Here is a 57,671-nt window from a genome sequence, read left to right as displayed (position 1 = left end):
GATCGCCTGCGTCGCTGGGCTCACGGCGGCACTCGCCCTGGGCGCCGGCATACCCGCGCTCACGGGCACGCCTGAGCCCGCACTGGCCGCAACGGCGGCGACGCGCGGCGAGCTCGCCTCCCTGCAAAAAGAGGTCTCCCGCGCCGCCGGCACCTACGCCGACGCCACGTCACGCGCCGCCGAGCTCAACGAGCAGGTGCGAACGGCCGCCGACGATATCCTTCGCATTGAGCAGGAGCTCATGCCGCAGGCGCAGAACCGCGCCGCCCTGGCAGCGCGCGAGCTGTACAAACGCCATGCGTCCAACGGCGGCGCCCTCTCCATGCTCCTCAACGCCGGTTCCTTCGCCGATTTCCTCAGCATGACCAAGTACCTGGGCACCGTGCAGAGCGCCAACATCGCCGCTCTCGACGAGCTGCATGCACTCGAAGACGAGCTCAACGGCAAGCTCGCGGAGCTGAGCTCCGCAAAAGACGAGGCCGACCTGCAACTCTCCCGTGCGCAGGACGCGCTCGACACCGCGCAATCCGCAGCCGCCAAGATCCAGGCGAAGGCGAATGCCGAAGACGCCGAGGAGGCCGAGATCGCGCGTCAGGCCGCCGAGCAGGCCGCCCAGCTGCAGGCGCAGCAAAACGCGAGCCAGAACAGGCCCAGCGCTCCGACCCCCGACACGGGCTCAAACAACGCCGGCACCACAACCCCGCAGGCACCCGACACACCGGCGGCGCCCAAGCCCGAAGACACCACCACGCCTCCCGCGCCCCCGGCGCCCCCTGTAACGCCAACGCCTCCGGCGCCGCCGGCCATCACATGGAAGACGGGCGTGGCGTCCTATTACGGCATCGGCGACGGATTCATGGGCGGCACGACCGCTAACGGCGAGACGGTCACCGAGACCTCGATGGGCATCGCGATGCTCAACGTCCCGTTCGGCACCCGCGTCGAGATTCGCTATGGCGGCCGTTCGGTGATCGCCTATGTGAACGACCGCGGCCCTTATGTGCACGGTCGCGTGATCGACATGCAGCCCGCCGTGGCCCGCGCCCTGAACTTCCTGAGCGTGGGCGTGGCGACCGTCCAGTACCGCTTCCTGTAGCGAGAATCGCCCTTACCTGAGCAGACCCGCGACCTCGCCCGCAAGCGTGATGGTGCCGGCCGCGATGACAGGCTCCCCCGCCTCCGTGAGGGCGTCGAGCGCCTCGCGAACCGAGGGGTAGATGGCGATGACATCCGTATGCGGACGATTAAGCGCGTCGAGCTCACCGTAGACGAGCTGGGCGAGCTCCCCCGCAGGCAGGGCGCGATCGCTCGCCGTGGCGCTCACCACGATACGGGGAAACTCCGGCACGAGCACATCGAGGATGCCCCGTACGTCCTTGTCCGAGAGCGCGGCGACTAGAAGTACGGGCCGCGCTTCGCGCTCAGGCTCGGCCTCGCGAACCGCATTGATGAAATTCTCGCAGCTCTGCGGATTGTGGCATGCATCGACCAATACGAACGGCTCAGGGCGTACCACGTCGAAACGACCCGGTATGGGACAGGACTCGAGAGAGACGGCGAGCGAGGACGCATCGAGCGGGCGGCCCAGATACCCTTCCGCCAGCGCTATGGCACAGGCGGCGTTCTGCGGCTGGTAAGCGGGTTTGTGCATTGAGACCTCGTACGTGGAACGAGCGGTCTCGGTCGAAAACGAAACTGCGCTGTCGATGCCCACGGGCAATTCGATGACCATATGCTCTACAACCCAGGGCACGACACCGCAGGCGTCGCAACGTGCGCGCATCACGCGCTCGACGCTCGGCTCGTGCGTGCCCTCGCCGAGCACGACCGTGCGACCGGGCTTGATGACGGCGGCCTTCTCGCTCGCGATCTCCTCGAGCGTATCGCCCAGGATATGCGTGTGATCGAGCCCGATGCCCGTGATGGCCACGGCCACGGGGTCGGTGGCGCTGGTGGCGTCCCAACGACCGCCCAGGCCCACTTCGAGCACCGCCACATCGACTCTCGCCTCGGCGAACACGACCATGGCAGCCGCAGTCAGGAGGTCGAACGGCGTGATGGTGTAGGTCGGCTCGCCCGAGGCTGCGCGGCGTTCGTTCACACGACGGCCCGCCTCTGCGGCAGCGGAGACGCCGTGCGCGAATGCAGAGGGGCTCACCACGCCGCCATCGACCTCCATGCGCTCCTCGTAGCGCACGAGCTGGGGAGAGGTGTACAGCGCCGTTCGCAGCCCCTCTCCGCGCAGAATCGCCGCGGTGAACCGAGTGGTCGACGTCTTGCCGTTGGTTCCCGCAACCTGGATGCAATCGAAGTATTCGTCGGGCCGACCGAGCTCATCGAGCATATCGATGACAGTCTCAAGCAGCGGGCCCGCCTCGCCGACGATCTTTCCGGTGTCGGCGGCGATTGTCACCGCCCGCTCGTAGGAAAGCTCCTCGAACCCGAACGGCACGACATAGGCACCTTCGCGCTTCATATCAATCCCCTATTCGCGCACATCGCGGCCGTAGACGAACCAATAGGCGGCCGCCACAGCCGCACCTCCCACAATGTTGCCGAGCGTGACGAACATGAGGTTGGATACCATGCCCGCAAGCGGGATCGCACCGACGCCCAGCATGGACTGTGCGGCAACGCCCAAAGGAAGGAAGAACATGTTCGCAACGGAGTGTTCGAATCCCAGCACCACGAAGGACACGACCGGTAGAATCGTCGCGGCGAGCTTGTCGCACACCGTCTTGCCGGCACTGCCCATCCAAACGCCCAGGCACACAAGGACGTTGCACAGGACGCCGCGCGCAAAGGCGGTCACAGGGTCGAGCGAGGCCTTGGAGAGTGCGACGGCATAGGCGAGCTCGCCCACCGAACCCTCCTGCATGGAGAGGAATCCCGAGGCGAGAAGCAATGCGACGGCGAGCAGCGCGCCCACGGCGTTGCCCGCGTACACGACGGCCCACTTGCGGACCATCTTCATCATCGGGTACCGACCGTCGAGCGCGCCGATGAGCATGAGGCAATTGCCCGTGAACAGCTCGGCACCGGCGACGAGCACGAGAAACAGACCCAGGCAAAACGCCAGACCGCCCAGGATGAGCGACACCGACGGCGAGAGCGTGGAATCCGCCCGGACCATCAGCATGAAGGACGCACCGAGCGCTACGAAGGCGCCCGCGAGGATCGCGAGCACAAACGCCCTCCCACGCGTAAGCTTGGCCTTGGCGAACCCGATGTGGACGAACGGCTCCTGAGTCTTAGCCGGCGGCAGCATAACCGTGCCCGTCTCGTTTTCAGCCATCATTTCCCCCTGTTCCGTATGCAACACAAACCCCGCCGCAACCGATGCGGCGGGGCTCGAATCAACGTATGGACCGATTACTCGAAGTCGGCGAGCTGGGCCTTGACCGCAGCGATGGTCTCGGTGAGCTCGGCGGCGCGCTCGCGCTTCTTGGCGACGACCTCGGGCGCGGCCTTGGCGATGAAGCCCTCGTTGCCCAGGGTGCGCTCGGCGGCGGCGAGCTCCTTCTCCGCCGTGGCAAGCTCCTTGTTCAGGCGGGCCTTCTCGGCGTCGAAGTCGACCAAATCGCCCACGACGACATAGGCGTCGAAATCGGCGCCGGCAAGTGCGATGGCGGCAGCGGGCTTCTCAAAGCCCTCGGAGGCGCACACGGAAAGCTCGCTGATGTTGGCCAGTCCGCAGATGAAGTCGGCCATGCCCTCGATCGCCTCGGCGACCTCGGCGCTCGCAGCCTTGACGACCACGGGCAAAGCCTCCTTGGGGCTCAGGCGGTAGCGAGCGCGGGTGGAGCGGGCATCAGACACGACGGCGCGGGCGAGCTCGAAGGAGCGCTCGGCCTCCTCATCGATGAAGCGCTCGAAGGCCTCGGGCTCGGGCCAGGCGGCGACCATGAGGGCCTCGGCGCGCTCGATGACGCCGCCCTCGTTCATATCCAGCCAGCTGGCGGGCATCTGGTCCCAAATGGCCTCGGTGACGAACGGCATGAGCGGGTGCATGAGGCGCATCGACGCATCGAGCACGAAGATCAGGTTGCGCTGGGCCTGCAGGCACGCCGCATCGTCCTTGAGGCGGGTCTTGGTGACCTCGACGTACCAGTCGCAGACCTCGTTCCAGAAGAAGTTCTGGACGCCGCGCGCCATCTCGCCGAAGGTGTACTTCTCAATACCCTCGGTCACCATGCGCGTGGCCTTGGCCAGTCGGCTGAACATCCAGGCATCGGCCGCGGTCTCGGCGACGGGCTCGCCCGGGGTGTAGCCATCCATGTTCATGAGCAGGAAACGGCTGGCGTTCCAGATCTTGGTGACAAAGGAGCGGGCCTGCTCGGTACGGGCCGAACCCTTGAGGGCCTTCGTCTTCTTGTCGATATCGGCGTCGAACTTGACGTCCTGGTTGGTGGTGCACAGCGTGAGCAGGTTATAGCGCATGGCATCGGCGCCGTACATGTCGATGAGATCCATGGGGTTCACACCGTTGCCCTTGGACTTGGACATGCGGCTGCCGTCCTTGGCAAGGATCGTGGGGTAGATCACGACGTCATGGAACGGGACCTCGTCGAGGAAGTACAGCGAGCTCATGACCATGCGGGCGACCCACAGTGCGATGATGTCGCGCGCGGTGACGAGCGCCGTGGTGGGATGATGGCCCTCGAGTTGCTCGGGATGCTGCGGCCAGCCCTGCGTGGCAAAGGTCCACAGCTGGGAGCTGAACCAGGTGTCCAGCACGTTCTCGTCCTGGTGGACATGGGTGCAGCCGCACTTGGGGCAGACCGTCACGTCGTCCATGCAGGCGTCCTCCCAGCCACACTCCTCGCAGTAGAACACGGGAATGCGGTGGCCCCACCACAGCTGACGGGAGATGCACCAGTCTTTCAGGTTCTCCATCCAGGTGGTGTAGGTCTCGGTCCAGCGGGCCGGGTGGAAGGTCACGCGACCATCCTGGACGGCCTTGAGCGCGGGCTCCTTGAGCTTGTCCACGGCGACGAACCACTGCTCGGAGAGCCAAGGCTCGAGCGTTTGGTCGCAGCGGTAGCAATGCATGACGGAATGATCGTGCTCATCCACGTGATCGAGCAGGTCGTGCTCCTCGAACCACGCCAGGACGGCCTCACGGCACTCGTCGCGCGTCATGCCGGTGAACTCGCCATAGCCCTCGACGACGACGGCATGCTCGTCGAAGATGTTGATCTTCTCCAAGCCGTGAGCCTCGCCCATCGCATAGTCGTTGGGGTCGTGCGCCGGGGTGACCTTGACAAAGCCGGAGCCGAAATCCGGGTCAACGTGCCAATCGTCGAAAATCGGGATCTCGCGGTCGACGATGGGCAGCTTGACCGACTTGCCCACGAACGCCGCCTTCTCGGGGTCCTTGCTCGAAACAGCGATACCGGTATCGCCGAGCATGGTCTCGGGGCGCGTGGTGGCGACGACGATGTACTCCTGGCCGTTGACCGGCTCGGTCAAGGGATAGCGCAGGTGCCAAAGGTGGCCCTTCTCGTCCTTGTACTCCGCCTCGTCATCGGAGATGGCGGTGGTGCAGTCGGGGCACCAGTTGACGATGCGCTTACCGCGATAAATCAGGCCGTCGTGGTACCAGTCGCAAAAGACCTTGCGGACCGCCTCGGCGTACTCGTCATCCATGGTGAAGCGCTCACCATCGAAGTCGACGGAGCAACCCATGCGCTTGATCTGCTCGACAATGGTGCCGCCGTACTCGTGCGTCCAATCCCAGCAGGCATCGAGGAACTTCTCGCGCCCGATCTCCAGGCGGGAAACGCCCTCGCTCTTCAGCTTCTTATCCACCTTGGTCTGCGTGGCGATACCGGCGTGGTCGGTGCCGAGAATCCAGCGGGTGGAGCGACCGCGCATGCGGGCCATGCGAACGATGGCGTCCTGGATGGAGTCGTCCGTGGCGTGACCCATGTGCAGGATGCCGGTGACGTTGGGCGGCGGGATGGTAACGGTGCAATCGCCCACGCCCTCGCGACGCTTGTAGTAGCCGCCGTCGAGCCACTTCTGCAGGATAGCCGGCTCGTTGACCGCCGGATCGTAGTTCTTGGGCATCTCTTCTGCCATAGCCATGCTCCCGAAGAGTCGAAGTTTGCGTAATTGCTCAACAGGATAGCACGTGGGAGATGCGCTTTGGAGGCTGGCGCGCCATTGCTCACGGGCAAATCCCGTCAAGGCATCAAAAGAAAAACGGCTGGCACATGGCCAGCCGTTTCAAAGATAGACAACGCATGCATGCGCGTCGAAGATGCTAGTCGAGGTCGATATCGGACCCGGCATAGACGCGACGCGGCTGCTCCTCGCCGCGAACCGCCGCGGCGGTAACGACGACACGGAGAACGCCCTCCTCGCTCGGGAGGTCGAACATGGTCTGCTGGAGCAGCTCCTCGCAAATCGAACGCAGACCGCGGGCACCGGTTTTGCGCGCGAGTGCCTTCCTGGCGATCTCGTGCAGCGCGTCGGGCTCGAATACGAGCTCCACGCCCTCGAGGGAGAACATGCGGCGATACTGCTTGACCACGGCGTTCTTGGGTTCGGTGAGGATACCCACAAGATCGTCCTCGGAAAGGGCCTGGGTCTGCGTGATGACCGGCGTACGGCCGATGAACTCGGGAATCATGCCGAAGTTGTTGAGGTCCTCGGGCAGCACCTGCCTGAGCAGGACGTTCTCGTCCTTGGACGTGGGGCCGGCGATCTCGGAGTTGAAGCCGATGCCCTGGTTGCCAACGCGATCGGAGATGATCTTGTCGAGACCCACGAAGGCTCCGCCGCAGATGAACAGGATGTTCGTGGTGTCGATCTGCAGGAGCTCCTGCTGCGGGTGCTTGCGCCCGCCGGTGGGCGGGACGCTCGCGACAGTGCCCTCGAGGATCTTGAGCAGCGCCTGCTGCACACCTTCGCCGGAGACATCGCGCGTGATGGAGAGGTTCTCGGCCTTGCGGGCGATCTTGTCGATCTCATCCACGTAGATGATACCGATCTGCGCGCGGTCGATATCGCCGTCTGCCGCGGTGATGAGCTTGAGCAGGATGTTCTCAACGTCCTCGCCCACATAACCGGCCTCGGTGAGGGCCGTGGCGTCGGCGATGGCGAAGGGAACCTCGAGCACGCGGGCCAGCGTCTGCGCGAGCAGCGTCTTGCCGGTGCCCGTGGGGCCGAGGAGCAAGATGTTGCTCTTGGCAAGCTCGACATCCTCGTCGACGGCATGGGCGCCCAGGGAATCCTCGACGGTATCGCCCATCAAAACGCGACGATAATGGTTGTACACAGCCACGGACATGGCGCGCTTGGCGTCCTCCTGGCCCATGACATACTGGGACAGCGCGTCGTAGATCTCGTGCGGGGTGGGCACGCGGGTGATGATGCGCTCGGCGGTCTCGCGCATGGTGGGGGCCGGCGCCTCATCCTCGTCCATATCGAAATCGCCCATGGGCTCGGCGTGATTCACGTAAGAGCCAAAGGCACGCATCATCTCGTCCTGCGCGAACGACTGCTCGAGGATCTCGTTGCAGGCCTCGACGCATTCATCGCAGATGAACATGCCATCCTGGCCCTTGACGAGCTTGCGAACCTGCTCCTGGGTCTTACCGCAGAACGAGCAGCGAACCTGGCCGTCGCCCTCCATGCCGGCGGTGCGGCCGAACTCGTCGCCCGCCATTAGCGCTCGCTCCCGGAGTCGTTGCGGGACGTGACGATGCGGTCGATGAGGCCGTACTCGAGGGCCTGCTCGGCACGGAGGTAGTTGTCGCGCTCAGTGTCGCGCTCGACCTGCTCGAACGGCTTGCCGGTGCAATCGGCGAGAATCTGGTTCAGGGTATTGCGGGTCTCGCGGATCTCACGAGCGGCGATCTCGATTTCGGTCTGCTGGCCCTGGGCGCCGCCGCTGGGCTGGTGGATCATGATCTTGGAGTGCGGCAGGCTGAAACGCTTGCCGGGGGCGCCGGCGGCCAGGAGGACGGCGGCCATGGAGGCGGCCATACCGACACAGATGGTGGAAACGTCGGGCTTGATGTAGTTCATCGTGTCCAAGATGGCCAGACCGGAATAGACCTCGCCACCGGGCGAGTTTATGTAGAGGGAGATGTCCTTCTCGGCATCCTGGCTCTCGAGGTGCAGAAGCTGCGCGATGACCAGGTTGGCAGTCACCGAGTTGACCTCCTCGCCCAAAAAGACGATGCGGTCGTTCAGGAGACGGGAGTAGATGTCATAGCTGCGCTCACCGCGAGGGGTCTGCTCGATGACGTAGGGCACGAGCGCGGAGTCGATGCGATTGATCATATGGCTCCTTTCGGGTTGTGCGGCGCATATGCGACGCGAGGCAAGTTCGGCATGTGCGGACGACGTGCGCCCGCGAGATAGAAACATACGGTGCCCTACCTCGACTTCGCGCGGTTGGGCACCGTAAGAACTTCAGCCGTTCAGCTGTGTATGATACACGTTTTCGCGGACACAAACTTGCATGCGCCGCATCACGTGATGGAGAGCCCTAAGGGTTACTCGGCCTTGGCCTCGGCGGCGCGAGCAGCCTCGTCAACCTCGGTCACCTTCGCGTTCTCGACCAGCCAGTCAACGGCCTTGGAGCGACGGATGGAGTCGCGGACGGCGGGCATGCGGCCATCGGCGACGAACTGGGCCTTGGAGGCCTCGACGTCCTCAATGCCGGCGCGCTCGAACTCGCCGTCGACGTCCTCAGCGGAGACCTCGACCTTGAGCTCACGGGCGAGGGCATCCAGCGCGAGGGACTCACGGGCGACGTCGTTGGCCTGACGGTGCAGGTCGGCGATGAAGTCCTCGGAGCTGATGCGGTTGGCCTGCAGCCAGCCGTCGAGGCTCATGCCGCGGGCGGAAAGGCTCTGCAGGAAGTTCTGGCCGAGCTCCTGGAAGACGGACTGCTCGTAATCCTCGTCCATCTCGTCGAGCTGGAGACGCTCGGCGAGCTTGGCGACGCAGCGGTTCTCCTTGAGTTGGGGAAGCTGGGAGGACTTGTCGGACTCGATCTCGAGCTTCACGGCGTCGCGCATGGCGTCCACGCCGTCGAAGCCGAAGTTGGTCTTCGCGAACTCATCGTTGAGCTCGGGGAGCTTGCGCTCCTTGACGCCCTTGACGGTGACCTCGACGGAAGCCCCCTCGGCACCCTCGACCTCGGGGGTCCAGGAGATGGTCTTGGTCTCGTCGACGTTCATGCCCAGCAGGCCCTCGTCGAACTCCTTGGGCAGGTGACCGGCGCCCATGGCGATGACGCGGCCCTCGCCGGCGAGCGCCTCGGCGTTCGCGACGTTCTTGATGTCGACGGTCACGTAGTCGGAACCCTCGACGGCGCGCTCGACGTCCTCGAAGGTGGCGTGGTAACCCATGAGCATGTCGACCTGCTGGTCGATCTCGGCCTCGGTGACCTCCGCGGGGGGCATCTCGATCTCGACGGCGTCGTAGGAGGAGAGCTCAGCGGACGGGCGCAGGGTGAACTCGACGGTGTAGGTGTAGTCGGTGCCATCGGCGCACAGGTCGATCTCCTGGTAATCGCCCTCCTTGACGGGGACGATGTCCAGCTCGTTGAGGACGTTGCCCTCGTTGGAGCCGATCAGCTCGTTGGTGGCCTGCGCGAGCACGGCGTCCTTGCCCAGGGCGGAATCGATCACGGGACGGGGGGCCTTGCCGGCGCGGAAGCCGGGGAAGCGATACTGCTTGGCGGCAGCCTTGTAGGCCTTCTTGATGATGGCGTCGACGTCGGCGGCCGGGATGGTGACCGTAGCGGTGAGCTTGGCGTCCTTCACGTCAGAAGTGATGTTCAACGTTCCTCCTCTAATACACTCGGCAAGGATTTGGGTGCCGATCCCTTGATACCTTGTGTGCGCGACTGGTGCGGGCGAAAGGACTCGAACCTTCACGGGAAAGCCCACTGGAACCTAAATCCAGCGCGTCTACCAATTCCGCCACGCCCGCAGCTGGTCACACAGGCGAACATAATAGCAAAAAGGCCGTTTTCGTGTACGTGAGCATAAAAGTGGACACATTGCCGCACCGACCCTGCACATCCATCGCATACAGTGGCTCCCGCATGGGTACAGTATGAAAACAACAAACTTGTTGTCGCCTTGCTCCTTCTGCCCTCCGTCGCAAGGCACACGGAAGGCCCGTCGTGCGGGGAGGGACTGTTATGGAGCAAACAAAGCACACCGTCGTGTTGTCGGGGGTTACAGCCCTGCGCGCCCTGAGGCGCGAAAGGCGTATTTCAAGTCAGATCACGTGGGGCCCGGTCGAGCTGAACGAGCAAATCGATGCCATGAGGCGCGCAACATGCCTGTCCAGCCTCATCGATCTCGAAGATCTTGAGCGACTCGGCATCCTTGTTGAAAACGAGCGGATCGACCTTGCCGTCGGACGCATCGCAAAGCGCACGGCAACCCCTCCCGTAATCGCCCATTGCATCGGAAACCTTGGAGAGGGCGGGCTGATGCGCATAGCCAAAGAGCTGTATGCCCTATCTCCCGCCGCACTTACGCTCGACCTCGCCCGCGACTCATCGTTCGAAGGACTTCTCGCCCTGATGGAAGAGCTCTCCGGCAATTGGTCGTTACCTGAACGGCCCCTCGGAACCAACGAGCTGGATGACAGTCTTGATTTCATTGATAAGCCGTGCGGCTACTACGAGAGCGCTCCCGCCCTCGACCTCGAAGAGCTCCGGTCTTTTCATGCAGCAGCCACGCGCATGCGCGGCCGAAAGGCGGCAGAAACGGCAGTGAAATACGCGGTCGGGGGAAGCCGCTCGCCAATGGAAGCAATTATGAACTGCGTCTTCGCGCTCCCACATGAATACGGCGGACTCAACTGCAGGCCCGTCGAAACCAATCGTAAGATCGCAATGGACGAAACGGCGCACGCACTCTCGGGCCTGCCCTACGTTATCGCGGATGCGTATCTGCCCCGGTTCAATACGATCTTGGAATACAACGGCTCATACCACGACGACGCAACGATCAGGCGCCGTGACGAAGCCCGGACACTCGGACTTATGTCGATGGGCATCGACGTATACCGGCTCAACAGCGACCAGCTGAGAGACCCGAACGCGCTCGAGGCTATTGCGCGTATGATCTACCGAAGATCGGGAAGATTTTTCAGGCCCAGGGCAAAGTGCTATCAACAAAAACACCTGCAATTACTCAACGGGCTTAGAAAAGCCTTTGGCCTGAATTAAATCAGTGCCAAAAGACTGTGGTTAGAGGCCCCGATTGCCAAATTCGACCAAAGTGTAACCATCGGATGTCGAGTTTAGAGCCGCCAAGCCAAAAAAATTGAACGTTCGAAGCTCTGACGTCCAACTTTGGCGCACCAATACCCAGAATATCTTCTAAATTGCCGGCAATAAGATGGCAAGCAGCGCCCTTCGCTAGGCATCGGTCACACATCTGTCGAATTTGACAGTACGAACCAGGTCCGCAGACGCGCGCTCAAGCGACCAAGGGGGGCAAAGGCGTGCGAGCCCCGGCCACCCACAGAAACCGACATTCGACGCAAAACTCCCGCCGATGAGACAAACGCTCCATCGGCGGGAGAACCAAAAGGTTAAATCAACTAAAAATGACTACACGATGCCCTGGGCCATCATGGCGTCGGCGACCTTTTTGAAGCCGGCGATGTTGGCGCCGACCATGTAGTTGCCCTCATAGCCGTACTCGGTGGCCGCATTGTCGCAGGCATGATAGATGCCGCGCATGATGCCCTCGAGCTTGGCGTCAACCTCTTCGAAGCTCCAGGACAGGTGCTCGGCGTTCTGGCTCATCTCCAGACCGGAGGTCGCCACGCCGCCGGCGTTGGCCGCCTTGCCGGGCATGAACGCGACGCCGTTCTCGATGAGGTAGTTGGTGGCTTCGGTGGTCGTGGGCATGTTGGCGCCCTCTCCCACCACCTTGCAGCCGTTCGCCACGAGCGCCTGGGCGTCCTCGAGCAGAAGGGTGTTCTCACGCGCGCAGGGCAGTGCGATATCGCAGGGAAGCTGCCAGACACCGCGGCCGTCCTCGGCATGCCACACGGCATTGGGACGGGCGTCGACATACAGGGCGAGGCTCACACCGCGGTCGTTGCCGGAGCGCTTCTTGTTGTAGATGTCCTCAAGAACCTTGTAATCGATGCCCTCGGGATCCTCGATCCAGCCCTTGGTGTCGGAAGCGGCGATGACCTTGCCGCCGAGCTGGGTCGCCTTCTGGACGGCATAGATCGCCACGTTACCGGAGCCGTGCACCACGACGGTCTTGCCCTCGAAGGAGTCGTTGTGGCACTTGAGATACTCATCCACGAAATAGACGAGGCCGTAGCCGGTCGCCTCGGTGCGGGCGAGCGAACCGCCGAAGGAGAGGCCCTTGCCGGTGAGCACGCCGGTCCACTCGTTCTTGAGACGCTTGTACTGACCGAACATGTACGCAACCTCACGGCCGCCCACGCCCAGGTCGCCAGCCGGGACATCGGTGTTGGGGCCGATGTGGCGGTAGAGCTCGGTCATGAAGGACTGGCAGAAGCGCATGATCTCGTTGTTGGACTTGCCCTTGGGGTCGAAGTCCGAGCCGCCCTTGCCGCCGCCCATAGGCAGCGTGGTGAGTGCGTTCTTGAAGATCTGCTCGAAACCGAGAAATTTGAGCATGCCGAGGGTGACAGTGGGATTGAAGCGCAGGCCGCCCTTGTACGGGCCGATGGCGGAGCTGTACTCCACGCGGAAACCGCGGTTGACCTGGCACTTGCCCTCGTCGTCGATCCAGGGGACGCGGAACATGATCACGCGCTCGGGCTCCACGAGGCGCTCGAGCAGACCGGCGGCCTCATAGGCGGGATTGTCGTTGACGGCCGGGGCGATCGAGGTCAGGACCTCGTCGGCGGCCTGGATGAACTCGGGCTGATCGGCGTAGCGCTCGTGCAGCTGGGCGATGACCCTATCGGTATAGGTCATGATAGTGCTCCTCAGAAGTGGGAATTCTCTTGCGCTGCATATGGTACTACGGCGGCATAAAGCGATTAGGGAGAAGGGCTCTAGGTTTCGTAGTGGTTTCGAAACGTCATGTGCTCAATTGTCGGCAACCGTTGCCGAAGTCGCGCGGGTACTCTATAATCGCTAACGCCTTGGGATAAGCAGGGTCTTGGTACCCCAGCTGCTCAGCACCTTCGGGACGTGGCGCAGTTTGGTAGCGCGCCTGCTTTGGGAGCAGGATGTCGCAGGTTCAAATCCTGTCGTCCCGACCATACATGCGGGCGTAGTTCATCGGTAGAACCTCAGCCTTCCAAGCTGATGAGGCGGGTTCGACTCCCGTCGCCCGCTCCAGGAAACGTTATGGGCCCGGTACCGTTGTGGTGCCGGGCCCTTTTCCATCAAATGGCACCGTTTTCGAACCCGGCCCTGTCACTAGCGCTTGCGGGACCTGAGGCCAAGACCGCCGATCAGCGCACCAAGGGCGGACACGCCGGCGGCCATAACCGCGGGGTCGCCGGTCTGGGGAAGCTCGGAGCCGGGCTTTGCGGAGGCGCTGTGGGACCCGCCATGCTGCCCGCCGTCATGACCCTGACCGCCAACCTGGCCCTGACCGGAGTCCTGCTCCTGGCCCTCCGGGCCCAATTGCCCATTACCCTGCTCATTTCCCTGACCCGTGCCCTCAGGGAATTCAGGGGTGGGGTCACCAGGAACCGTGATGCGATGGACAGTGCCACCCACCAGGACATCCGTCGTTCCGGGACCCACGGCCGTGACCTTGAGTCGGTACTGGACGCGATCGGGGTCGACCTTGGCGACATGGGCGTACTCTCCCGCCCCCTCGCGTGCGGGATTCAAAACGTAGCGAGCGTCCCCCACCTTTGCGACGATCAGGTAGCTCTCTCCGTCCTCAAGCTCCGAAGCGGAGGCGACGCGCTCGTACCCGGGGATTTCGGACGCACCCCGCGCTTCCCCGGCGAGCTTCCACAGCTCAAATGCATCACCGGCTCCACAGGAGTTACGACAGCGGTCGAACTTCGCCTTTCCATCGCGCCAAAAATGCAGATGAGCTCCACTCACTTTGTCGTCGAGCTGACCGCGGTCGTATAGCTTGAACGTACCGTCATCATTCGATTTGAGCTCGATGGGATGAGATTGAGCCTTGTTGGGGCTCAGCATCTTGCCACCGGACAGGTTCAGGTACACCCGCTCACCGGCAGCCGTCTTCCCGGAGATGGCCCATGCATCATCTGTCTTCTCGAACGTGTAAAGCGCCGAGCTCAGGCGCGCCACGCCCTCGGCAAAGGAGGGATCCGAGCCCAGAGCCGCCGCCGGCTCGCCCCAAACCTCGACAAAGGGAGCCTGAGTCATCTCGACTCGCGCCACCGAGACATCGGGTTTGCGCTCGATCGTGCCGGCGGATACAGGGATGAACACTTCCTTTCCCTGCTCTACCTTCACTTCCTCCAGCGCAGAGGGGGCGACTGTGACCACGTACTCGATGCCCGAAGCCGCATCGGTGAAGGTAGCTTCCCCCTCCTTGAGGCCTTCGATTGTCAACGTCGCCGTACCGTCATCGTTTTTGTCGAGCTTGATCTTGGCGATGGAACCGTCAACGCCCCCAAAGCCGGAGAACGAAGCGGCGACCTTCATCTTGACCGACCCGTACAGCGGGACTGAGACCGCACGCTTGTTGGAAACCTCCGCACCCGGAGCGATTTGGGCCATCTCGAAGTGCGTGAAGTTCGAGGCGTCGCCCTCGCCTTCCCAGAGCAGATCGACGGAACCGTCCGTCCGCTCGGTCAGACAGGAGTAGGCGAACCGCCCCTTGGCATCGGGCACCTCATGACTGTATTTCCACTCGATGCTGCCGTCTTCACCGACGAGGCCGACGTATACCTTTCCGTTTGCGCGACTGCTCCCCGTGGGACACGAGAGCAGAATCGCCGGCTTGCCGTCGATGAGCTTGGAATACTTGAGCGCGCTGATCTGGCAGCCGGTGTAGACGTCTATGCCGGAATCGCGCAGGCTCCTCTCCTCTTCCCACGTGGCACCGCCGTCGTGCGAAACCGCATACCAGCCGTGGCGCGCGAACAGATAAAGGACGCCGTCGACTTCGACAACCGTCGACTCCGATGTCTGGCACTGCAGGGAGGTGCTGCGCTTCCAGGTAACGCCGTCGTCGGAATAGATGACGCTGGCATTGCCATCACCCTTGCCGCGGATGAAGGTATAGCACGGGAGCACGATGCGGCCGCCCGACGTCACCAGGCCGCGACCCGGCCCCACGCCGTAAAACGCCGCGTTGCCGCCGGGCAGATTGGTGCGAACCTGCTCGTTCAGCATGAGCGGATCGGTCCACGTCGCCCCTGCGTCATTCGAGCTGATGAGCCACAGGTACGACGTCGCCATCACGTGGAGTTCCGCCTTGTAGAAAAACACGTTTTGCTGCACGAAGGCGGAGCTGCCAAGCTGCTGGCAATAGAGCGGGTCTTTATTCTGATCATAGAGGTAGTAGTGCCGGTCGACATACCGCTCGACCGCGCCCCCATCCTTCCGGTAGACGGGCGCGAGACCGTCGGCGGCGAAATCGCCCACATAGTGCGTATATCCCTCGCCCTGCTCGGCACCCACCTTGCGCTGCTCGCTCGGCACCGGCGAAGCAAAGAGCACGAGGCGCTGGCGCCCGTCGATCTGAACGTATCCGCTGCCGTTGACGGGGTCTTGGTGCTTTGCCGTGTTGAGCGCGACGCCGCCGGGCCATAGGTCGACCATCATGTAGGTCGTATCGCCCTTCTGGGCCATCACCGGGTCGATGAACGCGGTCGCCTCGTTGCTAAAGGCGTCGACGGAGTCGGGGAAATAGTTGGGGAAGTTGAAGGACCAGGTCTTTCCGCCGTCCGTCGAGCGGCTGAAGATGGTGTCCAAACCGGCGGCATCGCCCACATGGTTCCAGCGAGCGTCGATGGCAGCGAGCAGGCTGCCGTCCTTGTGCGTGATGAGGGACGGGATGCGGAAGTTCTTGCTTCCGCCCGTATTGGGGGCGAAGGGGCGATCTTGGGTGGTTCCCGTGGTCAGCTTGCGGTTCGGCACAACCTCCGGCAGCACCTCGACGCGCTGATAGAACAGCACTTCATACGGCTTATCTGCAGAGGTCCAACCGCGGTCGTTATGCATGAGGTACCGAGTCGCTCCCTCGACCTGCGCGCTCACAACGTATCCGCCATGCTCGCCGGGGGCGATGGAAAGCACCTGGGGAGTCGTACGCGCCTCTCCCCCGCCCTTGGTCAGGTTGAGGTAGACATCCTCGACATTCGACTTGATCGCATAGCCGCCCTCTACTGCAGAGACCGTCCACTCATGCTCATGCTTGTCCGCATGCCCGCCAATCGTGCAGTCGACCGGCGTCAGCTTGTCGGCGGCACTCCCGACCTGGCAACGATCGAGTTTTGGGTTGCCAGCGGTCAGGTGCAAGATGCGCTGTTTTTGACCGGCAGGGGCATCAGAGGAGACGAGCGTGTACGTCTGACCCGATTCAATTCCCTTCGTCACCTTGTGAAACTCATTCGTCTTGGGCAGGTTCGCGGTTGAACCCACGCGCTCGACAGCCGCCACGGGTCCATCCACCTCGGCGGCGATCGCCAGCGCAGGTGTCCACGACAACGCGAGCGCCGTCCCCGCAGTCAAAGCCGCAAGGGCGATTCGACGTTCCTTGACCATGCAATCCTCCAAGCCGCGGCCCTTCGGCCGCGAAACACTCGGTCGACACAACGTCATTAACTTATTTTCATAGTCGTTAAGTTGGCATTTGTTTTAGGCAAACGGCGCCAGCCCGCCGATAAGCGGCTACAGATGTAGCTTAGCGCAGGTCATAAGGGGTGTTATACAATTTGAGAAACGCAAAAGGACGCCGAACGCGTCATCGATTCACCAAGAGCAGCCTGCTCGCATCGAAGTGCAGACGAAGCGTCTCGCCCGCCTCGGGCAGAGAACCCGTGGGCGCATCGAGGATGTCGACCTTCCATTGGATGCGGGACCGCGACCCCCCGAGTGGCGGCTCAAGAAGCACCAGCCGCTCGAATCGTGCATCGCTCACACGCGCCACGTGCAGATCGAAGCTGTTGCGCCCGAGCTCACCTGCCGCACGAGCACGGTCGCGGTGAATATGCCGGGCACGGACGCCGAGGTAGGCCACGTCATCGGGGACCTCGCGGCCCATGTCGAACGTCATGCCCCAATCAAGCGCCTCGACCACCGTGTCAGACACCTTGCGGGCCCGCGAGGTGTTCTTGCACCCCGTAAGCCTCATGCCTGCCAGCGTTTGCGGACGCGCGATCAACTCCCCTGCCGTCCCGCTCTCCTCCACGCGGCCGTTATGCATCACGCAGATGCGATCGCATAGGCGGCACGCCTCGTCGATATCGTGACTCACGTAGAGCACCGTACGGTCCACCACGGAGAACACGTCGAGCAGGTTTTGCTCGAGCGCGCTCTTGAGATATGAGTCCAACGCCGAGAACGGCTCGTCGAACATGAGGATCCCCGGACGAGCGGCAAGCATGCGGGCAAGCGCGACGCGCTGCTGCTGGCCGCCGGAGAGCTGTGTGGGGAACCGATCCGCAAAGGTGGAGACGCCGAAAATCTCGAGGAACCGTAGTGCCCGAGACTCGCGCCTCGCAGCCTCCCCGTCCATGCGGCCGCCCAGTCCGAGTCGCGGCCCCGCCATACCGGCGCATACGTTCTCAAGCACCGTCATATGCGGGAACAGCTGGTAATTCTGGAACAGCAAGGCCGTCTTGCGCTCCTGCGGCGAGAGGTTCACCCCCGCCTCGGAATCGAAGAAGGTCACGCCGTTCACCACGATGCGGCCCTCGTCCGGGGTCTCCACGCCGGCGATGCAGCGCAGCGTGAGGCTCTTGCCGCACCCGGATGCCCCGAGTAGGGCCACGCGCTCCTCCCCCACCTCAAGGGCGACGTCGAGCGTAAAACCCGGGTACCGTTTCTTAATCGCCATGCTCAGGCTCATGCCGCACCGTCCTCAAATAGCTCGCGCAGAGCGGACAGGTCGATGGCAGCCGCATCTCCGCCCGTCGATTCCAAATCGTCGACGACCATGTCCGCATCGAAACTCGTGATAGCCGCCGCGCGGGACCCGCCGGCATCCGCCGCCGCGCCCGCCGACGAACGAGCGAGGGCATGACCGCGCGTCTTCTCTCTCACTCCCCCGCGTGCGACGACCCCTACATGCGCACCGTCGCGGTACCCCTGATGGCGCGCGGTATATGCGTTGATGCCCCAGACCACCAGGAAGCTGAACGCGATCACGACCATCACCCAGAACAGGGCAACGGCGGTATTGCCGCCCATCCATTCGAAGTAGATCGCGATGGGAATCGTCTGGGTGATGCCCGCGTAGTTGCCGGCGAAAAACAGCGTACAGCCAAACTCGCCCATAGCTCGAGCGAAGGCGAGCACGGTTCCGGCCGCGATGGAGGGCCAGGCAAGCGGCATCATGAGCCTGCAAAAGATTCGCACCTCAGACCAGCCGAGCGTGCGGGCGGCGTCGATCATGCGCCCGTCGAGCGACTCGAATGCGCCGAGAGCCGTGCGGTACACGAGCGGGAAGCTCACCACGATGGCCGAGATGACCGCCGCCTCCCACGTGAAGACGATCGTGATGCCGTGCGCTATGAGCCAGCGGCCCACGGCCGTGGATTGCCCGAACAGCATGAGCAGCAAAAAGCCGCAGACCGTGGGGGGCAGCACCATGGGAATGGTGAACACCGAATCGAGGACGCCCTTGAGACGACTCGACGTGCCCATGACGCGCCATGCGGCGAACAACCCCAACGCAAAGGAGATGGCCAGCGCCAGGCCGCTGGTCTTGAGCGATACCCAAAATGGGCGGTAATCGATGGACGAGAAGAAGGCGAGGGCCTCTCCGACAACGCCCGGATCGTCTTTGGCGACCATGTTTCCCGCATCGACAACCTGGGCGAAATCGCACCACAACACGCCGTCGCCCAGGTCGACGCCGGCGGCACGCGCCGCATCCAGACCGGCCTCGCCCTCCTCGGCCTTCGCCAATGTCACAGTCACATAGCGCGCGCCGTCATCGCCACGCGCATCGAAGCGATACCGAAAGGCACCGGACACGCACTCGGAATCAGTCACGAGCCTGAGAGGCACTTCTCCCTCCGAGAGCAGGGCGCCGCCCATGCTGCCGGCCTCGTCGAGCGCGCAGACCATCGACCACAAGGCAGATAGGTCCGCGCCGCTCGGGTCATCCAGATCGAACATTGCCGCGACCTCGCGATCGACGTGCAAGAGTACCTCACCGGGCGCGCGGACAACCACCAAGCCGGCAGAATCCGAGATTGGAAGTCGATAGCCTTCGGGCGCACCCTCGGACGCACGGGCCGTGCCTTTGGCGAGGCGCTCAAATCCGATGATGCCAAACGAGGCGCCATCCACTCGAGCGGAGTCATCTGCGAGGATCTCCACAGTCTGTTGTTCGGGAGCCTCGAGTACCGTCGGGACGGCCATGGCGGAGACCGGCATTGCAGCGGCAGCGACCATCAACACGCACGATACGATCACGACAGGGGCCAAAACCCATGAACGCGCCGCGCGGCCGCCGACGAATCGCCGAAGCGCGCCGACCCGTCGCACGATGCCGCCTGCGCAACCCCCGCAAAGATCCCAACTATCTCGGCCCATGCCCATATGGCACGCTCCTACCCTCGACATGAATAAGGGCGGTCACCGGGACCGCCCTCGAACCTACGCATAACACGCGCCCCCGGCATCAGTATGCCAGAGGCGCGCGGGGAAGCACTTACGCAAACAGCTCGAAGCCGTACTTGGCCCAAACCTTCTGAGCCTCGGCATCGTTCATGCAGAAGTCGAGGAAGTCGGCCGCTGCTTTAGCATGCTCGCTCGAGGCGGCAACGGCACCGGGGTAGACGATGGGCTTATGGGAATCCTCAGGGCAGACAAAAGCCTGCTCGATGCCGTCGTAGCGAAAGATGTCAGAGCTGTAGACAAAGCCGATGGTCGCATCGCCGGTGGAAACGTACTTGGCGGCGGTGCCCACCTTGTCGGCCAGGGCGACGCAGCTAGCAAACTCGGGCGCGTACTCGCCGTCGTCACCGGCGGCGCCGGTATACAGGCCGATGGTGTTCAGGGCCTGGTTGGCGTACTTGCCGGCCGGGACGGTCACGGCATCGCCGATGGCGACCTTGCCCTCGATGTTCTTCACATCCTCGAGCGAGGCGATCACGGCACCGGAACCCTCCGCCTTCACGACCACCAGATCGTTCACGAACATGTCCAGGCGCGTGGCCTCGTCGACGAGCCCGCCCGCGACGGCGTCATCCATGGTGCCCTTGGAAGCGGTGATCAGGGCGTCGGCCTGGGCGCCGGCACGCATCTGCTCGATGAGATCGCCAGATGCCTTGAACTGGGTGTCGGCAAAGGTCACGCCGGTCTTCTCGGTGTAGAGGGCCTGGACCTCGGGCATGGCCTTCTCGAGGGAATTGGCTGCGAAGATCTGCAGCTCGACGGCCTTGGCGGGAGTGGACCCGGCGGTATCGGCGGGCTTGGCGCCGCAGCCGGCGAGCGTGCCGGCGAACAGAGCGGTGAGGCCGAACGCGACGAGCGAGCGGCGCGACATAGCGCGGGCGGGCGTGTTGAGCGTCTTTTCCATCTTTGCGGTCCTCCTACAACCGTCTCAATTTGTACCTGTCCCTAAATGGAACAAATGGGATATCCACGTGAGCGCAACCCCGATCGGACCCGGTCATGAAAGAAGGGGTGCAGCCGGGCCGCCCCCCCTTCGAGTCGATCATATTATATTCGTTCGAGAATAATACTCTACTGAGAATAATGTATTAATGCCCGCCACCGGCCGCCATCTTCATGGCGTGCTCGAGTTGGTCGGACACGGCCTCCCAACATTCCCGCGCGGCCTTGGTGGAGCCCGGGAAATTGATGACGAGCGCCAGGCGGCCGGTGAACGATCCATCCGAGCCGCGCACCAGGCGCTGCATGCAACGAGCGCGCGAGAGCATGGCACGACGGGTCTTTGCAAGCGAATACGCGCGGATCGCCTCGGCGATGCCGGGCACGTCACGCTCGCAGACCACGGCCGTGGCCTCGGGCGTCACATCGCGGGCAGACAGGCCCGTACCGCCGCAGGTCAGGACGATATCCACACCGAGCTCATCGGTCGCGGCGCGGATGGCGTCCGAGATGTCGCGCGCATCATCACAAGCCACCACGTGAGAGACGACGTGCCAGCCCGCGCCCTCGATGAGCCCGACAAGCGCGGAGCCGGCCTCATCCTGCTCGATGGTGCGCGTATCAGAGCAGGTCACGATCGCGAACTTGATATCCATGGAAACCCCCTTCGGCGCCGACGCCCCCGTCGAGCGCGTCGTTTGGAACATGAGGAACGGGCAGACGTCGTCCTTTTCGAAGGACGAAGCCCACCCGGGGCGCACGAGGCAGACGGACTACAGGACCGTGCCCTCGGGCACGTCGTAGCGCAGGACCGCAACGGCCTCCCCCGCGTCAACGCGACCGGCATCCTCATCGAGCATGACCAGGCAGTTGCCCCGATGCAGGTCCACGAGCAAGGCGGAGTTTTGCGTGGGTGCCTGCATCACCTCGAGCTCGCCATCGGCACCGGCTCGCTCCACGCGCGCACGGTTGTACGCGGCGCGGCCCGGGCGCTTCTTGATGCCATGGGTGGCGCGAGCCTCCTGAACGGGACGCGCGAGCTCCGTATGCCCCATCATCTTGCGCAGCGCCGGGCGCACGAACAACTCAAAACCCACGAACGCGCCGGCGGGGTTGCCCGAGAGGCCGAAAAACGGCGTCTCGCCCAGCAGGCCAAAGGTCACGGCTTTGCCCGGCTTGATGGAGACGCGGTCGAAGAGGACCTCGCCTTCGCGCTCGATGAGCGCCGTCACATAGTCGTAATCGCCGGCGGACGCGCCGCCGGACGTCACCACGACATCGCACTCAGACGCCGCGCGACGGACGAGCTCGCAGATACGCTCCTCGTCGTCGGGCGCGATGCCGTAGAACACGGGCTCTGCGCCCGCCTCGCGGGCCGACGCCATGAGCGCGGGCCCGTTGACATCTCGGATCTGGCCGCGCGCGGGAACCGCACCGGCATCGACGAGCTCGGTGCCGAGCGAGATGATGCCCACGCGCGGGGCGCGATGCACCGGCACGAACGCATGGCCGGCATTGGCAAGTAGACCCGCGCCCGCCGGCGTCACGACCTCGCCGGCGGCCATGACCACATCGCCCGCACGGGCCTCGAGACCTGCGGCGCGGATATTCTCACCGGGCTTTGCCGGCGCGGCAAACGACACGCGCGAGCCCTCGTTGCCGTCGCCCTCGAGCACCTCGACGACCTCGTACTTCACCACGGCGTCCAGGCCCTCCGGTACCGGCGCGCCCGTCATGATGCGCACGGTCTGGCCGTGGCCGACCTCGCCCTCGAAGACATGGCCGGCCGCCTCGTGACCCACGACGTCGAGCACGACGGGGCCGTCGGCCGTGGCGGCGGCGAGGTCGGCGGCATGCAGGGCATAGCCGTCCATGGCGCTGTTGGCGAAGGGTGCCAGATCGATGTCGGTCTCGATGTCGGCCGCCAGCGGCAATCCCGCGGCCTGCCACGCCGGCACCTCGCGCACCTCGGTGGAGCGCATGCATCCGAGCACGATGCGGCGCGCCTCCTCGACTGGGATCATGTTCGCATCGGGATTCTTTCCGCGAGCCATACCTCGCCCCTTCCCTCGTTTTGACGCGCCATCCACCGTCGTTCATCCGACGTGATATACGCGCCCGTATATTCTCAATAGAGAATAGTGTATGGACCGCCGTTTGCCTATGGACAAGGCGCCCACCCACGCAAAGCCCCGACGGCCAAGGGGCGTATACTGGACGCATTTGACGGAAACGAGATCCAGGGGAGGCGTCATGCCCAAGCGCATGCTCGAAACGGCTCAGAAAGAGCTCAAGCGCGGTGCCCACGGCGTGGGCGCGCAGGCGCGTCGGGGCGCGGGCAACGCCTGTGCGAGTGCGCGCGTGTTGGCGCTCAGCATCCTCGCCTCTGCCCTCATGGGCGTCGCGGGCTGGGCGTTCCTCGCCGCCCTCGACATGGCCACCACAACGCGCGAAGCCCACGCATGGCTGTTCGCCCTGCTCCCAATCGTAAACGTCGCGACAGCCTGGCTCTACCGCAACCACGGCCTGCGCGCGCAGCGCGGCAACAACCTCGTCATCGACAGCACCATCACCGGCACGCCGATCCACGTTCGCATGGCCCCGCTCACCTTCCTGTGCTCCACCGCAACGCATCTGGCCGGCGGCTCGGCCGGACGCGAGGGAGCCGCGGTGCAGATGGGCGGCACCATCGCGAGCAATGTGGCGAGCCTGTTCCACGTAGAGGGCCACGATCGACGCGACCTCATGATGGCCGGCATCTCCGCGGCGTTCGGCGCGGCGTTCGGCACCCCGCTTGCCGGCGCATTCTTTGGCATGGAGATGTGCTTCGTGGGCAAGATCGACTACAGTGCCGCGCTCTACTGCCTGACCGGATCGTTCGTCGGCAACGCCGTGAGCCGCGCGCTGGGAAGTCACTTCGTCTTCCAATCCATCGCACGCGTTCCGGCGATGGACGCGCGCACCATCGCCATCGTCATCGCCGCCGCCGTGGTGTTCGGCCTGGTGGCCCGACTGTTCACCCTCTGCATCCGCACGGTCAAGCGCCTGTACGCACGCCTCTTCACCAACTACCTGGCGGCCGCCGCGACCGGCGGCATCGTGATCGCCGTGCTGTTCTTGTGCCTCGGCATGGCCCCCTACGCCGGCCTGTCCGAATGGATGGTCGGAGCAGCCTTCCGAGGCGAGACCACCCTCGTCGATCCAGTCGCCAAGCTCGGCATGACCGCGCTCACCGTTGGCGCGGGCCTGCAGGGCGGCGAGGTCACGCCGCTGTTCGGCATCGGCGCATCCCTGGGCGGATGGATCGGCCAGGTCACCATGGGCGATCCGAGCCTCGTGGCGGCGCTCGGGATGGTCGGCGTGTTCGGCGCGGCCCTCAACGTGCCCATCACCACCATCATGCTCGGAATCGATATGTTTGGCGCTCAGGCAGCTGGGTATTTTGTCATCGTCGGCTTTGTGAGCTATCTCGTGGCGGGGCACGCGGCCGTATACCCGGCACAGCGCATCGTGACCCCCAAGCGAAGGGGGCTCAAGGACGACGCCGCCCTTACCGTCGAAGGTGCCCTCGAGCGCCATCGCCGCGAACTCGAGGAGCTGATGGACGAGTGAACGTGAACCGCATGGACGCCCTCGGGCGAGTGCTGATCGTGGTGAATCCCGCGGCGCAAAGCGGTGCCGCGGCGGGAGCGGCCGAGCGCCTCAAGCGATTCCTCACCATGTACTGCCATCGCGAGGCCTTCGACATCGCGCAGACCGAGCGCCCGCGCCATGCGACCGAGATCGCGGCCGGTGCGGCGGAATACGACACCGTCATAGCGCTCGGCGGCGACGGCGTGGTGCACGAGGTCACCTGCGGTCTCATGCGCATCGAGGAGGGCAGGCGCCCCACCCTCGGCGTGATTCCCGTGGGCTCGGGCAACGATTTCGCACGGACGCTTGGCCTCACCGATGTCACGGATGTCTCGGGCACGGATTTCTCCCCGCTTTTGACGAGCTCGGCGGCGCCCATCGACGTACTCGAAATCACCTGCCGCTCCCATAGCGGCGGAACGACCCGCACATGGACGGAATACGCGGTGCAGACCGTCTCGTTCGGCCTCGACGCCGCCATTGCCATCGACACGCATGCCATGCGCAAAATCACGGGCCTGACCGGCGCCCCGCTCTATCTGGCAAGCGGCCTCAAGGCATTCGGACGCGACTACCGCGATTTCCCCGCCCACGTCCGCTTCGACGGCGGCGCCGAGAAACGCGTCCGCGCGATCATCTTCGCGATTCAAAACGGCCCGACTTACGGCTCTGGCTTTCGCATCTGCCCGCAGGCGGACCCCTGCGATGGATTGTTCGATGTGTGTTACGCCACCGGCCCGGTGCCGCGCGCGGTGGCATTGCCCGTCTTTCTCTCGGCTAAAAACGGCGGGCACACGCACAACCCGCATGTGCATCTGCAGCGTGCAAAACGCGTCGATCTCGTATTTCCGAGCCCGACCTACCCCATCCAACTCGACGGCGAGCAAGTGGGTGCAGCCGAGATGTCAATCGAGGTGCTCCCCTCGGCGCTCAGCGTGCTCTGGCCGAGGTAGCCGCTACCTCGATCACTCACTCCCGTCATAGCGCCTGCGCGCCGCCTTGATCCGTGCCCGATGGCGTTTGTCGGCAAGCCTTCGGGCCTTGGCCGCCTTGCCGGGCTTCGTCGCCACACGCTTCTTGAAAGGACGCGCCCTGCGGGTGAGTTCCTCTTTGAGCTTACGCAGGCAGCTCGCCCTATTCTGAAACTGGCTTCGGCTCTCTCGCGCCGTGACCACGATGCCGCTCGGAACATGGCGCATGCGCACCGCGGAATCCGTGGTATTCACGCCCTGACCTCCGGGTCCAGATGCCCGAAAAGCCTGGATATCGCAATCGCGAACGAGCTCGTCGATCGGCATCGACGCCCATTTGGCATAACGCTCGCGAGAAACCCGCGCATCATCCATTTCGAGCGCCCCCTTCCAGCGACGCGGCACAGCCCCATGCGACCGACCCAAAGGAACGGCCTAGAGCCCCTGGCGCTCCAGCCAAGCGAGCACGTCGCGATGAACCTCGCCCTTGACGGGCTCGTTCAAAATCTCATGGCGCATGCCGGGGTAAAGCTTCTCGGTCACGCTCTCAACGCCCGCCTTGCGATACATCTCCGCCGCGCGATGAACGCCGGCGCCGCACTCGCCCACCGGGTCCTGATCGCCAGACACGAACAACAGTGGCAGCGCATGTGGGACCCTGCGCGCCAAACGCAGGTCCGTGGCGTCGGACACCAAGCTCGTCAGCACGTGATATGCGCCGACGGTGAACTTTTGACCGCACAGAGGGTCGCGCTGGTATTCGGCAACGACCTCGGGGTCGGTGGCGATCCAGTCCAGATCTGTCTCGGCGTCCTTGATGGCCCTGCCGTAGCCGCCGGCACCCATTCCGTCAACGAGCTCGCTCACGTAGCGCTCGCCATGCTTTTTGGCCAATGAACCCGTAAGGGCCTTGCCCGCCGCCGAAAGGGGACGGGGCTGATGACCGGTGCCGCACAGGACGGCGGCGCGCACGCCAAAGGCATGGCGGGTCAGGAACACGCGGGTGATGAAGCTTCCCATGGAGTGACCGAAGATCACGTACGGGATGCCGCTCACCCGCATGTCGCAGCGCTGAGACAGGCGCTCAAGGGCGAGCTCGCGCAGCGTCTGCACATCGGCGACGAGCACGTCCTCGCCGACCTCGAGTGGCATGTGACCCAAGTCCTCGGCGCTCGAGACGCTCTTGCCATGACCTATATGATCGTTCGCGCAGACGGCGAAACCCTGCTCGCAAAGGAAGGAGGCGAAGCCCTCGTAGCGCTCCACGTGCTCGGACATGCCGTGCACGATCTGGACAAGCCCACGGGGCGCCTCGCCCCCCGAGGCGACCTCGTCGGGCTCCCACATGAGGGCGCGCACCGTGGAGGCGTTGTCGCGGCTGGCATAGGTGATGGTCGTGGTCTTCATCGCGTGCTCTCCGGGTCGGGGTATGGTCTCATGGCGCGTGCGCGCATCTCGCTCCTTGTACCCAAAATGAAAGGGAGGGTCGGCGGACGAGGTGAACGGGCGCGGAGACCGACGAGCGGTCGGATGAGCCGGTTAGAGGACGATGCGGAAATCGGACATCGGGATGGTGCGGGCCTCGCGAACGCACTCGCTCGCGATCTCGTCGGCGGCGTAACCCACGGTGAGCATATGCACCGGGTACAGGTCGGCGGGCAACCCAAACTCATCGATGGCCACGCGCGGGTCGAAATGGCAGACCCAGCAGGTGGAAAGCCCGAGGTCCTCGGCCTGCATCATCATCTGGTCGACCACGATGCTCGTGTCGATGTCACCCGAGCCCATCTGGTCGTACTTGCGCACCCAAGCCGTGTCGACCTTCTCGCACACCATCAGGACGACCGGCGCGCCAAACACGCTGCCGTCCTTGGCGAAGTGCTTGGCCGCTTTGGCCGCCTTCTCGCGCAGGGCGTCCGTGTCGCACACGAGCACGCGACTCGGGTGCTTGTTGCAGGCGGACGGGGCGATGCGACCGGCCTCCAAAATCGCGGAGAGCTTCTCGGGCTCGATCGCGCGCTCCTCATAGCTGCGGCAGGCATACCGGGAACGGGTCAGTTCTGCAAAAGACATGCATCTCTCCTTCGATGGTCGGCGCTACAGGTACTTGCGCCAGTCGTCCTCTTCCCCATCATCCTCTTCGGCGGCAGCGGCGGCTTGCTCGGCGGCACGGCGCTCGGCGAGGGCGTCGGCGAAGCTCACCTGATTCCTCTCGGGGAAGGTCGAGAGCGCGTGCTCAAAGCACGCGAGATTCTCGTTGAAGCGATCGCGCGGAACGGCGAAGATCGCGAGCTCGATGCCATGGGAACCCGACGCCAGCTCCTCGCGGAACAGCTCGGACACGAGCTCGGCCTCCCAGCCAAAGACGCCGCAGCCCCAAGCGCCCAGTACGACCTGCTTGTGGCCCAGCGCATCGACGATGTTGAGGGCGAAGTGAATGCGGTCGCGCATAGCGCGCACGAGGGCGGCCTCGTCGACCTTGTACTCCTCGCGGGCGAGGCGGGCGTTGGGCGCGGCCACCACGAGCACATCGGCGTAGGCGTGGATCTTCTCACGGGAGAAGCGCACCTTGGGAACGACGAGTGCGCGATTACGGTAGAGATCGCAGTTGATATTGCGACGGCAATTCTCACCGTACCAGTCGCCCTGTTTCTCGAGCACGTTGTACAGGAACGACTCGGCGCACAAGGCCTCCTCCTGCGCCCAGGAGCCGCGGATGTAGCCGCCGCCCGGGTTGGTGAATGAGGCGAAGTCGAGGACCGCCAAGTCGCAGAACTCGGCGCGGCCACGGCCGTTCTCGAGAATCGCCGCCACGGCGTCGGCGGCCATGACACGGACCTCGGGCACGCGGCCCTCGACCTCGGAGGTGACGGGGGCCTCAAGACGCTGGACGCCGGCGAGGCTGCGCTCGATCTCCTTGCCAAAGCGGGCAGCCATCTGCTCGGCATGGCGCTGCGCCTTCTCCGCACGCGCCTGCTTCTTGGAATTGGGCTTGCGATCTGCCATTCCCGTCTCCTTACAGACCGGCGAGCGCCTGCTCGACATCCGCGATCAGATCATCAGTGCTCTCGATACCGCACGACAGACGCACCATATCGGGGGCGATGCCGCAGGCCTCGAGCTCGGCGTCGTTCATCTGACGGTGCGTGGCATTGGCCGGATGCAGGCAGCAGGTGCGGGCATCGGCCACGTGCGTGGCGATCTGCGCGATCTTGAGGCTCTTCATGAACTGCTCGGCCGCCTCGCGCCCACCGTTGAAGCCGAAGCTCACCACGCCGCAGGAGCCGTTCGGCAGGTACTTCTGCGCGAGCTCGTAATACTCGTCACCGGGAAGACCGGGGTAGCGCACGAAGCGCACGGCGGGGTGCCCGGCGAGGAACTCGGCCATGGCCTGACCGTTCTTGCAGTGTTGGGGCATGCGCACATGCAGGCTCTCCAGACCGAGATTCAGCAGGTAGGCGTTTTGGGGGCTCTGGATGGAGCCGAGGTCGCGCATGAGCTGGGCGGTCGCCTTGGTGATGAAGGCACCCTCGAGACCGAAGCGCTCGGTGTAGACGACGCCGTGATACGACTCGTCGGGGGTGGTGAGACCGGGGAACTTATCGGCGTGCGCAGTCCAGTCGAAGCGACCGGAGTCCACGATGGCACCGCCCACGGCCGCGCCGTGACCGTCCATGTACTTGGTAGTGGAGTGCGTCACGATATCGGCGCCCCACTCAATGGGACGGCAATTGACGGGCGTGGGGAACGTGTTGTCCACGATCAGCGGCACGCCATGGGCATGCGCGGCGGCGGCGAAACGCTCGATGTCGAGCACGGCGAGTGCCGGATTGGCGATGGTCTCGCCGAAGACGCACTTGGTGTTGGGGCGGAAGGCCGCCTCGAGCTCCTCATCGGTCGCGTTGGGGGCGACAAAGGTGCACTCCAGGCCCATGCGGCGCATGGTGTGGACGAGCAGATTGTAGCTGCCCCCGTAGATGGCCGAGCTCGCCACCACGTGATCGCCCGCCCCGGCGATATTGAAGACGGCGAAGAAGTTCGCGGCCTGACCGGAGCTCGTCAACATGGCGGCGGTGCCGCCCTCGAGCTCGCAGATCTTGGCCGCGACGGCATCGTTGGTGGGATTCTGAAGGCGGGTGTAGAAATAACCCGATTCCTCGAGATCGAACAGTTTGCCCATGTGCTCGGAGGTGTCGTACTTCCAGGTGGTGGACTGATAGATGGGCACCTGACGGGGCTCCGCGTCACCGGGACGGTAGCCGCCCTGCACGCACGTGGTTCCGATATGCTCGGCCATGGGCTCTCCTTCGTTCATACGGGTTCGGCCACTCGGGCCCTCCCCTGCGTTCAGATAGGTAAAATGGTATACCGTTCAGAGCAATCGAAAAGGAAGAACTATGGCAATCAACAAAGATGAAATCTCGCTCGACCGCGAAGCGCTCAAGGCGGCGGCAGCCGACTATCATGCCCAAGGGTTCAACTGCGCGCAATCCGTGATCTGCGCGATGGCGCCGAAACTCGGACTCGATGACCACACCGCCTTCGCACTCGCCGAGGGCTTTGGAGCGGGCATGGGCGGCATGACCGAGACCTGCGGCGCCATTGCAGGCGGCATCATGGCGCTCGGACAGGTGAGAAGCTCGGGTTTCGACGCACCTGGCAGCAAGGGCGCCACCTATCGCATGGCGCGCGCGTACTGCGACGCGTTCCGCGATAAGAACGGCTCCACCATCTGCCGCGAGCTCAAGGGCGTGGGTACGGACACCGGGGCGCTGCGTAGCTGCGCCGGCTGCATCGACGACGCCATCGACCTGCTCGTCGACACCCTCGAGGCTTAAAACGCCACCATCGCCGCATGCGAAACCGCATGCAAAGCGGGCCCGGACCGAGACACACGCCTCGGTCCGGGCCCGATTCCGTTGCAATCACACACCGGGGCGACTCAGGCGCCTAGAACTCGTCGAAATGCGCCCTCCCGACCTCGACGACCTCCTTGCCGGCCATGAGCTCGGTGAGCAGCGGACGCAGGGCCTCGTGCTCCCCTTCGCGATATATTGCGTGAATCAGCACCTGATCGGTGTAATCGGTGCCGGCGATCTTGCCCCCGGTATCGGCGATCATACGGACCACCTGCTCGTAGAGGGGATACGCCACCGGGACGTCCACATTCACCACGCTTGTCATCTCGACGATATCGCCTGCCGCGCGCGCGGCCTCGACGGCCGCCTGCGCCGCCGCCGTATACGCACGCACGAGACCACCCGGCCCAAGCAGCGTTCCGCCGAAATAGCGCGTGGTCACACAGCACACATCCTTGAGCCCGGCACCGCGCAGCACCTCGAGCGTCGGCATCCCGCTCGTACGCTGCGGCTCCCCGTCATCGCTTGCACGCTCGGTGCCGTCTACCAAAATGAACGCGGGTACATTGTGCCGAGCGTCGTAATGCCTCGCCCGCATGGCCGCCTGATGCGCCTGGGCCTCATCCACTGACTCGACATGCACGAGCTGGGCGATAAACCGGCTCTTGCGGTCCTCGAACTCCCCCGACACCTCGGCGCCGGAACGAACCGTGAAATACGAATCAGCCATAACCCCTCACAACCGGGCCCACATCGGCAAGGGCCACGTGCCAACAACATAATGCAGTCCCGGTATTGCACCGAGATCGTTTGGTCTTGCGAGCGGACGGGGCTTCATCCGCGCGCAGCTTCCGCACGAGCCGAAGGCCCCGTGGGGCCTTCGCGCGAGCCCAGGACTGTTTGAGCACGGGTGAAGCCCCGTCCGCTCGCAAGACCTCCGGCCACATGGTACAATACCTCTTCGCGAAGCGGGCCAGACGATCGCGCGACCAGCCCTCGTGGCAGGCGTGAGGAAAGTCCGGGCTCCATAGGGCAAGAAGCTGGCTAACGGCCAGGCGGGGCAACCCGACGGATTAGCGCCGCAGAAAAGAAGACTCCCGCTGCCCGTCTTATGACGGGTGAGAGAAAAGCTGAAACGGTGGTGTAAGAGACCACCAGCGTCGTGGCAACACGGCGGCTTGGCAAGCCCCTTCCGGAGCAAGCGCGAATAGGAGCGCCATGGGTCGGCCCGGCCCGCGCTCGGGTAGCGTGCGAAGAACTGCACGGTGACGTGCAGGCGAGATAAATGATCGTCCACGACAGAACCCGGCTTATCGGCCCGCTTCGCCTTTTTCATCCAACAATGCAATAGACGCACACGAACCGGATACCCGTCTCCCTCTTGCCAAACCTTACACGACCATTACAAAGCATTCCGACGTTAAGCCCTGGTAAGCATTGCGTAAGGTATACAATAGGAGGGCTGTGTAAACAGGCGCTGTCATGCGCCGGTATGGGAATGTGGTATCAGTGGACGTATCCTTCTCCTATTTCATTGCGCAAGTCTTTTCCAATCCAATACTTGCCATGACCGTCTTGCTCACGCTGGGCGTCATCTTCGTCAACGGCTGGACCGACGCACCAAACGCAATCGCCACGTGCGTGACCACGCGTTGCCTGCCGCCCAAGGCCGCCATCATCATGAGCGCGATCTTCAACTTCCTGGGTGTCTTCATCATGACGCACATCAACGCGAGCGTCGCCTCGACCATCTCCAACATGGTCGACTTCGGCTCGAACACGCAGATCGCCCTCATCGCCCTGTGTGCGGCGCTCTTCTCGATCGTCGTGTACTCCGTGGGAGCAAGCGTCTTCGGCATCCCCACGAGTGAGAGCCACAGCCTCATCGCCGGACTCACCGGCGCGGCCATCGCCCTGGGCGGTGCCGATGGCGTCAACATGAACGAGTGGGTCAAGGTCCTTTACGGACTCGTCCTCTCCCTCGGCCTGGGCTTCGCCGCCGGCTGGGGCGTGTGCAAGATCGTCACCCTCCTATTCGCCAACACCGACAGGCGTAAATCCAACACGTTTTTCCGTTGGGCGCAGATCGCCGGCGCCGCGGGCATGAGCTTCATGCACGGCGCGCAGGACGGCCAGAAGTTCATCGGCGTCCTGTTCCTGGGCGTGGCTTTCTGCAACGGCCAATCCTCCGTCGAGAACATGATCATCCCCGTGTGGCTCATGCTGCTGTGCTCCGTCGTCATGGGTGTCGGCACGTCCGTGGGCGGCGAGAAGATCATCAAGTCCGTGGGCATGGATATGGTGAAGCTTGAGAAGTACCAGGGTTTCTCCGCCGACCTCTCCAGCTCCCTGTGTCTGCTGCTCGCGACCCTCACTGGCATCCCGGTTTCCACCACGCACGTCAAGACCACGGCCATCATGGGCGTGGGTGCGGTGAAGCGCATCTCCGCCATCAACTTCGGCGTGGTCAAGGACATGCTCCTGACCTGGATCTTCACCTTCCCGGGCTGCGGTCTCATCAGCTTCTGCATGGCCAAGCTCTTCCTGCTGTTCATCTAGTTCGAATCCCGTCACACCCTCTCAAACCATCCTGAAAGGACCCCACCATGGCTAAGAAAAACGACGCGTTCTACTTCGACAGCTTCGCTTCTGCCGCCGAGCTCGCTTGCAAGGCCGCCCAGAAGCTCGATGAGATCATGCACGATTTCGACCCGGCCAAGATTGAAGAGGCCGTGGCCGAGATGCACGCCATCGAGCAGGAGGCCGACGAGATCGTACATGACGTGAACGACGCCCTCATCAGCGCGTTCATCACCCCCATCGAGCGCGAGGACATCGCCACGCTCGCCGGCGCCATCGATGTCGTCGTCGACCGCATCGAAGGCGTCCTGCACCGCATCTACTTCACCAACATCCAGGAGATGCGCCCCGACGCGCCTGAGATGTCGGCCAAGGTCATGCGCGCCACGGAGCAGATGCACGATCTCGTACTCGAGCTCCCTCAGTTCAAGCGCTCCAAGAGCCTTCGCGAGCACGTCATCACCGTGAACACCATCGAGAGCGAGTGCGACGACATTTACATCGCCGCCATGCGCGAGCTGCACACCGGCGATTTCGACCCGCTGACCGTCATCTCCTGGCGTGACGTCTACACCTTCCTCGAGTACTGCGCCGACTCCTGCGAGTTTGTCGCCGACACGGTCGAGTCCATCGTGATGAAGAACAGCTAGGCGAACATCCGCCCATCTCCCCTCTTTGCAAAACAGCTCAAGCTCTCACGTCCAATTGCACGGCCGTGAGAGCTTGAGCTTTTTCGTATTCGAATTGAGATAAGCCGGATAGAGGCAATTCGGTGCATTTCAAATCCCCAGGTGGAGACTTTGCGGGCTCCCGCCATACATTGGCTTTCCCAGTATCGATACGAAAAAGCTCAACAAGGCGCGAGTAGAGGACGGGGGCACGGCCGTTTGTCCATCCGACCGAGGCGCTTTCCATCCGATGCTGCTTGGAAACGCGCAATTAACCCCGAAAACGACGGACCCGCGTCGATTGACGCGGGTCCGTCTTCAATGACATGTAAAAACAGGGCTTTATCGGGTCGACTTCCAATCAAAGTCGAAGTCGCACCTCAATAGCCGCCCAATCGAGATTCAATGCCTAGTCGAGGTCGTCGGCACCGAAGTTCGGGAGCGGGGCGAACGGATCGGCCACGGGCATCGGCTCGGGAGCGGGCGCAGGAGCCGGAGCAGCCGCGGGCTCGGAGCCGGTGGGAGCGCTGACCAGCAGATCGGCCGGGAACTCGTTCTGAGCCTCGTCCATGAAGTGCTGGATGAGCTTGAGGTACTCAGCCTTGAACTCCTCACGAGAGGCCTTCAGGCGGTCGATCTCGGCGAGCTCATTCTGCTTCTCGTTGAGCGCCTGACGGATGACCTCGCGGGCCTTGGCGTCGGCCTCGTTGCGGATGCGGTCGGCATTCTCGCGGGCCTCGGCGACGATGTTGTCGGCAGACTGCTGAGCCGCGATAAGGGCGGCGGAGATCTGGCTGGCGGTAGCGGTGTACTCGGGGCTGGCCACGGGGGCGGGAGCCGGAGCGGGGGCGGCAACGGCGACCTGGGCCTGAGCCTGGGCGGCGGCGAGCTCCTGCTCGGTAGCGGTCAGACGGGTCTTGAGGTCCACGATCTTATTGAGCATGGCGTCGACCTCGGAGGCGAGCTGCTCGAGGAAGACGTCGACCTCAGCGGGGTCGTAACCGCGCTTGGCCTCGGAGAAGGTCTGCGCCTGGATGTCAGCGGGGGTGATGGCCATGATACTTATCCTTTCATACGCGAGGGACGCTCCGGTTTGGAGCGAGGACCGCTCTGCGTCAGTTCCTACAATATTAGCCTGATAATGAAGTTCTCAAGCAGACTCAACACAAGTATCGCAACAACCGGCGACCAGTCGATCATTCCCAACGGGGGGATGAAGCGGCGGAAGAAGTTGAGATACGGGCCGACGAGGCTTTGCAAAACGGCCCCGATGTCGTCCATGAGGCTACCCGGGCGAATCGGGAACCACGACAGCAAGACGTACCCGAGAATCAGATAGTTGTAGAACTCGAATAGGGTTCGAACAAGACGGGCAATGGTGATGGCATTCACGAGATGGCAGCTCCTACTGCTTGAGATAGCCGTCTTTACGCAGCTTGGCAAGGTCGGTCTCCTTGACCTCGCAACCCACCGGCAAGACGATGAACACGCGGTCGCCGAGCTCGCGCACAGAGGCGCCGGAGCCGCAAGCGAATCCATAGCTGAAATCGAGCACGCGCTTGGCGACCTCGGTGCGGACGCCGGCGAACACCAGAACGACGGGCTGACGGGTGCGCACGCGGCGCACCACGGTCTCGACGTCGTCATAGCTCTCGGGGCGCAAGACGTACGCCGGAAGCTGGGGCGTACCCTCCAAAACGGCGTTCACACGAGCCTCGGTGCTGCTCACCGGGGCCGTGGTGGGAACGGAGGACAGGGCCGCGCGCTGGCTCTGGGCCTGGGCGTAGCTCGAGGGCGTGTCGTAGGCACCGGGACGATAGGCGGGCTCGGCGGAAGGGCCGTAGGTCGTCGCATGGCGATCGGCCTCCCCCACCAGCTGGCCGGAGCGCGTGTACACGGCGACGGACTCGGCCTCGCCACGGCGCGTCTGGCCGAGCATGCCGTTACCAGGCTCCTGGGGCTCGTAGCCGCGATAGGAGTCCTGGGCCGGCTGGCCGTAACCCTCGGGGTAATCCTCGTAGCCGCCGTCTACACCCTCGTCGTAGTAATCGTCATAGGGCTCGTCGCCGTACGGCTCGGCGGCGGGCTGGGCCATGCCGAGGCGGCTCTTGATGTCATCTAGAAATCCCACGGTTATACCTCTCTTTGCGCCGTGTGCGAGCGTACCTGCCTATAGTACTTCAAAGGATGGGTCAAATACCACACGCCCCAGGCGAACGATGGTGGACCCCTCCTCGAGCGCGATCTCGTAATCCTCGCTCATGCCGCAGGACAGCTCGCGGAGCTCCAACCCGCTCGAGACGCGAAGCTCGTCGCGCAGCTCGCGCAGGCCGGCAAAACACTCACGCGCCCTGGATTTATCCCCACGAGGAGCCATGGTCATAAGCCCCTCGATGCGAATTCCACAAAGGTTCTGCAGCCCGTCCATCGAGCGACGCAGCTCGTCGGGCGAAAAACCGCCCTTGGTCTCCTCGCCGCTGACATTGACCTCGATGAGCACCCTCTGCGGGGCAGCAAGCTCCCCGGCGTCCAAACGACGCAACGCCCGGTTGCTCACGGCCTCGGCCAAATGCATGGTGCCAATCGAGTGGATGAGCTCGACGCGGCCGAGCACGGCGTTGATCTTGTTCGTCTGCAAGTTGCCGATCATGTCGAAGCGCACGGGACGCGTCTCCTGGACGAGCTCGAGACCCTCGAGCTTGCGATGCAGCTCCTGAGGACGGTTCTCACCAAATACACGATATCCGGCATCGATGGCGGCGAGTACTTGCATAAGGCCCACGGTCTTGGAAACGGCGACGAGCTCCGCCTCGTCACGAGTGCGGCCTCCCACAGCGAGGGACGCGTCAACGCGCTGCAAAATCTCCGCGCGCCGATCCTCGATGAAGGCGCTGTAATCCTCTTCCATCGCACATCCTTTCGCATCCACGTACCATGGCCGCAACGCTGCTGGCGCGCGACCATACGCCATAGTAACGCAGGGATGCGGCGGCCATGACGGACGCCGCATCCCTGCCACGAATCATCAAGCAAGCCGCGCGAAACGGTTCGCTTGACCTACTCCGCAAGCTCCGCGATGAGAGTTGCCAGATCGTGACCGACCTCATCGAGCGCGAGGTGGGACACGAAGCGCGCATCGGACTCAGGGTCGAGCGTCACGCCCTCGCCGGAGGGGATGCGCAGGCTCTCGAGCTCATCCTCGTCGGCCTCGGCGATATCGTCAGCGCTCCAGCGCTGGCCGGTCAGCAGGAACACGAGGCGGTACGCGCACTCCATGGAAATGCTCGCGACGCGGTCCAGATAGCGAGACACCATGACCGTGCGACGGAAATCGTCCATCTGCGCATCATCGGCGACCTCCATGGTCTCCGTGCGATTGAAGACGCGGAAGAACTCCTGATACGCGCCGTGGACCGCCTCATCCTCTTCGGACAGGGTCAGGACCGTGGCGAGATCGTTGTTCACGAGCGCGGAGGCGGTGGCGCCCAGCACGCGATAGACACTGGCAGCCTCCTCCTCGATAAGGGCGACCATCTGCGGAGGAAACTCGATGTCGTTGTTGACCTTGCGCTTGGCCGCACGGGCGATGCGACGCACCTTGTCGCTCATGCGCTGAAGGTTGAAGTCGATGTAGATGATCGTCTGGAGCAGACGGAAGTCGGATGCAACCGGGCTCTGGGTGGCGATCAGGTTGTAGCACACGGCCTCGAGGTTGGCGCAGCGGGCGTCGATCTTGAGGGTCTTGTTCTGAGCGCGACGGGCGAGCTCGCGGTCGTCATTCACAAAGGCATCGACGGCGTCGTGGAGGGTCAGGTCGATGGCCTCGAAGATGGACAGCATCTCGTGGCGCGCCTCGATGAGCTGGCTGGAGAAGAGTTTGCGCATATGCGCCTCCTTAACAGATACGCGTGCGGGCGGCGCATATGGCGCGCCGCCCGTTTCTACACATTAACCGAAGCGACCGGTGATGTAGTCCTCGGTGCGCTTGTCCATGGGCGTGGTGAAGATGTCGTTGGTCTGGCCGTACTCGATGAGCGTGGCGGGCTCGCCGGCGACCTCCTGCAGGAAGAATGCGGTGTGGTCGGAGATACGGGCGGCCTGTTGCATGTTGTGGGTGACGATGATGATCGTCATCTCGGGCGCGAGCTCCACCATAAGGTCCTCGACCTTCTGCACGGAGGTGGGGTCGATGGCGGAACAGGGCTCGTCCATGAGCAGCACGTCGGGCTGAACGGCAAGCACGCGCGCGATGCACAGGCGCTGCTGCTGGCCACCGGAGAGGGCAAGGCCGTCCTTGGAGAGCTGGTTTGAAACCTCTTTCCAAAGATTGGCGCGCTTGAGGGACTCCTCGACAATGTCGTCCAAGTCGCTCTTGCTGGTCACGCCTTGCAGACGCGGACCGAACGCGACGTTCTCGTAGATGGACTTGGGGAACGGGTTGGGCTGCTGAAAGATCATGCCCACGCGACGGCGCAGGTCGACCGGGTCAACGCCCTCGGCGTAGATGTCCGAGCCGTCGAGCTGCATGGTGCCCTCGATGTGCGTGCCCTCGATAAGGTCGTTCATGCGGTTCATGCAGCGCAGGAAGGTGGACTTGCCGCAGCCGGACGGGCCGATGAAGGCGGTGATCTTGTTCTTGGCGATGTTGAGGTTCACGTCGGTGAGGGCGTGGAAGTCGCCGTACCAGAAGTTGAAGTCGGAAACGGTGATGGCGCTCTGCGCGGCCTCGGGCGCGTTACGGTAAACGGTCACGGGTGCTCCTTACTTGCTTTTGCGGGAAAGCCAGCGGGCGAACAGGTTGAAGGCCAGGATGATGGCCATGAGCAGCAGGGCGGTGCCATATGCCGCATTCATGTTGATGCCGTCGTTGGCCAGCAGGTACAAGTGGACGGTCATGGGACGGCCCGAATCGAGCGGCGTGAAGGGCATGTTGATGGCCTGGCCCATGGTGTAGAGCACCACGGCGGTCTCGCCGATGGCGCGGCCGATGCCGAGCACGATGCCCGTCGCGATGCGACCGAAGGCGGAGGGCAGGACGATCTTGCTCACGACCTGCCACTTGGTGGCACCCAGGCCGTAGGCGCCCCAGCGAATGTAGCGAGGCACGGCACGGATGGCCTCCTCGGTGGTGCGCATGATGATGGGCAGCATGAGCAGAGCGAGGGCGAGGGCGGCTGAGATCATGGAGAGACCCAGACCCATCGCCTCGACGAACAGGGCGTATCCGAACAGGCCCATGACGATGGAGGGCACGGAGGCCAGCGTGTCGGCCGCATAGCGGATGATGTTCACCAGGCGGCCCTGCTTGGCGTACTCGGCCAGGTACACGGCGGCGAGCACGGCGATGGGCGTGCAGATGAGCATGGCGAGCGCCGTGACGTACACGGTGGACACGATGGTGGGCCAGATGCCGCCCTCGGCGTTGACGCCATGGGGCCAGGTGAAGATGAACGCGGGGCTCACATGCGGCAGGCCATTGATCACCACGTAGGCGATGATGGCGACGAGCACGAGGGTCGTGATGGCAGCGGCCACGCGGAACACGCCGAGCATGATCTTGTTGGAGGCGTTCTTAGAGATGCGCTCCTTCTTGCCGTTCGCAAGCGCGCGCTTGATGCGCTGGGCCGAGGTCAGAGCCGGGGCATCGGCTTTGGCGGCCTCATGGATATCGATGTTGTCAGCCATGGTCTACCCCTTCCTCATCTTCGACAGCAGGCGCACAAAGCCCACCAAGGACGCGGACACGACGAACAGCACCACGCCCATACCGAACAGGGCGGTGCGGTGCAGGCCGGAGGAATAGCTCATGTCGAGCGCGATCTGGCTCGTGAGCGTGGAAACCGGACTCGAGATGGACTCGGGGATCACGGGCGCGTTGCCGACGACCATGAGGACGGCCATGGTCTCGCCGATGGCACGGCCCATGCCGAGCACGACTGCATCGACGATGCCGAACTTGGCCGCAGGCAGCACGACCTTGTAGATGGTCTGCCACTTGGTGGCGCCCATGGCGAAGCTCGCCTCACGAATGCCCATGGGGATGGAGTTGAGCGCGTCGATGGTAAGGGTGGTGATGGTCGGGACGATCATGATAGCCAGCACGAACCACGCGGTGAGGGCTCCGAATCCCAGTCCGCCGGTGAGGTCGGCCACGAACGGGCGGATGATCACCATGCCGAAAAAGCCGTAGATGATCGAGGGGATGCCCGCGAGCAAGTCAACGGCGGGGCTGATGAGCGCGCGGACACGAGCGGAGGCGATCTCGGTCAGGTAGACGGCGGTGCCCACACCGAGTGGGACACCGATCACGAGGGCGCCGACCGTCACCAGGGCAGTGCCGGCGGCGAGCGACATGATGCCGTAGTGGCCCTCGGTGGGAGCCCAGGTGAAGCTGAAGAAATTGGCCAGGCCGATGTCGGTGAACACCGGCGCGGCCTGCATCATCGTGAACGCGAAGATGAGCAGGACGGTGACCACGGCCAGGAAGGCGCAGGCGAAGAACAGGTACTGCAGCCCCTTCTCCTTGAGATAGGTGCTACGCGAGACGAGCGCGAGGTCGCGCTTGCGGGCGCCGGTGTTCTCGGAGGGCGTCGTCTCAGAGCTTTTGGCGTCGGTCATCTCACTCCCCCTCCGCGTTGCCCGAGACCGGGATGAAGCCGGCCTCGCGAATCTGATCGTCCATCTCATCGGACAGGACGTAGGCGATGTACTCAGCGGCTGCGCCCGTGGGCTCGCCCTTGGTGAAGAAGTACAGATCGCGGGAAATGGGATAGCCACCGGAGGCGATGGTCTTCTCCTGGGGCTCGACGTGGTTCACGTTGAGGGCGCGGACCTCGGTCTCGGCATAGGCGGACTCCACGAAGCCCATGGAGATGTAGCCGATGGCGCCGCGGGAACGACTGACGACGTCGCGCACCTGGCCGGTGCCGGAGAGAACGGCGGCGCGACGGTCGAAGGGCTCGCCATCCATGACGATGGACTTGAAGGCCTCGCGCGTGCCGGAGGCCTCGTCGCGATTCACGAGCTGGATGGGCAGGTCCTCTCCCCCCACCTCGCTCCAGTTGGAGATCTTGCCTGAGTAGATGCCGCGCAGCTGTTCGATGGAGAGGTTCTGAACGGGGTTGGCGGTGTTCACGATCACGGCGATGCCGTCATGGGCGACGGGGATCGTGGTGAGGCCGAGTTTTTGCTCCTCGGCGTTCAGGCCGCGAGAGGACGTCGCGATCTCGGCGGTGCCGGTGGAGACGGCCTCGATGCCGGCGGAAGAGCCCAGGCCGCTCACGAGGACGCCGGTTCCGGTCTCCTCCTTGAACAGCTCGGCCGCCTGTTCTGCGATCGGCAGGCAGGTCGTCGAACCCGCGACGGTGATCGACTCCGTCGACGTTCCCGAGCTGCACGACGTCAGGGCGAGCATGGTGGAAAGGGACAGGGCGGCCGTGATGAACAGCCGAGACGCCCTGAACGGCAGGGCGCAGTGCGCGCCTCCCGAGCAGCGATGCGCACCCAAGGGATGGGGCGCCGCGCCCGGACAGGCATGACGTGAACGTCGCACGGAGGGACTCCGATCTCTTCGAGCGATAGACGCAAACGCGCGGACGCCCATGCGCCCGCGCAATGTTCGATTCATGGTATCAAATTTTAAGCGCGCAACCGCCCAGCGCTGGGATTTCCAGTGCGCCTTGCCCCTATTCGCCACCATCCTCGGATTCGACCTCGCGGATGAGCGAGGCAAGCTTACCACCCACCTCGTCGGGAGCCAGGGACGCCACAGCTCGGGCATCGCGGACCGGGTCGAGCGTCACGCCCTCGCCGGAGGGGATGCGCATGCTCTCGAGCTCGCCCTCATCGGTCTCGATGAGGTCCGCCACGCTCCAGCGCTGACCGGTCAGCAGGAAGGCGATGCGGAACGCCGCGTCGATGGAGATGGCGGCGATACGATCCAGATAGCGGGAGACCATGATGACGCGGCGCAGGTCGTCCAGGGAGGCGTCGTCGGCGAGCTCCTCGGCGTCCATGCGGTTGTACGTACGAAAGAAGCGCTCGTACACCTCGTGCACCTCATCGTCGCGCTGCGCGAGGTCCGCCATGGCGGCAAGGTCGTTGTTGACCAGGGCGGAAGCAGAGGCGCCCAGGACGCGGTACACGCACTCGGACTCGCGCTGAATGAGATCGACCAGCTCGGTCGGCAGCTCGATATCGTTGTTGACTTTGCGCTTGGCGGCGCGGGCGATACGACGAACCTTGTCGCTCATGCGCTGGAGGTTGAAATTGACGTAAATGATCGTCTGGAGCAGGCGAAAGTCGGACGCGACCGGGCTCTGAGTGGCAATGAGGTTGTAGCACACGGCCTCGAGGTTCGCGCTGCGGGCATCGATCGCCAGCGTCGCCTGCTGGGCGCGGCGGGCCAGCTCCTTATCGTCGACCATAAAGGCGTTGACGGCATCGTGCAGGGTGAGGTCAATGGCCTCGAAGATGGAGAGCATCTCGTGGCGGGCCTCGATGAGCTGACGTGAGAAGAGCTTGCGCATAGCGATCCTTTTCGACGGGCGTATCACACACGCAGCCGAGTCTAGCCGCGCGCACCCCTCGGGCGCGTAAACGCAATGTCAGGAGAATGAAAAGTTCGTCTGGATGCGATGCAGCGTAAAGTTGCGGTACACGATGGGACCGCGGTGCGCGGCGGGATGGCGGTGCGCGGCGGGGTGACGGCGCACGGCGGGATGGCGATGCGCCACGAGGATGTTGGGCACGATGACCTTACCGTGCGCAACGAACGCGATTTCTCGGAGCTACACCATGACCGCGACCGCCGCATGGCGCCCGCACGTCCCCTTCTCCGCACGATAAGAGAAAAAGCGGTCGTTGCATCGAACGGTCGAGAGACCGAGGTCGCAGATGGCATCCTCAGGTACCCCTGTCTCGACGAGGGCCTGCCTGATCGCACGGCCGAGATCGAGCATGCGGGAATCCCCCACGTTGACCCACCCGAACTCCGCGCAAAAACGCTCCATGAGCTCTTGGGAGACCTCGTATTCGTCACCGAGGATATACGGACCGATATATGCCCGAACGGAGCCTGCAGGGCATGCTGCGGTCTCGCACAGGATGCTCGCAGCTTTGGCCGAGATGCGGGCGATCGTCCCCTTCCATCCCGAGTGAATGACCGCGAACCCGCCTGGGCAGGTGAGCACAACCGGCACGCAGTCGGCGAAGCACAGCATCACCGGGACATGCGCGGCGACGCACACAATGGCATCGGAACCCTCGGCTATTTGCTCGCGCACGCGGGCGAGCTCATCATCCGAGCCCTCCCGAACGACGGCGACGCAATCGCCGTGCACTTGGTTGGGCACGAGCAGCAGCTCGAAATCGCCGGCGCACCCGAGCGCCGCGAGCACGCGGCGGCGATTCTCCATCACGGCAGCCAGGTCGTCCCCCACATGGGAACCGAGGTTCAAAGAGGCATACGGCGACTCGGAAGCGCCGCCCGTGCGCTCGGTAAACGCCGCAGCAACAGTTCCGTCATGAAACTCGTTGAGCACAAGGCCGTCGTAGTCGTTGCGGTTGAACTGTCCCATGAAACGCCTTCCTCCTCTGCAAATGATGTTGAAGATTCTACCCCTGCGCCTCCGCAATCCGCGATCCGAACACCGCGTCCCGCAATTGAACAGGGGCCGGAGAGAAATGGTCGAGAATTGCCACGTTGTCACAGCGTGGCAATTCTCGACCATTTCTTGCTGCAAATAGGGGTGTTTTTGGTCGCGATATGCCACTTTGGAACAGCGCAGCACATCGCGACCACCCTCAGACGCCCGGCTAAGCGTCGACGCGTGCTCGACATCGCCTGGGGCGGTTCCAGCCAATCGAAGCGGGGTGGTCCAACCAATCGAAGCGGGGCATGAAAATGGGGCGGGCGGATACACCGCTCACCCCATGACTCAAGCTTGACGAATGTCGCTGGAAAGCCCGCTTGCCTTAGAAGTTACCGCGCTTGAGGAAATCGGGCAGCTCGAACTGGTCGTTACCGAAGTTCGGGAGCTCGGTGCCGCCGATGTTGCGCGTGGCGGCGGGAGCGGCCGTGGGCTCGGAGCCGCGGTCGGAACGCGGAGCCTTGGAAGCGGCGAACAGCTCGTCCTGACGGTTCACGTTGGAATCGGAGAAGCCGGTGGCGATGACAGTGATGCGCACCTGGTCACCGAGGGACTCGTCCACGACGGTACCGAAGATGATGTTGGCGTCGGGATCGACCGCGTTGGCCACGAGATCGGCGGCGTCGTTGATCTCCTGGATGCCGAGGTCCTTGGAGCCGGCGATGGAGAGCAGGACGCGCGTGGCGCCGTCCACGGAGCTCTCGAGCAGCGGGCTGGAAATGGCCTGCTGAGCAGCATCGACGGCACGGGTGTCGCCGGAAGCGACGCCGATGCCCATCATGGCGGTGCCGGCCTGCTTCATGATCGTCTTGACGTCGGCGAAGTCGAGGTTGATGACGCCGGGGACGGTGATCAGGTCGGTGATACCCTGGGTGCCCTGAGACAGAACGCCATCGGCCGTGGTGAAGGCCTCGAGCATGGTGGTCTTCTTCTCGGCGATGTCGAGCAGACGGTCATTCGGGATGACGATCATGGTGTCGACAGACTCGGCGAGCGTCTTGATGCCCTCCTCGGCGGAGTTCTTACGCTTGCGGCCCTCAAAGGTGAACGGCTTGGTAACAACGGCAACGGTCAGCGCGCCCACGTCGTTCATCGCGATGTCGGCAACGATGGGAGCGGCGCCCGTACCGGTGCCACCACCCTCGCCGCAGGTGATGAACACCATGTCGGCGCCAGCGAGCGCCTCGGCGATATCGTCACGGCTCTCCTCGGCGGCCTTGCGACCGACCTCGGGGTTGGCACCAGCGCCGAGACCGCGAGTGATGTCGGTGCCGATGTGGACCTTGATGTCCGCATCGGAAATGGCGAGGGCCTGGGCGTCCGTGTTGATGGCGACGAACTCGACGCCGCGGATACCCTCCTCGATCATGCGGTTCACGGCGTTCGTGCCGCCGCCGCCCACGCCGACGACCTTGATGACAGCAAGGTAGTTGTTGATCTCGTTCTCGTGCATGTGCGGTCCTCCGAACACTACTATTGGCAAGCCTGTCTACAGGCGATCGTCACGACGTTAACCCTCAAGTAGAGATTAAAAGTCGAGATAAACCGTGTTATGTTTGCACAAAACACGGATGTAAGTCAAACCGCGCTGGTCAGAATGTGGAACGTTTGCCATTTCCGCAGGTATAGCTACGAGACCGTTCACCGAGCGCAAGCGGTAGCTGCGCGAATGCGGACTGCGCGTCCTACAGCGGTGTGCTGCGGAACGTGTAGGCGCCGGGCTCACGCACATTGATGTACGTGACCCCCTGATGCTCGGCGAGGAGCTTGGTCACCACGCGCTCCTTCTCCACGATGTTTTGCGGCTTGCCCAGCGAGACCTCCACGCCGGATACGAGATTGGCCGAGATGGCCTCGACCGATGCGACGGAGATGTCCTTGATCTGCGCGACGAACTCGTCGGAGAAGCCATTGGCGTAATCGAGACCGGCGAGGACGACCTTGGCGTTGACCGGCTCTCCCCCCTTGGGCGAAATGTCGCTCGGGACGTCAGTGAGCAGCAGGCTGCCGGAGTCCTGCGCGATGCGCAGCGCGGCCTCGAACGCGGGCAGTTGCGCTGCGCCCTCTGGCACCGAGCCGTCGTCGTTCAACGCGACCTCGTTACCCTCGGCATCCACGGCAACAACCAGGCTCAACGGCGCGATCCAGGTGCCGTCTTCGCCGATCGCCCATGCCACCTCGTCGGCGGTTATGAAGGCGATGGCGCGCATCTTGCGCTCGACGGGGGTCACGACGAGGGTGTGCGGCCATTCACGCTTAACATCGACTCCCTTGACCCAGGGAATCGCCTTGAGCGAGTCGTATATCGCCTTCTCGTCGACATTGAACATCGTGGTGCCCTCCGGGACCTCGATGAGGGCGCGCGCTGTCTCGACCTCAACATGGTCGGAACCCTTGACCTGGATGTCCGTTGCGGCGAACAACGGTGAATTGGCCAGGATGAAGCCGGCGAGGAAGAGCGCGAACACGACGCCGATGACGATGAGGGCCTTGCCGGGATTGATCTTGGGCCGCGGGATGCGGCCGGCAAGGCCACCCGCAGCGGACGCCGCGGAAGCCATGACGGACGACACGGCCTTTTTTGGACCCGCAACGGCACCCGCTTTGGGGCTCACAGTCTTGGGAAGCTTGGAAGCGGGGATCTTGACAGCAGGGACAGCTTGCTTGAGGGAGGTTTTGGCGATGGGCTTGGCCGCGGCCTTGCCAGCGCCCTTGATGCCGCCGACGGTCTTCTCTCCGACGGACTTCAGCGATTTTGGCGCGGCCTTGGCCATCACGCGCGGCTTGGCGGCAGGGCGAGATACAGCCTTTGCGGGCGCGGTCCGCGGACGCGGGGTCTTTGGCGATACAGACGAGGCGGGACGGGCCGAGGCCTGGCCCTTGCCCGCCGCGGATGCGCGACGATACGTGGGCTTCGGCGTCTTAGAAGCCGAGGAACTTGACTTCCGGCTGAAGCTCGACCCCATACGTCTCCCTTACCTTCGCATGCACATGGCGGATGACCGCCTCAACGTCTGCCGCCGTGGCGGCGCCCTTGTTCACGATAAAGTTAGCGTGAACCGACGAGACCTCCGCCCCGCCCTGGCAAAAACCCTTTAATCCGCATTCCTCGATCATGGCGCCGACCGCGCGATCGGGCGGGTTCTTGAAGACCGACCCACATGAGGGAACCCCCAGCGGCTGCGTACGGCGACGGCGCGTGAGGGCGCGCTCCATCCGGGCGCGGATATCGTCCTTGGTCGCCTGCTCGAGCTCGAGCGTAGCCTCGAGCACGATCTCGTCGTGGGGAAGACCGCAGAGGCGGTACCCCCACGCGATCTGCTCGCCGGAATAATGACGGATGCCCTCGCCTGGCTTGTACGTGACCACGTCACGGACGAGCGAACCGATCCACTCGGTGCGCGAACCGGCGTTCATGGAGATGGCGCCTCCGACCGTGCCCGGGATGCCCACGGCGAACTCGAGGCCCGTCAACTCGCGCGAGAGCGCCTCGTTCACCAGGCGAGCCAGAATCGCACCGGCGCCGACGGTGATGGTGCAACCGTCCTCCCCGACCACGAAGCGGGAGAACTCACTGCCAAGTGTAATCACAGCACCGCGATACCCGGCATCCGCGACAAGCAGGTTCGAGCCCTTGCCGATGATGACCCACGGGACGCGCTCGCGGGCCAACACCTCGATCGTGCGGCGCAGCGAATGGTAGCTGTGGCAAGTCACAAAGAGGTCGGCCTTACCGCCGATGCGATAGCTGGTGTGGCGTGCGAGCTTCTCGTTCTCGATGACATCCGTGTCGATCATGCCCGAGAGGGCCATCATCGCGTTGAACGCACCCATGGGCTACTCTGCCTCGTTCGCGACGTGCTCGAGATACTCGGGACCGACGGTGGTGATGTCACCGGCGCCCATCGTGATGAGCAGATCGCCGGCCTGGGCGACGTCGTCGATGCGAGCCATGAGCGCCGCATGATCGGACACGTAGTAGACGGACTTGCCGGGATGGGCGGCGCGAATCTTATCGGCCAGCATCTTGCTGGTGACACCGGGGATGGGCATTTCGCCCGCGGGGAAGACATCAACGAGAATGACCGTGTCGGCATCGGCGAAGGCGTCCACGAAGTCGTCGCACAGCGCCTGGAGACGCGAGTAGCGATGCGGCTGGAAAACCACATCGACGTGCTGGAAGTCGAGGGACTTGGCCGCGGCGAGCGTGGCGCGGACCTCGGTCGGGTGATGACCGTAATCGTCGACGAGGGTGACACCGCGCACCTCGCCCACCTGGGTGAAACGACGACGGGCGCCCTCGAACGTGGAGAGGGCCTCGGCGGCGCGCTCGGTGTTGAGGCCGAGCACGTAAGCGGCGGTGAGGGCCGCAGTAGCGTTCAGCATGTTATGGCGACCGGGGTTGTTCTTAATGGAGACCTCACGCTTGGAACCGTCAGGAAGGGTGACGGTGAAGTCGGAGCCGAAGGCATGGCGCGTGGCGGCCGGGTTGAGGCACACGTCCATGCCGTCGCCCTCGCCGTAGGTGAACACAGTGCGCCCACAGGAGCGGGCCAGCTCGACGAGGCGCGGGTCCTCACCGCAGACGATGACCGTGCCATCCTCACCCACGAGGCCCATGAACGTGCAGAAGGTCTCCTCGATCTGCTCCAAGGAGTCGTAGTGGTCCATATGGTCGGCCTCGATGTTGGTCACGATGACCACGTGCGGGTCGAGGTAGAGGAAGGAGCTGTCGGACTCATCGGCCTCGACGACGAAGTACTCGCCGTCGCCGTTCTTGCCGTTGGTGCCGTAACCCTCCACGACACCGCCGATCAAAAAGCTCGGGTCGAGCTCCATGCGGTCGAGCATGGTGGCGACCATGGAGGACGTGGTCGTCTTACCGTGGGTGCCGGCGCAGGCGACGGTCGTGCGGCCGTAGCCGAGCGCGGAGAGCATCTTGGCGCGGTGCCACACGGGAATGCCGAGCTCGCGGGCGCGCACGAGCTCGGGGTTGGTCTCGGGGATCGCGGTCGAGACGACCACGACGTCGGGCTGGAACTCATCGATGGTCGAAGCGGCGTGACCGACATGGATCGGAACGCCCGCGCGGGTGAGCTGGCGGATGTAGCGGGAGGTCTTAAGGTCGGAACCGGTAACCCTGCAGCCGCGCTCATGCAAAACGAGCGCGATGCCGCTCATGCCGGCTCCGCCGACGCCAATGAAGTGGGCGCTCTTGAAGGTCGGGGCGGTGGTCGCCTCAGGGACAGCGATGGACGGCATGGCAGCTCCTCGTCGTTTCGTACATATAAACTCATTAAGTATACGCCATCGCCGGCGCACCCGCAGACGGATGCGTACGGTCACAATCCCTTCGCGGACGAATCCAGATGAAGTGAAGCTCGATTGTCGCGCCTACGCGATCCCCTCGAGGAGGTCGGCAAGCATGGCGGCCGCCTTATCCTGCGCCAACCCACGCGCGGCCTCGCGCATGGAGGCGCGGCGCGGTGCATCCCCCAGCAATCCGAGCAGCTCGTCGCGGAAGGCATCTCCATCGATATCACCGTCGGAGAACTTGACCGCTGCTCCGGCATCGGTCAGCAAACGGGCGTTGGTGGTCTGATGATCGGCCGTCGCAAGCGGATACGGAACCAGGATGGACGGGACCGCGAGCGCGGCGATCTCGGCCACCGACGACGCGCCGGCGCGTGAGACCACGAGGTCCGCGGCGGCGAGGGTATCGCCCATATCGTCGATGTAGGGCACCACGCGCCATCGAGAGGCCTCTGCGTCGGTGAGGTCGAGGGCCTGAAGCGTCTCGTCGTAGCCGTTCTTCCCGGTGGAGTGGACCACGTGCAGCCCCTCGATGGCGAGCAGCTCGCGTTTAAGGGAGGCCAGGCGCTCGTTGACATGGCGCGCGCCGAGGGAGCCGCCGAATACCAGCAGGACCGTGGCGTCTTGCGGGATACCGAGCGCGACGCGGCCGCGAGATCGATCGCCCTCGAGCACGCTTGAACGGACGGGATTGCCGGTAAAGACCACTTCGGAGGAACGTCCGGCGCAGGAGCGCATGACGTCCTCGGCGGCGGGCTGCCCCAGCGCTATGAGACGCGCGGACTTGGCCGTGCGCTTGTTCGCGAGACCCGGTACGGAGTTCTGCTCGTGCAAGGCGATCGGAATCCCCAGCTTCGCGGCGGCGCGCATAAGGGGAAGCTCGAGGTAGGCACCAAATCCGATGGCGACATCGGGCATGGGAAGCTCGCCCGAACCGAACGCCTCGATCAAGCGGTGCTCTTCATGTGACAAATGCATGAGCGCGGTCACGAGCGTCCAGGGGCGGCGGCGATCGAAACCGGTGACGTGGACGGGATGGAACGGGAAGCCCTCCTTGGGCACGAGCGTGCCTTCCAAGCGGCGGCTCTCTCCGAAGAAATGGACCTCATGCCCCCGATCGCGGAGCTCGTCGGCAAGGGCCAACGCCGGATTGACGTGGCCCGCGGTACCGCCCGCGGCAATGGCGACGGTGAGTTGACGCTTATCGGTCATAACGACCCCTTTCCCGATCGTTCATCCCCCTGGGCGGACGCCCGTCACCCGAGCGGCGCGGGGCATTTCCGCCCGTGACGCCGCGATAATCGACTCGCGGGCGTTCCTGACGGGGGCGAAGGCGCTCCCCGGCATCCGACCCAAGGTCGATACGGCCGTAACCGCCCGCGGTGCCGCGCGACTCTCGGCGGGTCGGCGCCGCTTCACCGCGGCCCTGCCGGCCGCCGTCGTAGACGCTCAGCGCCGATCGGCTCGAAACGGCGCGGTCCGCACGAGGAGCCGACCCGTCGCGGCGGGTCGAACGAACGCGGGCCTCGCCGGCGGTACTGCGGCCGATATGGCCCGACACATCGTCACCGGAGCCCACGGAACGGCGCGTAGATGCTCGGGCGGAACGCTCCCCCATCACGGCCATGCCGGAACGGCGGCGATCGGCCGCGGTCTCGACGTTGCTCTCGACCGAGACGCGGAATATCAGCGCAGCGAGCACGAGCGAGGCGATAATCGACGAGCCGCCGTAGCTCACGAACGGCAGCGGCTTGCCGGTCATGGGCATGACGCCCAGGATGCCAAAGACGTTGATGAGGAACTGCACGGCAAGGATGATCGTGCAGCCGCTCGCCAACAGCTGCGCGTGAAGCGTCGGCGCCTCGCGACAGATGTAGAACGCAGCGATGATCATGGCGACAAACACCAACACGAAGATGGCGGTCCCCACAAAACCGAGCTCCTCGCCGATGATGGCGAGGATGTAGTCGTTGTGGGCCTCGGGCAGGTAGTGGTACTTCATCGTCGAGTTGCCGATGCCACGGCCGAACAGGCCGCCTGAGGCGAAGGCCATGATGGCAAGCGTCGCCTGGTAGCCGGTGTCGTACGGGTCACTCCACGGATCCAAGAAGGCGAGGAAGCGCTTGGCGCGATACGGCGAGGTGACGATGGCAGCGGCGCCGAACACGAACGCGGCGATGGTGACGAATGCGACCACGCGCCAGGGAAGCCCGCACAAGATAGCGATGGCGAACACCGTCAGCGCGATGATGATCGTGGTGCCCAGATCGGGCTCCTTGAAGATCAAGAACAGCGGAATCGGGAGCATGATGAGCATCTGGATGAGGAACGCACGGGTGTCGATGGTGCCGTCCTCGAAGTAATCGGCAAAGATCTTGGCCGTCAAGACGATGATCACCGGCTTGGCGACCTCGGCGGGCTGCAGGTTGAAGAATCCGAGGTCGATCCAGCGCGAAGCACCCCACTCCTCGGCGCCCTGGCCGAGGAAAAGCACCGCGATGAGCAGCACGAGCACTCCGAACCACACTCCCCAGACGAGCTTGGATCGAAAGAGCGGCCACGGCAGCAACCTACTGCCGATCACGGCGAACAGCACGAAGCCGATGAACATGAAGATCGCCTGGCGATACAGGAAGAACCACGAGCTGCCGTTCTCCTGCAGGGACTCGACGGAAGATGCTGAGTAGATCATGAGCAAGCCGAACATGCAAATGGCGATGAGGCAGGACAGGAAGACCAAGCGGGGACGCATGATGCGGGCGGGAACGCCCGCGATGTACTTCTCGCCCCAATCGGAATGGCTCGTCGCCGTAGCGCGGCGGCGGACCTTGGGGCGAGCTGCCGAACGCGCGCCGGCGGACGGGGCCTCGGACTCGGCTGTGCTTTCCTTTGTTTTAGAGAACCACACGATTCCTAGGCCTCCGCCTCGGACAGGGCGGCCAAATCGGCCACATACGAACGAAATGCCTCGCCGCGCTCCTCAAAGCCGGAGAACTCGTCAAACGACGCGCAGGCGGGCGAAAGCAGAACCGTGTCGCCGCGCTGCGCGAGCGAACGCGCCACATCGACGGCATCGCGCAGGTCCTCAGCCTCGGCGATATCGATGTCCGTCGCGCCAGGAGCATCCATGAGGGCCGTGCGCAGGCGCTCGCGCGCCTCGCCAAAGCAGACCACGCAGGCGACGCGGGAGGCGACCTTCGCCATGAACTCCTCAAGCGGCGTCCCCTTATCGGAGCCGCCCAGCAGCAGAACGATGCGCGCGCCGTCAAAGGCGGCAAGAGCGGTGAGGACCGCGTCGGTGTTCGTGGCCTTGGAATCGTTCACATATCGCACGCCGTCGACCGTGTCGACGGGCTCAAGTCGATGCGGAAGGGGCTTGAACTCCCTAAGACCGGAGCAAACGCCCGTAACGGAGGCGCCGCACGCAAGCGCCGCAGCGGACGCCGCCAACGCGTTGAGGACGTTATGGGCGCCCACGATGCGCAGTTCGTCAACGCGCACAAGCGCATGCTCATCGCCCGCCATGCGAACCGTGAGCACGTCGTCGCGCACGAACGCGGCGTCAGCGGCGCCGTCGTCGGCAAACCCGAGATGCAAGACACGACGCCCGGGACCGCAGATACGGTCGAGATACGGTGAGAGGCCCTCGTCCTCGACGTTGACGATGGCGATATCGCCGTCATCCATGTTTTTGAACATGCGAATTTTCGCCAGGGCGTAGTTCTCGTGCGAACGGTGCCAGGCGAGATGATCGGGCGAAAGATTCAAAAGCACGGCGACGCGCGGATGGAATGCCTCGGTCGTGGCGAGCTGATAGCTGGAGAGCTCGGCGACGAACCACTCCCCCTCCTCGCGCCGATCAACCTCGTGGATGGGCGCGTTGCCGATGTTGCCGACCGCGACGCTGTCGAGCCCCGAGGCGCGCAGCAGCTCGTCGGTCAGACTCGTGACCGTCGTCTTGCCGTTGGTGCCGGTGATTGCGCACCAACGCTCGGGCGACAGCAGCCATGCGAACTCGGGCTCGCCCATGATCTGGGAGCTGGCGGCACGCGCGCTGCGGAAAAACTCGCCGAACTCGGATATCCCCGGGCTCGCGACGCAGATATCGAATGTTCCGGCGACCTCCTCGGTGCCGTAGACGAAAGCGACGCCGGCCGCCTCGAGAGCGGTCGTGCGCTCGGTGGGGGCCGAAGAAGCCCCACCATACACAGTCACGGACGTCACACGCTCACCAAGATGAGACGCAGCCCACGAGGCGAGCTCGAGACCCGTGCCGCCCTGTCCGAGAACGAGCAGCGTGAATTGTTGCGGCAGGGGCATAGGTATTCCTAACCAAGCTGGAAGAAGAGCGCGAGGCCGAGGGCGCCGCACGCAGCGGACACGATCCAGAAGCGGATGACGACCTTTGTCTCTGCCCAGCCCTTCTTCTCGAAGTGATGATGGATGGGGGCCATGAGGAAGACGCGCTTGCCCGTGGCCTTGAAGCTGATGACCTGGATCATCACGGAGAGGGTCTCGGCGATGAACAGGGCGCCCACAACGAGTGAGACGACCTCGGTATTCGTGAGCACGGCGACGGCGGCCAGGGCACCGCCCAGGGCAAGGGAGCCGGTGTCGCCCATGAAAATCTGGGCGGGGTAGGCGTTGTACCACAAGAAGCCGATGCAACCGCCGGCACAGGCCGCGCAGAAGATGGCGAGATTGACGTCACCGCGAAGGAATCCGATGGCGGCCATGACGAGCATGGCCATCATAACCGTACCGCCGGCGAGTCCGTCGAGGCCGTCCGTGAGGTTGACCGCGTTGGACATACCCGCGAGCAGCAAGAACACAAAGATGAGATAGAGCCACGGAATCTTGATGACCGTATCGCCGAAGGTGAACGTCGACGTGAGCACGCCCAAGTCGATGGCGAAGCCGCCCGGGAAGCGAATCGCCGCGCCGACGCCGCAGAAGTTGACCGCGATGACGAAGAACACGAGCACGATGGCGGTAAGGCCGATCATCTTGCCCGTGGGCGTCAGGCCGAGCGAACGCTTCTGCACGACCTTGGTCACATCGTCGAACAGGCCCAGGGCGCCGGTGGCGAGCGTCGCGCCGACGGCCAGAAAAAGCTCGGTCGTGGGCTTGGCCATGATCAGGCAGGTCAGGCACACGGCCAAGAGGATGATGACACCGCCCATGGTGGGGGTGCCGGCCTTCACGAGATGCGACTGCGGGCCGTCGGCGCGGATCTGCTGACCGATGCCGTCGATCTTGAGCAGGCGAATCCACAGGGGCATGACGAGCCCCGCGATGAGCGCGGAGACGAGAATGGCAAGGAACACCTGATAGGTGGGATAGGCAGGGTTACCGAGCATCGGCACACACCTCTTCCACGAAACGATCGAGCCCGACGAAACGCGAGCCCTTCACCAATACGAGGTCGCGCTCGCCCATGACGCCCGCATAACGCCTGATCAGCGCATCGCAGGAGGGAACGACCTGGACATCACCTTCATCGAGCCCCATGAGACGCGCCGCGTCCGCCATCACCCGGGCGTTTTCGCCGCCCACGCAGATCAGCATCGACGGACGCTTGGCCGCGGCATAGGCGCCGACGAGCGCGTGGAGGCGTTCGGCGTCATCGCCCAGCTCCCCCATCTCGCCGAGAACGGCGATGCGCGAACCCGTGCAGGGCAGCGTTGAGAACAGGTTGAGGCCGGCGGCCATGGACTCGGGGCTGGCGTTGTACGAGTCGTCGATCACGCGAGCACCGCACGCCGCATGGCGCACCTGGGTGCGGCGACCGGTCATCTGGAGCTCGCCAAAAGCCTCGTCGATCTCAAAGCCGGGCACACCGAGGCGATGGGCAACCGCAGCGGCGAACAGCGCGTTGGGAACGGACTGCGCACCGGGAACGGAAAGGCGCGTCTTGAAACTCGAGCCGTCCTCGAACGTGAGGTCGAAAACGGGGCATCCGTCCTCGTCGAGCTCGATATGCGTCGCGCAGACGTCGTCATCGGTCGAGGTGCCGGCAAGCACCACGTCAAGGCCGGCGGGACGGGCGAAGTTCTCGATGATGAACGGCGTGAAATCGTCCTCGCCGTGCAGGACGAGGGCGGAATGGTTGCCCTCGAAATTCTCGGCGCTGGCGGGCATGCCGGACACGATCTCGGCCTTGGCCCGCGCGATGCCCTCGCGGCTGCCGAGCATGCCGATATGGGAAGTGCCGACCTTGGTGATGATGCCAAAGGTGGGCTGAGCGCACCGAGACAGGCGCTCGATCTCGCCAAAATCGCTCATGCCCATCTCGAGTACGAGCATCTGCGTGTCAGCGGGAGCGGACAGGATGGTAAGGGGCAGCCCGATCAGACTGTTGAAATTGCCGGCCGTGGCATGCACGCGATAGCGCTTGGCGAGGCATGCTGCCAGCACGTCCTTGGTCGTGGTCTTGCCGATCGAACCCGTGATGCCGATGACCGTACAGCGCAGGCGCGCGCGATAGCCCTGTGCCAGGCGCAGGAGAAACTCGGTCGGATCCTCGGCGACGAGGATGGAAGAACCATGTTCGAGCGCAAGGTCGACAAGCTCACGCGTGGGCTCGCACGTCATGACGACAGCGCCCGCGCCGGCCTCGATGGCCGCGGGGGCGAACGCGTTGCCGTCGACGCGCTCACCGGGGAACGCGACGAACACGGCGTCGGGGGTAACCGCGCGCGAATCGATCTCGACACCGCGGCAAACCCGATCCGGATCGCCCGCCACGAAACGGGCACCCGTGGTGCTTTGAAGGTACTTGACTGCAATCTCCACCATGGGTGGCAACCTTTCTGAAGCGCTTACCGTGCAACCTGGTATGGTACCGCGCCGTCCGCACCAGGTGGTGCAGGGCGTGTGAACCTATCGGGTCGGCTTGATTCCAAGGGCGGGCAGGGCCTCCTCCATGACCTTGCGGAACACCGGCGTGGCCGCATAGGACATGGCCGCCGTGCCGTCGAGAGTCACGTAGCACAGGACGCGCGGATCCTTGGTCGAGACAAATCCCATGAACGAAGCCATGTTGTTGCCCTCTTCGTATCCACCGTCCTTGCCGGCGCGCTCGGCGGTACCGGTCTTGCCCGAAACCTCATAACCGGGCATCTGGGCGTCCATGCCCGTGCCCTCGTCCACAACGGTCAGCATCATGTCTGCGACGCTGGCGGCCGTCTCCTCGGACAGGACGCGATGCTCGCCGTCGGTCCAGTCGACCTCCTCGCCCGCACGGGTCTTGAGGAAATGCGGGGTGGTCATAACTCCCTTGTTGGCGATCGCGCTCATCGCGCGGACCATCTGAACGGGCTCGACGGCCAGCGACTGGCCAAACGACATGGAACCCAGCGACGCGCCGTCGTATTCCGAGCGCTTCTTGATGATACCGAGCGATTCACCCGGGAAATCGATGCCCGTGGACTTGCCAAATTGAAACCCGTCGATGACATACTCCGAAAACGCATCGGCGCCGAGCTTCTCGCCCACCAGGACCATACCGGTGTTGGAGGAGCGGCGCAGGATCTCGCGCAGGCTCATCGTCATAGCCGCGCCGCGCTTATCGACATCTCGAACGATATCGCTGCCGACAAGGACCTCAGCGGGAACATCGAACGTCGTGTCGGGCGTCAGCCCCTTGTGCTCGATAGCCGCGGCGGAGACAAAGGTCTTGAAGACCGAACCGGGCTCGTAGACGTCGGTCACGACACGCAGGTTCATCGAAGCGTTGGAAGCGGACGCCAGATCCGTGGGGTCGTAGGTCGGATAGGAGCACGCGGCGATGATCTCGCCGGTCGTGGGGTCCGTCACGATGATCGACCCGTACGTGGCTCCCACGCGCTCGACCGCCTCTGCGATGGCGTCCTCGGCGACTCGCTGCACGTTGGCGTCGATACCGAGCACGATGTCCATGCCGTCTTGGGCCGGGACTTTCTCGTACGCACCACCGGCGATAAACGAGCCGTCGCGGGCGCGCTCGCGCATGAGCGAGCCGTTCACGCCCGTCAACACTTCGTTGTACTGCTTCTCGAGCCCCGTGATGCCCTCGTTGTCGACGTTCACGACGCCGAGCACCTGGGAGGCGAGACTGCCGTTGGGATACACGCGCTTGATCGCCGGCTCGAATTCGATGCCCGCGATGCCCTTCTTGGCAAGGAGCTCCGCATCCTCCTCATCGACCTGCCGCTTGACGTACACGAAGGTGCCCTCGCGATCGACGAGGTCCTCGACCACGTCCTCATCCATGCCCAGCACGTCGACGAGGGCGTCGATCGCACGGCGGCGCTGCTTCTTCTTGATGAGCGACGGGTTCAAATAGACATTCTTGCATTCGATGCTCGACACCAACACCGTACCGTTGCGGTCGTAGATCGTGCCGCGCTTCGCGTAGAGGGTCTGACTCGACACGCGACGAGCATTTGCCTGTTCGCGATACCAATCGGTGTTGAAGATCTGTATCTCGGAAAGGCGCGCGAGAACGATCGCCGAGGCGGCGAGGAAGCCGCCGGCCAGCAAGCCATGACGGGAGACGAGCTCTGTTGAGAGCCAGCCGGAAGGTGCGTCGGCACCGCGGCGCTCGGAGGCGCGACCCGAGGCGGCGCGGCGCGTCCGGCCGCCCTGCGGGGACCTACGCGCATCACGCGATGAACCGCCCCTGGCAGGGCGGCCCGTGCGGCCGGAGCCGCGTCCGTTGTATCTATCTTGGGGCATGGGTGCTCTCGCCTACTACTGTGCCGCCGCGTCTACGTACTCGGTGAAATCGAGCGTCACGCCACCCTCGGCCGCAACCATGCCGTACCCCTCCGCAAGATCGCGAATGCGCGTGGATGAGCCGTACACGGAGCGCATGACCTCGAGATCGGAGCTCTCCTCCTGCGCGGTGGTGAGGTTGTTCGAAAGGGTCGCGGCGCTGTTGAGCGAGGCGGCGGTGAAACCCGCCACGGTGACGCGGAACAGGCCGAGGACGACGAAGACCGTCATGAGCACGGCGAACACCTTCACACAGTGGGTGAACTGAGGGCTGACATCCTGGCTCGCCTGGCGGCCGGCGCCATGGACGACGTCGAGGCTCGGACGGGAGGGCGCGACGGGCGCCGAGTACGCCTCGGACCGCACATCATAGGCATATGCTGCGTTTGAGGTGGAATAACCCATGATATGCGGCCCTCCTTAAGGCGAAGATAACAAATGACATGCGCCGGGGCCGTGAAGCGCGGTCGAGCTACAAACGCTCGGCGCAGCGGATCTTGGCCGATCTGGCGCGGGGGTTGCGCTCG

50 protein-coding genes, 3 tRNA genes and 1 other RNA gene (2 of these 54 cut by a window edge) are annotated in these 57,671 nt (G+C 64.0%); 10 read left to right on the top strand and 44 right to left on the bottom strand.

Annotated elements, in window-relative coordinates:
* Positions 1 to 1,096, top strand: partial view of a septal ring lytic transglycosylase RlpA family protein gene (locus COLINT_RS01035; RefSeq protein WP_006722441.1) — the 3' portion only. Its footprint begins 44 nt before the window's first position; only the last 1,096 of its 1,140 coding nucleotides appear in the window; the start codon falls outside the window, past its left edge; the stop codon is at positions 1,094 to 1,096.
* A 12-nt stretch (positions 1,097 to 1,108) separates the two neighbouring features.
* Here the strand turns inward: COLINT_RS01035 and COLINT_RS01030 are convergent, their stop codons facing one another.
* The 7 genes from COLINT_RS01030 to COLINT_RS01000 form a co-directional block, all read right to left on the bottom strand.
* Entirely contained in the window at positions 1,109 to 2,476 is a 1,368-nt protein-coding gene (locus COLINT_RS01030) for a bifunctional folylpolyglutamate synthase/dihydrofolate synthase (protein ID WP_006722440.1), read from the bottom strand.
* A 9-nt stretch (positions 2,477 to 2,485) separates the two neighbouring features.
* On the bottom strand, positions 2,486 to 3,295 hold the full coding sequence (locus COLINT_RS01025) for a formate/nitrite transporter family protein (protein WP_039910216.1): 810 nt from the start codon (positions 3,293 to 3,295) through the stop codon (positions 2,486 to 2,488).
* Between the two features lie 77 nt (positions 3,296 to 3,372).
* Complete coding sequence (locus COLINT_RS01020) at positions 3,373 to 6,090, bottom strand: valine--tRNA ligase (RefSeq protein ID WP_006722438.1); 2,718 nt, start codon at positions 6,088 to 6,090, stop codon at positions 3,373 to 3,375.
* Positions 6,091 to 6,268: 178 nt separating this feature from the next.
* Positions 6,269 to 7,675, bottom strand: a complete 1,407-nt coding sequence (gene clpX, locus COLINT_RS01015; protein ID WP_006722437.1) for an ATP-dependent Clp protease ATP-binding subunit ClpX — start codon at positions 7,673 to 7,675, stop codon at positions 6,269 to 6,271.
* Complete coding sequence (locus tag COLINT_RS01010; protein ID WP_006722436.1) at positions 7,675 to 8,295, bottom strand: ATP-dependent Clp protease proteolytic subunit; 621 nt, start codon at positions 8,293 to 8,295, stop codon at positions 7,675 to 7,677. Before COLINT_RS01010 ends, clpX begins: the two co-directional genes overlap by 1 nt.
* A 215-nt stretch (positions 8,296 to 8,510) precedes the next feature.
* Complete coding sequence (gene tig, locus COLINT_RS01005; RefSeq protein WP_006722435.1) at positions 8,511 to 9,806, bottom strand: trigger factor; 1,296 nt, start codon at positions 9,804 to 9,806, stop codon at positions 8,511 to 8,513.
* A gap of 66 nt (positions 9,807 to 9,872) precedes the next feature.
* Positions 9,873 to 9,957: transfer RNA gene (locus COLINT_RS01000), tRNA-Leu, on the bottom strand.
* Between the two features lie 214 nt (positions 9,958 to 10,171).
* Here COLINT_RS01000 and COLINT_RS00995 point away from each other — a divergent pair.
* Positions 10,172 to 11,212 carry a PDDEXK family nuclease gene (locus COLINT_RS00995; protein WP_006722434.1) on the top strand — a complete coding sequence of 347 codons (1,041 nt, stop codon included), beginning with the start codon at positions 10,172 to 10,174 and terminating at the stop codon, positions 11,210 to 11,212.
* A 387-nt stretch (positions 11,213 to 11,599) separates the two neighbouring features.
* Here the strand turns inward: COLINT_RS00995 and gdhA are convergent, their stop codons facing one another.
* Positions 11,600 to 12,955, bottom strand: a complete 1,356-nt coding sequence (gene gdhA, locus COLINT_RS00990) for an NADP-specific glutamate dehydrogenase (RefSeq protein ID WP_006722433.1) — start codon at positions 12,953 to 12,955, stop codon at positions 11,600 to 11,602.
* Positions 12,956 to 13,168: 213 nt separating this feature from the next.
* On the opposite strand from gdhA, the gene COLINT_RS00985 reads away from it, so the two are divergent.
* Together COLINT_RS00985 and COLINT_RS00980 are read left to right on the top strand one after the other, a co-directional pair.
* Positions 13,169 to 13,245: transfer RNA gene (locus COLINT_RS00985), tRNA-Pro, on the top strand.
* Positions 13,246 to 13,250: 5 nt separating this feature from the next.
* Positions 13,251 to 13,324 (top strand) — tRNA-Gly (locus tag COLINT_RS00980).
* An 81-nt stretch (positions 13,325 to 13,405) separates the two neighbouring features.
* Here the strand turns inward: COLINT_RS00980 and COLINT_RS00975 are convergent.
* The 6 genes from COLINT_RS00975 to COLINT_RS00950 all read right to left on the bottom strand — a co-directional run bounded on the left by COLINT_RS00975 (position 13,406) and on the right by COLINT_RS00950 (position 22,767).
* The gene (locus tag COLINT_RS00975) at positions 13,406 to 16,690 is read right to left on the bottom strand and encodes a sialidase family protein (protein WP_006722432.1); all 3,285 of its coding nucleotides are present in this window, start codon (positions 16,688 to 16,690) and stop codon (positions 13,406 to 13,408) included.
* 199 nt (positions 16,691 to 16,889) lie between these two features.
* Positions 16,890 to 17,996 carry a sulfate/molybdate ABC transporter ATP-binding protein gene (locus COLINT_RS00970; protein WP_006722431.1) on the bottom strand — a complete coding sequence of 369 codons (1,107 nt, stop codon included), beginning with the start codon at positions 17,994 to 17,996 and terminating at the stop codon, positions 16,890 to 16,892.
* Complete coding sequence (gene modB / locus COLINT_RS00965) at positions 17,993 to 19,570, bottom strand: molybdate ABC transporter permease subunit (protein ID WP_233418304.1); 1,578 nt, start codon at positions 19,568 to 19,570, stop codon at positions 17,993 to 17,995. Before modB ends, COLINT_RS00970 begins: the two co-directional genes overlap by 4 nt.
* A gap of 238 nt (positions 19,571 to 19,808) precedes the next feature.
* Entirely contained in the window at positions 19,809 to 20,678 is an 870-nt protein-coding gene (modA, locus tag COLINT_RS00960) for a molybdate ABC transporter substrate-binding protein (RefSeq protein WP_006722428.1), read from the bottom strand.
* Between the two features lie 184 nt (positions 20,679 to 20,862).
* Positions 20,863 to 21,369: a MogA/MoaB family molybdenum cofactor biosynthesis protein gene (locus COLINT_RS00955; protein WP_039910214.1), complete on the bottom strand. Its 507-nt coding sequence runs from the start codon at positions 21,367 to 21,369 to the stop codon at positions 20,863 to 20,865.
* A gap of 117 nt (positions 21,370 to 21,486) precedes the next feature.
* A complete protein-coding gene (locus COLINT_RS00950) occupies positions 21,487 to 22,767 on the bottom strand; it encodes a molybdopterin molybdotransferase MoeA (protein ID WP_006722426.1) in 1,281 nt (426 codons plus the stop codon).
* Between the two features lie 199 nt (positions 22,768 to 22,966).
* On the opposite strand from COLINT_RS00950, the gene COLINT_RS00945 reads away from it, so the two are divergent.
* Both COLINT_RS00945 and COLINT_RS00940 read left to right on the top strand, forming a co-directional pair.
* Positions 22,967 to 24,325 (top strand): chloride channel protein, encoded by a 1,359-nt coding sequence (locus COLINT_RS00945; protein ID WP_006722425.1) that lies wholly within the window; start codon positions 22,967 to 22,969, stop codon positions 24,323 to 24,325.
* Positions 24,322 to 25,299, top strand: a complete 978-nt coding sequence (locus tag COLINT_RS00940) for a diacylglycerol/lipid kinase family protein (protein WP_233418303.1) — start codon at positions 24,322 to 24,324, stop codon at positions 25,297 to 25,299. Before COLINT_RS00945 ends, COLINT_RS00940 begins: the two co-directional genes overlap by 4 nt.
* Before the next feature lie 12 nt (positions 25,300 to 25,311).
* On the opposite strand, the gene COLINT_RS00935 is transcribed toward COLINT_RS00940, so the two are convergent.
* The 5 genes from COLINT_RS00935 to COLINT_RS00915 form a co-directional block, all read right to left on the bottom strand.
* Positions 25,312 to 25,644, bottom strand: a complete 333-nt coding sequence (locus COLINT_RS00935; RefSeq protein WP_411402340.1) for a peptide chain release factor-like protein — start codon at positions 25,642 to 25,644, stop codon at positions 25,312 to 25,314.
* Between the two features lie 108 nt (positions 25,645 to 25,752).
* A complete protein-coding gene (locus tag COLINT_RS00930) occupies positions 25,753 to 26,724 on the bottom strand; it encodes an alpha/beta fold hydrolase (protein ID WP_006722422.1) in 972 nt (323 codons plus the stop codon).
* A 132-nt stretch (positions 26,725 to 26,856) separates the two neighbouring features.
* The gene (locus COLINT_RS00925) at positions 26,857 to 27,390 is read right to left on the bottom strand and encodes a nitroreductase family protein (RefSeq protein WP_006722421.1); all 534 of its coding nucleotides are present in this window, start codon (positions 27,388 to 27,390) and stop codon (positions 26,857 to 26,859) included.
* A 24-nt stretch (positions 27,391 to 27,414) separates the two neighbouring features.
* A complete protein-coding gene (locus COLINT_RS00920) occupies positions 27,415 to 28,323 on the bottom strand; it encodes a TIGR02452 family protein (RefSeq protein WP_006722420.1) in 909 nt (302 codons plus the stop codon).
* A gap of 10 nt (positions 28,324 to 28,333) precedes the next feature.
* Complete coding sequence (locus tag COLINT_RS00915; RefSeq protein ID WP_039910213.1) at positions 28,334 to 29,614, bottom strand: O-acetylhomoserine aminocarboxypropyltransferase/cysteine synthase family protein; 1,281 nt, start codon at positions 29,612 to 29,614, stop codon at positions 28,334 to 28,336.
* Positions 29,615 to 29,714: 100 nt separating this feature from the next.
* Here COLINT_RS00915 and COLINT_RS00910 point away from each other — a divergent pair, with 100 nt between their 5' ends.
* Positions 29,715 to 30,155, top strand: a complete 441-nt coding sequence (locus COLINT_RS00910) for a C-GCAxxG-C-C family protein (protein WP_006722417.1) — start codon at positions 29,715 to 29,717, stop codon at positions 30,153 to 30,155.
* Positions 30,156 to 30,267: 112 nt separating this feature from the next.
* On the opposite strand, the gene COLINT_RS00905 is transcribed toward COLINT_RS00910, so the two are convergent.
* Complete coding sequence (locus COLINT_RS00905; protein WP_006722416.1) at positions 30,268 to 30,906, bottom strand: IMPACT family protein; 639 nt, start codon at positions 30,904 to 30,906, stop codon at positions 30,268 to 30,270.
* A 235-nt stretch (positions 30,907 to 31,141) separates the two neighbouring features.
* Here COLINT_RS00905 and rnpB point away from each other — a divergent pair.
* From rnpB to COLINT_RS00895, 3 genes are all read left to right on the top strand, one after another.
* Positions 31,142 to 31,505, top strand: an RNA gene (gene rnpB / locus COLINT_RS08195) — RNase P RNA component class A.
* A gap of 237 nt (positions 31,506 to 31,742) precedes the next feature.
* On the top strand, positions 31,743 to 32,735 hold the full coding sequence (locus COLINT_RS00900) for an inorganic phosphate transporter (RefSeq protein ID WP_233418302.1): 993 nt from the start codon (positions 31,743 to 31,745) through the stop codon (positions 32,733 to 32,735).
* 47 nt (positions 32,736 to 32,782) lie between these two features.
* Complete coding sequence (locus COLINT_RS00895) at positions 32,783 to 33,406, top strand: DUF47 domain-containing protein (protein ID WP_006722413.1); 624 nt, start codon at positions 32,783 to 32,785, stop codon at positions 33,404 to 33,406.
* A gap of 427 nt (positions 33,407 to 33,833) precedes the next feature.
* Here the strand turns inward: COLINT_RS00895 and COLINT_RS00890 are convergent, their stop codons facing one another.
* The 24 genes from COLINT_RS00890 to rsmH all read right to left on the bottom strand — a co-directional run.
* A complete protein-coding gene (locus COLINT_RS00890) occupies positions 33,834 to 34,481 on the bottom strand; it encodes a DivIVA domain-containing protein (protein ID WP_006722411.1) in 648 nt (215 codons plus the stop codon).
* 65 nt (positions 34,482 to 34,546) lie between these two features.
* Positions 34,547 to 34,816, bottom strand: a complete 270-nt coding sequence (locus COLINT_RS00885) for a YggT family protein (RefSeq protein WP_006722410.1) — start codon at positions 34,814 to 34,816, stop codon at positions 34,547 to 34,549.
* 13 nt (positions 34,817 to 34,829) lie between these two features.
* Positions 34,830 to 35,555 (bottom strand): cell division protein SepF, encoded by a 726-nt coding sequence (gene sepF, locus COLINT_RS00880; RefSeq protein ID WP_006722409.1) that lies wholly within the window; start codon positions 35,553 to 35,555, stop codon positions 34,830 to 34,832.
* Positions 35,556 to 35,594: 39 nt separating this feature from the next.
* Positions 35,595 to 36,332, bottom strand: coding sequence for a YggS family pyridoxal phosphate-dependent enzyme (locus COLINT_RS00875; RefSeq protein WP_006722408.1), 738 nt, complete (start codon positions 36,330 to 36,332; stop codon positions 35,595 to 35,597).
* A gap of 149 nt (positions 36,333 to 36,481) precedes the next feature.
* The gene (locus COLINT_RS00870; RefSeq protein WP_006722407.1) at positions 36,482 to 37,309 is read right to left on the bottom strand and encodes a phosphate signaling complex PhoU family protein; all 828 of its coding nucleotides are present in this window, start codon (positions 37,307 to 37,309) and stop codon (positions 36,482 to 36,484) included.
* 63 nt (positions 37,310 to 37,372) lie between these two features.
* Positions 37,373 to 38,176 (bottom strand): phosphate ABC transporter ATP-binding protein PstB, encoded by an 804-nt coding sequence (gene pstB, locus COLINT_RS00865; RefSeq protein ID WP_006722406.1) that lies wholly within the window; start codon positions 38,174 to 38,176, stop codon positions 37,373 to 37,375.
* Positions 38,177 to 38,185: 9 nt separating this feature from the next.
* Positions 38,186 to 39,109 (bottom strand): phosphate ABC transporter permease PstA, encoded by a 924-nt coding sequence (gene pstA, locus COLINT_RS00860; RefSeq protein ID WP_006722405.1) that lies wholly within the window; start codon positions 39,107 to 39,109, stop codon positions 38,186 to 38,188.
* A 3-nt stretch (positions 39,110 to 39,112) separates the two neighbouring features.
* On the bottom strand, positions 39,113 to 40,042 hold the full coding sequence (gene pstC, locus COLINT_RS00855; protein WP_006722404.1) for a phosphate ABC transporter permease subunit PstC: 930 nt from the start codon (positions 40,040 to 40,042) through the stop codon (positions 39,113 to 39,115).
* Between the two features lies 1 nt (position 40,043).
* Positions 40,044 to 40,976, bottom strand: a complete 933-nt coding sequence (locus tag COLINT_RS00850) for a phosphate ABC transporter substrate-binding protein (protein WP_233418301.1) — start codon at positions 40,974 to 40,976, stop codon at positions 40,044 to 40,046.
* Positions 40,977 to 41,109: 133 nt separating this feature from the next.
* Positions 41,110 to 41,952 (bottom strand): phosphate signaling complex PhoU family protein, encoded by an 843-nt coding sequence (locus tag COLINT_RS00845; RefSeq protein WP_006722402.1) that lies wholly within the window; start codon positions 41,950 to 41,952, stop codon positions 41,110 to 41,112.
* A 78-nt stretch (positions 41,953 to 42,030) separates the two neighbouring features.
* Positions 42,031 to 42,174 (bottom strand): hypothetical protein, encoded by a 144-nt coding sequence (locus COLINT_RS08430; protein ID WP_006722401.1) that lies wholly within the window; start codon positions 42,172 to 42,174, stop codon positions 42,031 to 42,033.
* 39 nt (positions 42,175 to 42,213) lie between these two features.
* Positions 42,214 to 43,002, bottom strand: a complete 789-nt coding sequence (locus tag COLINT_RS00840) for a polyphenol oxidase family protein (protein WP_006722400.1) — start codon at positions 43,000 to 43,002, stop codon at positions 42,214 to 42,216.
* Between the two features lie 397 nt (positions 43,003 to 43,399).
* A complete protein-coding gene (gene ftsZ / locus COLINT_RS00835) occupies positions 43,400 to 44,527 on the bottom strand; it encodes a cell division protein FtsZ (RefSeq protein ID WP_006722398.1) in 1,128 nt (375 codons plus the stop codon).
* 232 nt (positions 44,528 to 44,759) lie between these two features.
* On the bottom strand, positions 44,760 to 45,848 hold the full coding sequence (locus COLINT_RS00830) for a cell division protein FtsQ/DivIB (RefSeq protein WP_006722397.1): 1,089 nt from the start codon (positions 45,846 to 45,848) through the stop codon (positions 44,760 to 44,762).
* A 148-nt stretch (positions 45,849 to 45,996) separates the two neighbouring features.
* Complete coding sequence (gene murB / locus COLINT_RS00825) at positions 45,997 to 46,908, bottom strand: UDP-N-acetylmuramate dehydrogenase (RefSeq protein ID WP_006722396.1); 912 nt, start codon at positions 46,906 to 46,908, stop codon at positions 45,997 to 45,999.
* 3 nt (positions 46,909 to 46,911) lie between these two features.
* Entirely contained in the window at positions 46,912 to 48,336 is a 1,425-nt protein-coding gene (murC, locus tag COLINT_RS00820) for a UDP-N-acetylmuramate--L-alanine ligase (RefSeq protein ID WP_006722395.1), read from the bottom strand.
* A 132-nt stretch (positions 48,337 to 48,468) separates the two neighbouring features.
* Positions 48,469 to 49,599, bottom strand: a complete 1,131-nt coding sequence (locus COLINT_RS00815; protein WP_006722394.1) for a UDP-N-acetylglucosamine--N-acetylmuramyl-(pentapeptide) pyrophosphoryl-undecaprenol N-acetylglucosamine transferase — start codon at positions 49,597 to 49,599, stop codon at positions 48,469 to 48,471.
* Positions 49,589 to 51,295 carry a putative lipid II flippase FtsW gene (gene ftsW, locus COLINT_RS00810; RefSeq protein WP_006722393.1) on the bottom strand — a complete coding sequence of 569 codons (1,707 nt, stop codon included), beginning with the start codon at positions 51,293 to 51,295 and terminating at the stop codon, positions 49,589 to 49,591. Before ftsW ends, COLINT_RS00815 begins: the two co-directional genes overlap by 11 nt.
* Positions 51,296 to 51,300: 5 nt before the next feature.
* Positions 51,301 to 52,707: a UDP-N-acetylmuramoyl-L-alanine--D-glutamate ligase gene (gene murD, locus COLINT_RS00805; RefSeq protein ID WP_006722392.1), complete on the bottom strand. Its 1,407-nt coding sequence runs from the start codon at positions 52,705 to 52,707 to the stop codon at positions 51,301 to 51,303.
* 8 nt (positions 52,708 to 52,715) lie between these two features.
* A complete protein-coding gene (mraY, locus tag COLINT_RS00800; protein WP_006722391.1) occupies positions 52,716 to 53,747 on the bottom strand; it encodes a phospho-N-acetylmuramoyl-pentapeptide-transferase in 1,032 nt (343 codons plus the stop codon).
* Positions 53,737 to 55,185, bottom strand: coding sequence for a UDP-N-acetylmuramoyl-tripeptide--D-alanyl-D-alanine ligase (locus COLINT_RS00795; RefSeq protein WP_006722390.1), 1,449 nt, complete (start codon positions 55,183 to 55,185; stop codon positions 53,737 to 53,739). Before COLINT_RS00795 ends, mraY begins: the two co-directional genes overlap by 11 nt.
* Positions 55,186 to 55,269: 84 nt before the next feature.
* Positions 55,270 to 57,105 (bottom strand): peptidoglycan D,D-transpeptidase FtsI family protein, encoded by a 1,836-nt coding sequence (locus COLINT_RS00790; RefSeq protein ID WP_156780283.1) that lies wholly within the window; start codon positions 57,103 to 57,105, stop codon positions 55,270 to 55,272.
* A gap of 15 nt (positions 57,106 to 57,120) precedes the next feature.
* Complete coding sequence (locus tag COLINT_RS00785; RefSeq protein WP_006722388.1) at positions 57,121 to 57,549, bottom strand: hypothetical protein; 429 nt, start codon at positions 57,547 to 57,549, stop codon at positions 57,121 to 57,123.
* Positions 57,550 to 57,616: 67 nt separating this feature from the next.
* Positions 57,617 to 57,671 carry the final stretch of a 16S rRNA (cytosine(1402)-N(4))-methyltransferase RsmH gene (gene rsmH, locus COLINT_RS00780; protein ID WP_006722387.1) on the bottom strand. Its footprint extends 923 nt past the window's final position, so the window shows 55 of its 978 coding nt (coding positions 924–978); its start codon lies off the right edge, out of view; it ends in the stop codon at positions 57,617 to 57,619.

Source organism: Collinsella intestinalis DSM 13280 (genome assembly GCF_000156175.1).
GTDB lineage: Bacteria > Actinomycetota > Coriobacteriia > Coriobacteriales > Coriobacteriaceae > Collinsella > Collinsella intestinalis.
This window is presented reverse-complemented; position numbering and strand designations above follow the sequence as displayed.

Excerpts from the sequence above, each read along its gene's own strand:
- COLINT_RS01030 (WP_006722440.1), bottom strand. The coding sequence starts at position 2,476 with ATGAAGCGCGAAGGTGCCTATGTCGTGCCGTTCGGGTTCGAGGAGCTT.
- COLINT_RS01025 (WP_039910216.1), bottom strand. The coding sequence starts at position 3,295 with ATGGCTGAAAACGAGACGGGCACGGTTATGCTGCCGCCGGCTAAGACT.
- COLINT_RS01020 (WP_006722438.1), bottom strand. The coding sequence starts at position 6,090 with ATGGCTATGGCAGAAGAGATGCCCAAGAACTACGATCCGGCGGTCAAC.
- clpX (WP_006722437.1), bottom strand. The coding sequence starts at position 7,675 with ATGGCGGGCGACGAGTTCGGCCGCACCGCCGGCATGGAGGGCGACGGC.
- COLINT_RS01010 (WP_006722436.1), bottom strand. The coding sequence starts at position 8,295 with ATGATCAATCGCATCGACTCCGCGCTCGTGCCCTACGTCATCGAGCAG.
- COLINT_RS00995 (WP_006722434.1), top strand. The coding sequence starts at position 10,172 with ATGGAGCAAACAAAGCACACCGTCGTGTTGTCGGGGGTTACAGCCCTG.
- gdhA (WP_006722433.1), bottom strand. The coding sequence starts at position 12,955 with ATGACCTATACCGATAGGGTCATCGCCCAGCTGCACGAGCGCTACGCC.
- COLINT_RS00975 (WP_006722432.1), bottom strand. The coding sequence starts at position 16,690 with ATGGTCAAGGAACGTCGAATCGCCCTTGCGGCTTTGACTGCGGGGACG.
- COLINT_RS00970 (WP_006722431.1), bottom strand. The coding sequence starts at position 17,996 with ATGAGCCTGAGCATGGCGATTAAGAAACGGTACCCGGGTTTTACGCTC.
- modA (WP_006722428.1), bottom strand. The coding sequence starts at position 20,678 with ATGGAAAAGACGCTCAACACGCCCGCCCGCGCTATGTCGCGCCGCTCG.
- COLINT_RS00955 (WP_039910214.1), bottom strand. The coding sequence starts at position 21,369 with ATGGATATCAAGTTCGCGATCGTGACCTGCTCTGATACGCGCACCATC.
- COLINT_RS00950 (WP_006722426.1), bottom strand. The coding sequence starts at position 22,767 with ATGGCTCGCGGAAAGAATCCCGATGCGAACATGATCCCAGTCGAGGAG.
- COLINT_RS00945 (WP_006722425.1), top strand. The coding sequence starts at position 22,967 with ATGCCCAAGCGCATGCTCGAAACGGCTCAGAAAGAGCTCAAGCGCGGT.
- COLINT_RS00935 (WP_411402340.1), bottom strand. The coding sequence starts at position 25,644 with ATGCCGATCGACGAGCTCGTTCGCGATTGCGATATCCAGGCTTTTCGG.
- COLINT_RS00930 (WP_006722422.1), bottom strand. The coding sequence starts at position 26,724 with ATGAAGACCACGACCATCACCTATGCCAGCCGCGACAACGCCTCCACG.
- COLINT_RS00925 (WP_006722421.1), bottom strand. The coding sequence starts at position 27,390 with ATGTCTTTTGCAGAACTGACCCGTTCCCGGTATGCCTGCCGCAGCTAT.
- COLINT_RS00920 (WP_006722420.1), bottom strand. The coding sequence starts at position 28,323 with ATGGCAGATCGCAAGCCCAATTCCAAGAAGCAGGCGCGTGCGGAGAAG.
- COLINT_RS00915 (WP_039910213.1), bottom strand. The coding sequence starts at position 29,614 with ATGGCCGAGCATATCGGAACCACGTGCGTGCAGGGCGGCTACCGTCCC.
- COLINT_RS00910 (WP_006722417.1), top strand. The coding sequence starts at position 29,715 with ATGGCAATCAACAAAGATGAAATCTCGCTCGACCGCGAAGCGCTCAAG.
- COLINT_RS00905 (WP_006722416.1), bottom strand. The coding sequence starts at position 30,906 with ATGGCTGATTCGTATTTCACGGTTCGTTCCGGCGCCGAGGTGTCGGGG.
- COLINT_RS00900 (WP_233418302.1), top strand. The coding sequence starts at position 31,743 with ATGACCGTCTTGCTCACGCTGGGCGTCATCTTCGTCAACGGCTGGACC.
- COLINT_RS00895 (WP_006722413.1), top strand. The coding sequence starts at position 32,783 with ATGGCTAAGAAAAACGACGCGTTCTACTTCGACAGCTTCGCTTCTGCC.
- COLINT_RS00890 (WP_006722411.1), bottom strand. The coding sequence starts at position 34,481 with ATGGCCATCACCCCCGCTGACATCCAGGCGCAGACCTTCTCCGAGGCC.
- COLINT_RS00875 (WP_006722408.1), bottom strand. The coding sequence starts at position 36,332 with ATGGAAGAGGATTACAGCGCCTTCATCGAGGATCGGCGCGCGGAGATT.
- COLINT_RS00870 (WP_006722407.1), bottom strand. The coding sequence starts at position 37,309 with ATGCGCAAACTCTTCTCCAGCCAGCTCATCGAGGCGCGCCACGAGATG.
- pstA (WP_006722405.1), bottom strand. The coding sequence starts at position 39,109 with ATGGCTGACAACATCGATATCCATGAGGCCGCCAAAGCCGATGCCCCG.
- pstC (WP_006722404.1), bottom strand. The coding sequence starts at position 40,042 with ATGACCGACGCCAAAAGCTCTGAGACGACGCCCTCCGAGAACACCGGC.
- COLINT_RS00845 (WP_006722402.1), bottom strand. The coding sequence starts at position 41,952 with ATGCGCAAGCTCTTCTCACGTCAGCTCATCGAGGCCCGCCACGAGATG.
- COLINT_RS00840 (WP_006722400.1), bottom strand. The coding sequence starts at position 43,002 with ATGGGACAGTTCAACCGCAACGACTACGACGGCCTTGTGCTCAACGAG.
- ftsZ (WP_006722398.1), bottom strand. The coding sequence starts at position 44,527 with ATGCACGAGAACGAGATCAACAACTACCTTGCTGTCATCAAGGTCGTC.
- COLINT_RS00830 (WP_006722397.1), bottom strand. The coding sequence starts at position 45,848 with ATGGCCAAGGCCGCGCCAAAATCGCTGAAGTCCGTCGGAGAGAAGACC.
- murB (WP_006722396.1), bottom strand. The coding sequence starts at position 46,908 with ATGGGTGCGTTCAACGCGATGATGGCCCTCTCGGGCATGATCGACACG.
- murC (WP_006722395.1), bottom strand. The coding sequence starts at position 48,336 with ATGCCGTCCATCGCTGTCCCTGAGGCGACCACCGCCCCGACCTTCAAG.
- COLINT_RS00815 (WP_006722394.1), bottom strand. The coding sequence starts at position 49,599 with ATGACCGATAAGCGTCAACTCACCGTCGCCATTGCCGCGGGCGGTACC.
- murD (WP_006722392.1), bottom strand. The coding sequence starts at position 52,707 with ATGCCCCTGCCGCAACAATTCACGCTGCTCGTTCTCGGACAGGGCGGC.
- mraY (WP_006722391.1), bottom strand. The coding sequence starts at position 53,747 with ATGCTCGGTAACCCTGCCTATCCCACCTATCAGGTGTTCCTTGCCATT.
- COLINT_RS00795 (WP_006722390.1), bottom strand. The coding sequence starts at position 55,185 with ATGGTGGAGATTGCAGTCAAGTACCTTCAAAGCACCACGGGTGCCCGT.
- COLINT_RS00790 (WP_156780283.1), bottom strand. The coding sequence starts at position 57,105 with ATGCCCCAAGATAGATACAACGGACGCGGCTCCGGCCGCACGGGCCGC.
- COLINT_RS00785 (WP_006722388.1), bottom strand. The coding sequence starts at position 57,549 with ATGGGTTATTCCACCTCAAACGCAGCATATGCCTATGATGTGCGGTCC.